The 51,541-nt window shown below is 39.1% G+C and carries 63 protein-coding genes, 2 tRNA genes and 1 pseudogene; 36 read left to right on the forward strand and 30 right to left on the reverse strand.

Going from position 1 to position 51,541, the window contains the following annotated elements; all coding sequences use genetic code 11:
- The first annotated feature begins 40 nt into the window (after positions 1 to 40).
- Positions 41 to 2,134, forward strand: a complete 2,094-nt coding sequence (locus tag B9T66_RS06795) for a methyl-accepting chemotaxis protein (protein ID WP_143429112.1) — start codon at positions 41 to 43, stop codon at positions 2,132 to 2,134.
- Between the two features lie 58 nt (positions 2,135 to 2,192).
- Here B9T66_RS06795 and B9T66_RS06800 read toward each other — a convergent pair whose 3' ends face one another.
- Positions 2,193 to 2,705, reverse strand: a complete 513-nt coding sequence (locus B9T66_RS06800) for a DUF2147 domain-containing protein (protein ID WP_257874645.1) — start codon at positions 2,703 to 2,705, stop codon at positions 2,193 to 2,195.
- A gap of 93 nt (positions 2,706 to 2,798) precedes the next feature.
- On the opposite strand from B9T66_RS06800, the gene B9T66_RS06805 reads away from it, so the two are divergent.
- From B9T66_RS06805 to B9T66_RS06840, 9 genes are read left to right on the forward strand one after another with little or no spacing between them, the layout of a single operon-like run.
- Complete coding sequence (locus tag B9T66_RS06805) at positions 2,799 to 3,485, forward strand: hypothetical protein (protein WP_095628228.1); 687 nt, start codon at positions 2,799 to 2,801, stop codon at positions 3,483 to 3,485.
- A 9-nt stretch (positions 3,486 to 3,494) separates the two neighbouring features.
- Positions 3,495 to 4,106 (forward strand): orotate phosphoribosyltransferase, encoded by a 612-nt coding sequence (gene pyrE, locus B9T66_RS06810; RefSeq protein ID WP_095628229.1) that lies wholly within the window; start codon positions 3,495 to 3,497, stop codon positions 4,104 to 4,106.
- Position 4,107: 1 nt separating this feature from the next.
- Positions 4,108 to 4,620 carry an RDD family protein gene (locus B9T66_RS06815; RefSeq protein ID WP_095628230.1) on the forward strand — a complete coding sequence of 171 codons (513 nt, stop codon included), beginning with the start codon at positions 4,108 to 4,110 and terminating at the stop codon, positions 4,618 to 4,620.
- A gap of 1 nt (position 4,621) precedes the next feature.
- A complete protein-coding gene (locus tag B9T66_RS06820) occupies positions 4,622 to 5,083 on the forward strand; it encodes an N-acetyltransferase (RefSeq protein WP_095628231.1) in 462 nt (153 codons plus the stop codon).
- Positions 5,032 to 5,511, forward strand: a complete 480-nt coding sequence (locus B9T66_RS06825) for a hypothetical protein (RefSeq protein ID WP_143429113.1) — start codon at positions 5,032 to 5,034, stop codon at positions 5,509 to 5,511. Before B9T66_RS06820 ends, B9T66_RS06825 begins: the two co-directional genes overlap by 52 nt.
- Entirely contained in the window at positions 5,495 to 7,276 is a 1,782-nt protein-coding gene (gene mrdA / locus B9T66_RS06830) for a penicillin-binding protein 2 (protein ID WP_095628233.1), read from the forward strand. Before B9T66_RS06825 ends, mrdA begins: the two co-directional genes overlap by 17 nt.
- 18 nt (positions 7,277 to 7,294) lie before the next feature.
- Positions 7,295 to 8,287: a UDP-N-acetylglucosamine 4,6-dehydratase (inverting) gene (gene pseB, locus B9T66_RS06835; protein ID WP_180763365.1), complete on the forward strand. Its 993-nt coding sequence runs from the start codon at positions 7,295 to 7,297 to the stop codon at positions 8,285 to 8,287.
- A 45-nt stretch (positions 8,288 to 8,332) separates the two neighbouring features.
- Positions 8,333 to 8,590 (forward strand): glycosyltransferase, encoded by a 258-nt coding sequence (locus tag B9T66_RS09030; RefSeq protein WP_219350223.1) that lies wholly within the window; start codon positions 8,333 to 8,335, stop codon positions 8,588 to 8,590.
- Positions 8,580 to 9,347 (forward strand): glycosyltransferase, encoded by a 768-nt coding sequence (locus B9T66_RS06840; protein WP_219350224.1) that lies wholly within the window; start codon positions 8,580 to 8,582, stop codon positions 9,345 to 9,347. The genes B9T66_RS09030 and B9T66_RS06840 overlap by 11 nt, the downstream gene beginning before the upstream one ends.
- Positions 9,348 to 9,363: 16 nt before the next feature.
- On the opposite strand, the gene B9T66_RS06845 is transcribed toward B9T66_RS06840, so the two are convergent.
- Both B9T66_RS06845 and B9T66_RS06850 read right to left on the reverse strand, forming a co-directional pair.
- The gene (locus B9T66_RS06845; protein ID WP_095628235.1) at positions 9,364 to 9,675 is read right to left on the reverse strand and encodes a TRL-like family protein; all 312 of its coding nucleotides are present in this window, start codon (positions 9,673 to 9,675) and stop codon (positions 9,364 to 9,366) included.
- Positions 9,676 to 10,015: 340 nt separating this feature from the next.
- Positions 10,016 to 10,106, reverse strand: a tRNA-Ser gene (locus tag B9T66_RS06850).
- A gap of 148 nt (positions 10,107 to 10,254) precedes the next feature.
- Here B9T66_RS06850 and fabD point away from each other — a divergent pair.
- The 4 genes from fabD to B9T66_RS06870 are packed head-to-tail and all read left to right on the forward strand — an operon-like array spanning position 10,255 to position 12,818.
- Positions 10,255 to 11,181 carry an ACP S-malonyltransferase gene (fabD, locus tag B9T66_RS06855; protein WP_095628236.1) on the forward strand — a complete coding sequence of 309 codons (927 nt, stop codon included), beginning with the start codon at positions 10,255 to 10,257 and terminating at the stop codon, positions 11,179 to 11,181.
- A 9-nt stretch (positions 11,182 to 11,190) separates the two neighbouring features.
- A complete protein-coding gene (locus B9T66_RS06860) occupies positions 11,191 to 11,907 on the forward strand; it encodes a 5'-methylthioadenosine/adenosylhomocysteine nucleosidase (RefSeq protein ID WP_095628237.1) in 717 nt (238 codons plus the stop codon).
- A 28-nt stretch (positions 11,908 to 11,935) separates the two neighbouring features.
- Positions 11,936 to 12,406, forward strand: a complete 471-nt coding sequence (locus tag B9T66_RS06865) for a type II secretion system protein (RefSeq protein WP_257874646.1) — start codon at positions 11,936 to 11,938, stop codon at positions 12,404 to 12,406.
- Entirely contained in the window at positions 12,333 to 12,818 is a 486-nt protein-coding gene (locus B9T66_RS06870) for a hypothetical protein (protein WP_143429114.1), read from the forward strand. Before B9T66_RS06865 ends, B9T66_RS06870 begins: the two co-directional genes overlap by 74 nt.
- A 142-nt stretch (positions 12,819 to 12,960) precedes the next feature.
- Here the strand turns inward: B9T66_RS06870 and B9T66_RS06875 are convergent, their stop codons facing one another.
- The 15 genes from B9T66_RS06875 to ccoN all read right to left on the reverse strand — a co-directional run bounded on the left by B9T66_RS06875 (position 12,961) and on the right by ccoN (position 21,801).
- Positions 12,961 to 13,653 (reverse strand): triose-phosphate isomerase, encoded by a 693-nt coding sequence (locus tag B9T66_RS06875; RefSeq protein ID WP_095628239.1) that lies wholly within the window; start codon positions 13,651 to 13,653, stop codon positions 12,961 to 12,963.
- Positions 13,654 to 13,703: 50 nt separating this feature from the next.
- Positions 13,704 to 14,249: a tetratricopeptide repeat protein gene (locus B9T66_RS06880; protein WP_095628240.1), complete on the reverse strand. Its 546-nt coding sequence runs from the start codon at positions 14,247 to 14,249 to the stop codon at positions 13,704 to 13,706.
- On the reverse strand, positions 14,249 to 14,956 hold the full coding sequence (ung, locus tag B9T66_RS06885; protein WP_095628241.1) for a uracil-DNA glycosylase: 708 nt from the start codon (positions 14,954 to 14,956) through the stop codon (positions 14,249 to 14,251). Before ung ends, B9T66_RS06880 begins: the two co-directional genes overlap by 1 nt.
- Complete coding sequence (gene gatC / locus B9T66_RS06890) at positions 14,953 to 15,231, reverse strand: Asp-tRNA(Asn)/Glu-tRNA(Gln) amidotransferase subunit GatC (RefSeq protein ID WP_095628242.1); 279 nt, start codon at positions 15,229 to 15,231, stop codon at positions 14,953 to 14,955. The genes ung and gatC overlap by 4 nt, the downstream gene beginning before the upstream one ends.
- A gap of 17 nt (positions 15,232 to 15,248) precedes the next feature.
- Entirely contained in the window at positions 15,249 to 15,476 is a 228-nt protein-coding gene (locus B9T66_RS06895) for a YdcH family protein (protein WP_095628243.1), read from the reverse strand.
- Positions 15,477 to 15,542: 66 nt separating this feature from the next.
- Complete coding sequence (locus B9T66_RS06900) at positions 15,543 to 15,899, reverse strand: hypothetical protein (protein WP_095628244.1); 357 nt, start codon at positions 15,897 to 15,899, stop codon at positions 15,543 to 15,545.
- A gap of 13 nt (positions 15,900 to 15,912) precedes the next feature.
- On the reverse strand, positions 15,913 to 16,632 hold the full coding sequence (locus B9T66_RS06905; RefSeq protein WP_095628245.1) for a hypothetical protein: 720 nt from the start codon (positions 16,630 to 16,632) through the stop codon (positions 15,913 to 15,915).
- Positions 16,633 to 16,634: 2 nt separating this feature from the next.
- Positions 16,635 to 16,919, reverse strand: a complete 285-nt coding sequence (locus B9T66_RS06910) for a hypothetical protein (protein ID WP_095628246.1) — start codon at positions 16,917 to 16,919, stop codon at positions 16,635 to 16,637.
- Between the two features lie 8 nt (positions 16,920 to 16,927).
- Entirely contained in the window at positions 16,928 to 17,503 is a 576-nt protein-coding gene (locus B9T66_RS06915) for a hypothetical protein (protein WP_095628247.1), read from the reverse strand.
- A gap of 7 nt (positions 17,504 to 17,510) precedes the next feature.
- Positions 17,511 to 18,107, reverse strand: a complete 597-nt coding sequence (locus tag B9T66_RS06920) for a hypothetical protein (RefSeq protein ID WP_143429116.1) — start codon at positions 18,105 to 18,107, stop codon at positions 17,511 to 17,513.
- 174 nt (positions 18,108 to 18,281) lie between these two features.
- Complete coding sequence (locus B9T66_RS06925) at positions 18,282 to 18,485, reverse strand: DUF4006 family protein (RefSeq protein ID WP_095628249.1); 204 nt, start codon at positions 18,483 to 18,485, stop codon at positions 18,282 to 18,284.
- 9 nt (positions 18,486 to 18,494) lie between these two features.
- Complete coding sequence (ccoP, locus tag B9T66_RS06930) at positions 18,495 to 19,361, reverse strand: cytochrome-c oxidase, cbb3-type subunit III (protein WP_095628250.1); 867 nt, start codon at positions 19,359 to 19,361, stop codon at positions 18,495 to 18,497.
- A gap of 10 nt (positions 19,362 to 19,371) precedes the next feature.
- Positions 19,372 to 19,581 carry a cytochrome c oxidase, cbb3-type, CcoQ subunit gene (locus tag B9T66_RS06935; RefSeq protein ID WP_095628251.1) on the reverse strand — a complete coding sequence of 70 codons (210 nt, stop codon included), beginning with the start codon at positions 19,579 to 19,581 and terminating at the stop codon, positions 19,372 to 19,374.
- 12 nt (positions 19,582 to 19,593) lie between these two features.
- Entirely contained in the window at positions 19,594 to 20,313 is a 720-nt protein-coding gene (gene ccoO / locus B9T66_RS06940; RefSeq protein ID WP_095628252.1) for a cytochrome-c oxidase, cbb3-type subunit II, read from the reverse strand.
- Positions 20,314 to 20,328: 15 nt separating this feature from the next.
- Positions 20,329 to 21,801 carry a cytochrome-c oxidase, cbb3-type subunit I gene (gene ccoN / locus B9T66_RS06945; RefSeq protein WP_095628253.1) on the reverse strand — a complete coding sequence of 491 codons (1,473 nt, stop codon included), beginning with the start codon at positions 21,799 to 21,801 and terminating at the stop codon, positions 20,329 to 20,331.
- A 326-nt stretch (positions 21,802 to 22,127) separates the two neighbouring features.
- Between ccoN and B9T66_RS06950 the strand changes: the two genes are divergently transcribed.
- On the forward strand, positions 22,128 to 23,333 hold the full coding sequence (locus B9T66_RS06950; RefSeq protein WP_095628254.1) for a 2,3,4,5-tetrahydropyridine-2,6-carboxylate N-succinyltransferase: 1,206 nt from the start codon (positions 22,128 to 22,130) through the stop codon (positions 23,331 to 23,333).
- A gap of 2 nt (positions 23,334 to 23,335) precedes the next feature.
- Here the strand turns inward: B9T66_RS06950 and B9T66_RS06955 are convergent, their stop codons facing one another.
- From B9T66_RS06955 to B9T66_RS06970, 4 genes are all read right to left on the reverse strand, one after another.
- A complete protein-coding gene (locus B9T66_RS06955) occupies positions 23,336 to 23,905 on the reverse strand; it encodes a hypothetical protein (protein ID WP_095628255.1) in 570 nt (189 codons plus the stop codon).
- Positions 23,906 to 23,916: 11 nt separating this feature from the next.
- Entirely contained in the window at positions 23,917 to 24,609 is a 693-nt protein-coding gene (locus tag B9T66_RS06960; RefSeq protein ID WP_095628256.1) for an LPP20 family lipoprotein, read from the reverse strand.
- Positions 24,610 to 24,663: 54 nt separating this feature from the next.
- Positions 24,664 to 25,206: a phosphatase PAP2 family protein gene (locus B9T66_RS06965; protein ID WP_257874647.1), complete on the reverse strand. Its 543-nt coding sequence runs from the start codon at positions 25,204 to 25,206 to the stop codon at positions 24,664 to 24,666.
- 68 nt (positions 25,207 to 25,274) lie between these two features.
- Positions 25,275 to 26,927: an L-lactate permease gene (locus B9T66_RS06970; protein WP_095628257.1), complete on the reverse strand. Its 1,653-nt coding sequence runs from the start codon at positions 26,925 to 26,927 to the stop codon at positions 25,275 to 25,277.
- Positions 26,928 to 27,187: 260 nt separating this feature from the next.
- Between B9T66_RS06970 and B9T66_RS06975 the strand changes: the two genes are divergently transcribed.
- The 5 genes from B9T66_RS06975 to B9T66_RS06995 all read left to right on the forward strand — a co-directional run bounded on the left by B9T66_RS06975 (position 27,188) and on the right by B9T66_RS06995 (position 30,994).
- Positions 27,188 to 27,913, forward strand: a complete 726-nt coding sequence (locus tag B9T66_RS06975) for a (Fe-S)-binding protein (RefSeq protein WP_095628258.1) — start codon at positions 27,188 to 27,190, stop codon at positions 27,911 to 27,913.
- A 10-nt stretch (positions 27,914 to 27,923) separates the two neighbouring features.
- Positions 27,924 to 29,366 carry a LutB/LldF family L-lactate oxidation iron-sulfur protein gene (locus tag B9T66_RS06980; protein WP_095628259.1) on the forward strand — a complete coding sequence of 481 codons (1,443 nt, stop codon included), beginning with the start codon at positions 27,924 to 27,926 and terminating at the stop codon, positions 29,364 to 29,366.
- The gene (locus tag B9T66_RS06985) at positions 29,359 to 30,006 is read left to right on the forward strand and encodes a LutC/YkgG family protein (RefSeq protein ID WP_095628260.1); all 648 of its coding nucleotides are present in this window, start codon (positions 29,359 to 29,361) and stop codon (positions 30,004 to 30,006) included. Before B9T66_RS06980 ends, B9T66_RS06985 begins: the two co-directional genes overlap by 8 nt.
- Before the next feature lie 21 nt (positions 30,007 to 30,027).
- Complete coding sequence (locus tag B9T66_RS06990; RefSeq protein WP_095628261.1) at positions 30,028 to 30,411, forward strand: winged helix-turn-helix domain-containing protein; 384 nt, start codon at positions 30,028 to 30,030, stop codon at positions 30,409 to 30,411.
- A 136-nt stretch (positions 30,412 to 30,547) separates the two neighbouring features.
- Complete coding sequence (locus B9T66_RS06995; RefSeq protein ID WP_095628262.1) at positions 30,548 to 30,994, forward strand: MarR family winged helix-turn-helix transcriptional regulator; 447 nt, start codon at positions 30,548 to 30,550, stop codon at positions 30,992 to 30,994.
- Here B9T66_RS06995 and B9T66_RS07000 read toward each other — a convergent pair whose 3' ends face one another.
- From B9T66_RS07000 to napA, 6 genes are read right to left on the reverse strand one after another with little or no spacing between them, the layout of a single operon-like run.
- Positions 30,995 to 31,330, reverse strand: a complete 336-nt coding sequence (locus tag B9T66_RS07000) for a chaperone NapD (protein WP_095628263.1) — start codon at positions 31,328 to 31,330, stop codon at positions 30,995 to 30,997.
- Positions 31,327 to 32,292 carry a hypothetical protein gene (locus B9T66_RS07005; protein WP_143429117.1) on the reverse strand — a complete coding sequence of 322 codons (966 nt, stop codon included), beginning with the start codon at positions 32,290 to 32,292 and terminating at the stop codon, positions 31,327 to 31,329. Before B9T66_RS07005 ends, B9T66_RS07000 begins: the two co-directional genes overlap by 4 nt.
- Before the next feature lie 5 nt (positions 32,293 to 32,297).
- Positions 32,298 to 32,834, reverse strand: coding sequence for a nitrate reductase cytochrome c-type subunit (locus B9T66_RS07010; RefSeq protein WP_374220130.1), 537 nt, complete (start codon positions 32,832 to 32,834; stop codon positions 32,298 to 32,300).
- 8 nt (positions 32,835 to 32,842) lie between these two features.
- Complete coding sequence (gene napH / locus B9T66_RS07015; RefSeq protein WP_095628265.1) at positions 32,843 to 33,763, reverse strand: quinol dehydrogenase ferredoxin subunit NapH; 921 nt, start codon at positions 33,761 to 33,763, stop codon at positions 32,843 to 32,845.
- The gene (gene napG, locus B9T66_RS07020) at positions 33,763 to 34,509 is read right to left on the reverse strand and encodes a ferredoxin-type protein NapG (RefSeq protein ID WP_095628266.1); all 747 of its coding nucleotides are present in this window, start codon (positions 34,507 to 34,509) and stop codon (positions 33,763 to 33,765) included. Before napG ends, napH begins: the two co-directional genes overlap by 1 nt.
- A 4-nt stretch (positions 34,510 to 34,513) precedes the next feature.
- Positions 34,514 to 37,300 carry a nitrate reductase catalytic subunit NapA gene (napA, locus tag B9T66_RS07025; protein ID WP_095628267.1) on the reverse strand — a complete coding sequence of 929 codons (2,787 nt, stop codon included), beginning with the start codon at positions 37,298 to 37,300 and terminating at the stop codon, positions 34,514 to 34,516.
- A gap of 380 nt (positions 37,301 to 37,680) precedes the next feature.
- Between napA and rplM the strand changes: the two genes are divergently transcribed.
- The 6 genes from rplM (at position 37,681) to B9T66_RS07055 (ending at position 42,056) form a co-directional block, all read left to right on the forward strand.
- The gene (rplM, locus tag B9T66_RS07030; RefSeq protein WP_095628268.1) at positions 37,681 to 38,124 is read left to right on the forward strand and encodes a 50S ribosomal protein L13; all 444 of its coding nucleotides are present in this window, start codon (positions 37,681 to 37,683) and stop codon (positions 38,122 to 38,124) included.
- A 2-nt stretch (positions 38,125 to 38,126) separates the two neighbouring features.
- Positions 38,127 to 38,516: a 30S ribosomal protein S9 gene (gene rpsI / locus B9T66_RS07035; RefSeq protein WP_095628269.1), complete on the forward strand. Its 390-nt coding sequence runs from the start codon at positions 38,127 to 38,129 to the stop codon at positions 38,514 to 38,516.
- 109 nt (positions 38,517 to 38,625) lie between these two features.
- Positions 38,626 to 39,549, forward strand: coding sequence for a branched-chain amino acid transaminase (locus B9T66_RS07040; RefSeq protein WP_095628270.1), 924 nt, complete (start codon positions 38,626 to 38,628; stop codon positions 39,547 to 39,549).
- 11 nt (positions 39,550 to 39,560) lie between these two features.
- Entirely contained in the window at positions 39,561 to 40,676 is a 1,116-nt protein-coding gene (locus B9T66_RS07045) for a prohibitin family protein (RefSeq protein ID WP_095628271.1), read from the forward strand.
- Positions 40,677 to 41,453: a bifunctional phosphoribosyl-AMP cyclohydrolase/phosphoribosyl-ATP diphosphatase HisIE gene (gene hisIE / locus B9T66_RS07050; protein ID WP_095628272.1), complete on the forward strand. Its 777-nt coding sequence runs from the start codon at positions 40,677 to 40,679 to the stop codon at positions 41,451 to 41,453.
- Positions 41,454 to 41,456: 3 nt separating this feature from the next.
- Positions 41,457 to 42,056, forward strand: a complete 600-nt coding sequence (locus B9T66_RS07055; RefSeq protein ID WP_095628273.1) for a DUF2393 family protein — start codon at positions 41,457 to 41,459, stop codon at positions 42,054 to 42,056.
- On the opposite strand, the gene B9T66_RS07060 is transcribed toward B9T66_RS07055, so the two are convergent.
- On the reverse strand, positions 42,019 to 43,074 hold the full coding sequence (locus B9T66_RS07060; protein WP_095628274.1) for a Gfo/Idh/MocA family protein: 1,056 nt from the start codon (positions 43,072 to 43,074) through the stop codon (positions 42,019 to 42,021). The two genes, B9T66_RS07055 and B9T66_RS07060, sit on opposite strands and share 38 nt — an antisense overlap.
- Before the next feature lie 131 nt (positions 43,075 to 43,205).
- Here B9T66_RS07060 and B9T66_RS07065 point away from each other — a divergent pair, with 131 nt between their 5' ends.
- The 9 genes from B9T66_RS07065 to B9T66_RS07105 all read left to right on the forward strand — a co-directional run bounded on the left by B9T66_RS07065 (position 43,206) and on the right by B9T66_RS07105 (position 50,982).
- Complete coding sequence (locus tag B9T66_RS07065) at positions 43,206 to 43,457, forward strand: YfhL family 4Fe-4S dicluster ferredoxin (RefSeq protein WP_095628275.1); 252 nt, start codon at positions 43,206 to 43,208, stop codon at positions 43,455 to 43,457.
- The gene (locus B9T66_RS07070) at positions 43,457 to 44,929 is read left to right on the forward strand and encodes a Ppx/GppA phosphatase family protein (protein WP_095628276.1); all 1,473 of its coding nucleotides are present in this window, start codon (positions 43,457 to 43,459) and stop codon (positions 44,927 to 44,929) included. Before B9T66_RS07065 ends, B9T66_RS07070 begins: the two co-directional genes overlap by 1 nt.
- Before the next feature lie 8 nt (positions 44,930 to 44,937).
- The gene (gene waaC / locus B9T66_RS07075; protein WP_095628277.1) at positions 44,938 to 46,014 is read left to right on the forward strand and encodes a lipopolysaccharide heptosyltransferase I; all 1,077 of its coding nucleotides are present in this window, start codon (positions 44,938 to 44,940) and stop codon (positions 46,012 to 46,014) included.
- Positions 46,008 to 46,934 carry a lipid A biosynthesis lauroyl acyltransferase gene (locus B9T66_RS07080; RefSeq protein ID WP_095628278.1) on the forward strand — a complete coding sequence of 309 codons (927 nt, stop codon included), beginning with the start codon at positions 46,008 to 46,010 and terminating at the stop codon, positions 46,932 to 46,934. The genes waaC and B9T66_RS07080 overlap by 7 nt, the downstream gene beginning before the upstream one ends.
- Positions 46,931 to 48,031 (forward strand): MlaE family ABC transporter permease, encoded by a 1,101-nt coding sequence (locus tag B9T66_RS07085; RefSeq protein WP_257874649.1) that lies wholly within the window; start codon positions 46,931 to 46,933, stop codon positions 48,029 to 48,031. The genes B9T66_RS07080 and B9T66_RS07085 overlap by 4 nt, the downstream gene beginning before the upstream one ends.
- Positions 48,032 to 48,784 (forward strand): ABC transporter ATP-binding protein, encoded by a 753-nt coding sequence (locus B9T66_RS07090; RefSeq protein WP_095628279.1) that lies wholly within the window; start codon positions 48,032 to 48,034, stop codon positions 48,782 to 48,784.
- A complete protein-coding gene (gene msrA / locus B9T66_RS07095; protein ID WP_095628280.1) occupies positions 48,781 to 49,284 on the forward strand; it encodes a peptide-methionine (S)-S-oxide reductase MsrA in 504 nt (167 codons plus the stop codon). The genes B9T66_RS07090 and msrA overlap by 4 nt, the downstream gene beginning before the upstream one ends.
- Before the next feature lie 102 nt (positions 49,285 to 49,386).
- Positions 49,387 to 50,430: a cytochrome-c peroxidase gene (locus B9T66_RS07100; protein WP_095628281.1), complete on the forward strand. Its 1,044-nt coding sequence runs from the start codon at positions 49,387 to 49,389 to the stop codon at positions 50,428 to 50,430.
- 90 nt (positions 50,431 to 50,520) lie between these two features.
- The gene (locus tag B9T66_RS07105; RefSeq protein ID WP_095628282.1) at positions 50,521 to 50,982 is read left to right on the forward strand and encodes a hypothetical protein; all 462 of its coding nucleotides are present in this window, start codon (positions 50,521 to 50,523) and stop codon (positions 50,980 to 50,982) included.
- Positions 50,983 to 51,024: 42 nt separating this feature from the next.
- Here the strand turns inward: B9T66_RS07105 and B9T66_RS07110 are convergent.
- Positions 51,025 to 51,099: transfer RNA gene (locus tag B9T66_RS07110), tRNA-Val, on the reverse strand.
- Positions 51,100 to 51,347: 248 nt separating this feature from the next.
- On the opposite strand from B9T66_RS07110, the pseudogene B9T66_RS09035 reads away from it, so the two are divergent.
- Positions 51,348 to 51,541: pseudogene (locus B9T66_RS09035) on the forward strand (MBOAT family O-acyltransferase); the annotation flags it as partial.

The raw sequence follows: 51,541 nt of genomic DNA on the forward strand, positions 1-51,541 counted from the left end.
AAATCTAGGGTTTTCAAAATTTTTTAGTAAAAGGATTTCCATGGCCCTGAAACTCGGAACAAAGATCGTCTTAAGCATCGCTTCTATCGTGCTTTTGTGTATGGCTGGACTTACATTGGTTGTTACAACAAATGTGGATAAAGAACAGACTATTACGACAGAAAAGCTACTCTCAGCTATCGCTGATGAATCCAAAGAGATCATAGATGCCAATATTAATGGTGTCCATATGGCATTAGCAAGTATTAGCCCAAGACTTGAAGAAATCATTACACACAGTAGCGGTCAAGGTGCGCAAGAGAGGCTCGAGGCACAGATTAGGAATATGCTTGATGCAAACCAATCAGGTATGTATGCCTATGTGTATGTTACTGATAGTAGATACACGGGGGAAAATATCGTAAATCCTCGCAACAAGCTAGAAAATGGACATTTTATGATCTTAGCAAAAGACAATGATCCCAATATGATCGGTGGGATAGAGCTTTTAGCGGCTGATATGAATATCTTAGAGTTTGGAAGTGTTAAGGAGTCTATTCAAACCGGCAAACAAAGTATTGGAAATCCTCGATTTGTCAATATAGCAAAGCAAGGCGATAGACTTGCTTTTGCCATCAATGTACCTATTAAGAGCAATGGGGAGCTTAAGGGTGTTGCTGGGATTTTTATTGATTTGAGTGAGATTTCAGAGAGATTGCTCGATCCATCTCTTTCAGTATTTAGTGGAGATTACAGAGCGGTGCTCTCTAGTGATAAAACCATTGCTATACACCCAAACTCAACACTACTAGGCAAAAATTTTGGAGACATAAATTCGCATCCTTCAGCCACCAAAATCCATAAAGCCCTCGAGAGAAAAGAAAGTGGGTTGTTTGAATACACCAACTATCAAGGTGCGGATATGCTAATGGAAATTAAGACTTTTGAAGTGGGTGTGAATACAGGGATTTTTTGGAATATGATTGTAATAGCACCAAAAGATTTTGTGTATGCGTCTTTGCATAGTTTGCAGATTACTATCATCATTGCGATTTGTGTTTCGTTGTTTATCGTGATACTTTTTGTGTATTTTTATGTCAAGTTTAGCATTATTGCTCGCATTCAGGCTATCTCTAGTCATTTATTTGGATTTTTTGCGTGTTTGCGCCATGAAAGCGACAGATGTCCTGCGCCACTCAAGCCAAAAGCTAATGATGAACTTGGCGCTATGGGTAGAGCTATTAATGAGAATATCGAAAAAGCTAGGTCAGGTCTCGAACAAGACTCCGCTCTTGTCAATGAATCTCTTGATGTGATTAATTATACACGCGAAGGTCATGCTGATAGACGCATTACACTAAATGGTGCTAATCCACAGCTTAATACTCTTAAAGATTCAGTCAATCAACTCTTAGATCTTCTTTCTTCTGCTATTGGTAATGATTTACCAGAACTTAATCGTGTCTTTGATAGTTTTGTCAAACTTGATTTCTCTACACAAGTTAAAGATGCAAAAGGAAGAGTGGAAGTTGTTACTAATACATTAGGTGAAGAAATTAGACAAATGCTTCAAGCTTCTTCTAATTTTGCAAAAGATTTAGCAGCACAAAGTGAAGAACTTAAAACTTCTATGCAAAAACTCACAGAAGGTTCTCAATCTCAAGCAAGCTCTTTAGAACAATCTGCTGCTGCTGTAGAAGAAATAAGCTCATCAATGCAAAATGTTAGTGATAAAACCATTGAGGCTACTAAACAAGCAGAGGATATTAAAAACATCGTAGGAGTGATAAAAGACATAGCAGACCAAACCAATCTCTTAGCTTTAAATGCTGCTATAGAAGCAGCAAGAGCAGGAGAACACGGAAGAGGATTTGCCGTTGTTGCTGATGAAGTAAGAAAACTAGCAGAAAGAACAACAAAATCTCTAGGTGAGATAGAAGCTAATGTTAATATCTTGGTGCAATCAGTCAATGAAATGAGTGAATCTATTAGAGAACAAACAGAAGGTTTATCACAAATTAATGAAGCTATTGCACAGCTTGAAGGTGTAACACAAGAAAATGTTGAAGTAGCTAATAATACTAATGAGATTACTCAAAAGGTAAATACTATAGCTGATGAGATATTAGCTGATGTGGAGAGGAAGAAATTCTAAGATAATAGGGGATTAAACCCCTATTGCACATCACATCACAACACCATATAATCCCAAACTATTGTTGCCAATCTTTTAGCGTTTTTAGGACATCTTGCATAGAAGGTTTTAGGTGCAAATACGGACGCACTTCCTCATTACTAAGCCTCGTCCAGACTTTATCCACGCCTATCATTCCTGATTTATCTACACTCCCATGTAATGTAAGTGTATCGCCATTTAAGCGCACTTTGGCATAATAAATCTCACCATTATGAAAGTCATATACCTTACCACCCCCATATTTTTCCCCTTCTCCTTCCAAGCCATACACAAAAATCGTGCCCCTATCGTATCGATCTCGCAATGCAGGATTTTTGTTGTTGCTATCTTTTTTGGGTGGGCTACCATCAACATTTGCAAAACCATAGGCATAATATTTTCCATCTTTATAAAAAAATTCCACAATAGCTTGTCGCCCATCAGATCCTACATGTGTTTTATAAAACCCTGCCAATCCTTCTGCTCCATAACTCCAACCAAACATACACGCCATATACACGACTAACGCAATACTATATATTCTCCGCATGTCAATCCTTAAAAGATACTTAGTTTTAAGCTAAAGTATATCAGAAATTGCTACAATAGCGGTTATAAAAACACTTATAAACAAGGATTATGCTTGAAAATAAGAGGCTTTGCCCTTTTGTGTTGTCTATATATATGCTTCTTTAATGTGGCATTGGGAGAAAAACGCACAGAGATTCGATATGAAAACGATCTCAAGCCTCAAGAGGAAATCCTACAAGAAGTCCAAAAAACACACCAAAGCCTTCTTAATAAAGTTGCTGGTATCCCTGAACCAAAGCAAAAAGATCCGCGATCAAAATTCTATCTTGGTTTAAGCACAGGAATGACATATAACCCAAGGAGTGAGATTGGGTATATTATAGGTGCAGAAGCAGGATATAATTTTGTCGTGCAAAAAGATAATTCCTTGCGCATCTTTTTGTTTTTTGATCGATTTGCCAATAACTTTGGCACAGACTTAAATATCAACGCAAACACGCCAAACTTTTTTCAAATCTATCGTATGGGAATCTCGGCAGAATACCGCGCATATGTCAATCCTTATTTTGGATTCAAAGCTAGGCTTGTAAGTTTTGGTATTAATGATGTCGCGCGCACTTCACAAGTTGCCAACCCAACGCTAAGCCGAAGCAAAAAAGTAGGTTTTTTTCCTACCATAGGATTTGGACCGATCTTTAATTACAAATTTAATGAAATTTTTATCGGTCTTGATGTGCTAGACTATACACTAGAGTATGGACCAACGGTAAATTTCTTGCAATATTCTTTGCGTTTTTAAGGAGAATCTATGGATATAAAAGCATATTACACAAATGCAAAAGCTCTGCTACAAGGGCATTTTTTATTAAGTAGCGGTAATCATTCTGCCTTTTATCTTCAATCAGCAAAAGTGCTAGAGAATCCAGCCATAGCACAGGAATTAGCCACAGCTCTTGGGCAACAAATCACAGAATATGGCATTCAGCTAGATTGCGTGTGCTCTCCTGCTCTTGGAGGAATCTTGGCTGGTTATGAGTTGGCTCGTGCGCTTGGGGTGAGATTTATCTTTACAGAACGCGTAGAGGGGAAAATGACATTACGCCGCGGTTTTGAGGTAAAAAAAGGTGAAAGAGTCCTTATATGCGAAGATATTATTACCACAGGTGGTTCGGCTCTAGAATCTGCACAATGCCTAGAAGCCTTTGGAGCAAATATCGTAGCATTTGCAGGACTTGCTAATCGTGGATTCTGTCAAAGGGTGGGATCAAAACTTGAGCGAAAAAGCGAAGCAAAACTTCCAGAATCTATTCCGCTTTTTGCGTTAGAAGATTTTGTGTTTGATATGTATGCGCCACAAGATTGTCCATTGTGCAAAGAGGGTGCACTACCTGCTATAAAACCCGGTAGCAGAGGAAATTAGCGTGAAAAAACACACCAAACCTCGTTGGCGCACCACCAAACAAGCCAAACACCACACTACAACAAAAGCCCAAAAAATACATAAAATGCCATTTTTTTTATGGGAGCGTATCATTGCGTTTATCACGGATATGTTTATGATTAATATGCCTATTTTGTATATCGCATACTTTATCTTGGGATCCAAAGAGGCATTTTTGGGAAATCAGAGCGTGATTTTTGTTTGCGTGGTGAGTTTTGGAATTATTCTTTCACTTTTTATTGCAACCAATGGGCAAACCCCCGGTTATCGCTATGTAGGCTTGCAACTTGTAGCACAAGATGAGCAAAACCAAAAAGTCTCATTTGTGATAGCATTTTTGCGCTATGTATTGTGGATTATTAGTATGGCAAGCATTATAGGCGTGTGTATTGCGTATTTTCGGCAAGATCGCAAAACATTTTATGATCTTGTATGCCATACACAAATAATCCAAAAACCCACAGCCAAACCAACAGAATCTACAAAGGAATAATATGGCATTTTTGATAGAAAAACCTACAATCAAAGACATACCACAAATGCGTGCTTTGGTAAGCGATGAAGTAAGGCGTGGTGTCATTTTGGAGCGCAGTGAAGATGAAATGGCAAACGCAATCAGATCTTATCATATCGTGCGCGATAATGGCGATATTGTGGGATTTTGTGCGTTATATGTGTATTCTCCAACCCTTGGAGAATTGCGATCACTTATTGTTAAAGAAAGTCATAGAAACAAAGGCATAGCTAGTGCATTAATAGAATCTATCAAGCAAGAAGCTCGTGATTTGGGCTTACAAGAAGTTTTAGTCCTAACCTACAAAGAGAAGCTGTTTCAAAAGCTAGGATTTGTTATAATAGACAAAAAACTTTTACCAAACCACAAAATATGGGCGGATTGTATCAAATGCAAACACTTTCCAATATGCGACGAGATAGCTCTTATAGCCAAAGTCTAAAAAATATTCTTCTTTTGCTAGGACTCTTTGTGTATGAGTGTCTAGCAAGTATGTTTGTGTATTTGCCTCCATTGCTTGGTGTGTTATTTTTGCTCTTTAGGCATTATGACCAAAAAGAGGATTTTTGGCAATTTTGTATCATCATTGCTATTATGTTTGTTGTAGAAATCTTTTATGATATGCCGCTATGGCTCTTATTTGTGCTGTTTGTTGTGCTACGCTACATAGTCATTGCGTGGCTTACACACTTTAATGTAAAATATATCATACATATAGCCCAAGTCATACTTACATATATTGGTTTGTATGTAGCGCTTGTTTGCATAAGCATTATCACTCACGCTACATTGGATTTAAATCCTATCGTGCTTGTATATTATTGTTTATTTGAAATCGTTTTGGTAAGTATCTATGAATATACGATTTAAAATTACCATAGTTTTTTTTATATTTGTGTGGCTTATTATCTTGCTACGCCTTTGGGTCATTACAGGCATTAACCACGAATACTACACAAAATACGCACAAAAAAATGCCACAAAAGTTGATGTGCTTATGCCTGCGCGCGGACAGATTCTTGACAGGAATCACGAGCCTTTAGCTATTAATGAATTAGGGTTTGCTATTGCTATCACACCACGCCTAAAAAGCGCCACACTCCAAGAACAAATCCAGATTCTCACACATTATTTTCCCTCTTTAGATTCTCAAAAACTCACAAAAACCTACACCAATGCCAATACTTCATACAATCATTCGCCTATTGTTGTTGTGGATTTTTTGACATATCGTGAGATTCAGCACTCTTACACATATCTCAAGCAAAGTCCTTATATTGTCATCATACCAACAAGCAAGAGATTTTATCCCAACGAATATTCCGCTTCACATATTATCGGCTATGTGTCCAAAGCAAATCAAAAAGATATGGCACAAAACCCACTCTCTTTTTATACAAAGCGAATTGGCAAAATGGGTATAGAATCACAATATAATGACTTTCTTCAAGGTGAACCAAGCTACAAAAAAACACAAATAGATGCCTTACATAGAGAAGTGCGAGTGCTAGAAGAGCCAAAACAACTCAAGCAAAACAATCTCACGCTTACATTAGATCTCCACCTCCAAGAACTCATCGATTCAGAATTCTCACAAAAAGAAGGTGCGGTCATTGTGCTTGATGTGCATAATGGTGAGATTCTCGCGGCAGGAAGCTATCCGGAGTATAACCTCAATGATTTTATCGGAGGCATTAGCACACAAAAATGGCGCAATCTCTTAGAAGATCCACACTATCCGCTTGTCAATAAATTAATCGCAGGGCAGTATCCACCAGGATCGGTTGTCAAAATGGCGATGGGCTTGGCATTTTTGGAGTTTGGAAATATCACAGAAAACACCATTATCGAAACGCCGTGTTTTATCGAACTAGGGGGGAGAAAATATCGCGATTGGAAATGCGGACATGGTAGTGCGGATTTATTTAAAGCCATTAAAAGCTCGGTGGATGTGTATTTTTATAAACTCTCTATGATTGTTGGGATTAGCAATATTTCTACGGTGCTTAGTCAAATGGGGTTTGGGAAAAAAACAGGAGTGGATATTCCGCATGAAAAATCCGGCGTAATCCCAACGCCTGAATGGAAGCTTAGAGCTAAAGGTGAAAGTTGGGTTATGGGAGATTTGATTAATACTTCTATCGGGCAAGGATATTTTCTGGTTACACCAATGCAAGTTGCGCGCTATACCGCACTTATTGCTTCAGGAAAGCTTGTAACCCCACATTTTGCCAAATCTTTCAATCAAACGCCCATACAATACCCAACAAAAGATATCTTAAGCGCTATCCAAAAACAAAAATTAGGAGTATTGCGCAAGGGTATGTATCAAGTGTGTAATTCCGCTGATGGTGGGACAGCCTATTGGCGAACACGCGGAGCTAAAGTCCCTATTGCATGCAAAACCGGCACGGCACAAGTTACTGGAATCCCTCAAGATATGAAAACAAGAATTAAAGAGCATGAAATGGAATATTTTGAGCGATCACACGCGTGGATCACGGCATTTGTCCCATACAATAACCCTAAATACGCCATTACAATTATGCTAGAGCACGGCGGTAGTGGTGGAAGTGGCGGTCCAATACTTGTCAATATTGTCAATAAACTCTATGATTTGGGCTACATACGCTAAGGAGATACTATGGCACACATACTTGAAGGTAAAAATATCCTCATAACAGGAGGGACTGGCAGTTTTGGGAAAAAGTTTATCCAAACAATTCTCCAACACTACAATCCCAAAAAAATCGTTGTCTATAGTCGCGATGAACTTAAACAATATGAAATGGAACAAAGTATTAGCGATAAACGAATGCGATTTTTTATCGGTGATGTGCGTGATTACGCGCGCCTAGAAACTGCGTTAAATGGCATAGATATATGTATTCATGCAGCTGCCCTAAAACATGTGCCTATCGCAGAATATAACCCTATGGAATGTATCAAAACCAATATCGATGGCGCAAGCAATGTTATCACCGCTGCCTTGCATAATAATGTAACCCATATCATAGCCCTTAGCACAGATAAGGCGGCAAATCCTATCAATCTCTATGGTGCGACTAAGCTTTGCTCTGACAAGCTTTTTGTCGCGGCAAATAATTTCAAAGGTAGCTCAAAGTCTAAATTTAGTGTGGTGCGCTATGGTAATGTTATGGGATCAAGAGGTTCTGTCATACCATTTTTTACCAAGCTTATAGAATCTGGTGCCAAAGAATTACCTATCACAGATATGCGTATGACACGCTTTTTTATCACATTAGATTCTGGTGTGGATTTTGTGCTACAGAGCCTAGAGCGTATGCATGGTGGAGAAATTTTTGTGCCAAAAATCCCAAGTATGAAAATAGCCGATCTCGCGCACACTCTCGCACCCACGCTACCGCTAAAAGTTGTAGGCATACGCCCAGGCGAAAAACTGCATGAAGTGATGATTCCAAAAGATGATGCGCGTTTGTGTGTGGAATTTGAGGATTTCTATACACTTATGCCAACAATCAATTTTCAATCACCCATAGACTACACATACACGGCAAACAATCTCTCTGGAAAACTTATTCAAACAGAGTTTGAATACGCTAGTAATACCAACACACAATGGCTTAGCCAAGATGATTTGCAGCGATATTTACAGAGTCTCTAAAGCATAACAATGTATAATGCCCCACAAACAACACAAAGGAAATCTATGAATCCTATACTCTATCTCATCGTGCCTTGTTATAACGAAGAGCTTGTATTACCAAAAACCTATCAAGTGCTATGTGCTAAGATTCAATCAATGATTGCACACAACCTTATTGCACCAACAAGTGCGATTGTATTTGTTGATGATGGAAGCAAAGATCAAACTTGGAAAGTGTTAAATACATTGCTGCATAATTGCCCCCCCCCCCGAAACAGATTTTGTAGCACATTGCCATTCTCCACGAACTATAGCGCTTAAACTCTCCACCAACAAGGGACATCAAAACGCACTTTTAGCAGGATTAGAATATGCAAGCACACGATGTGATTGCGCTATAAGTATTGATTGTGATTTGCAAGATGACATTGATGTTTTAGAAAGCTTCATACAAAAGTTTTTAGATGGCTCGGAAGTGGTGTATGGAGTAAGAAAAAAACGCCAAAGTGATAGTGGGTTTAAAAAATATACCGCACTTGGATTTTATAAGCTTATGAATCTTATGGGAGTGAAACTTATCTACAATCACGCAGACTATAGATTACTCTCTCAACGTGCTATCAAAGCACTTATGGAATTTAAGGAAGTAAATTTATTTTTGCGTGGTATGGTGCCGCTTCTTGGTTATCAACATGATGTCGTGTATTATGATAGGCTCTCACGAGAACTTGGAGAATCCAAATACCCCCTACGCAAAATGCTTTCTTTTGCATGGAATGGAATCACAAGCTTTAGTATTATGCCCCTGCGGCTAGTAAGCATACTAGGATTTGTGTTTTTTATACTCTCCCTTGGGCTTGGTGCTTATGCACTATATGTTAAGCTATTTACCGATAATGCCTTGTGGGGTTGGGCATCCACTATCATTCCTTTTAGTTTCTTTAGTGGTGTGCAGCTACTAAGCTTAGGAATCATAGGAGAATATATAGGTAAAATCTATACAGAATCTAAGCACAGACCGCGTTATTTTATAGAGGATATACAAGAGTCTAACTGCGTAGATTCACACAATGCCTAGAAACAGCGTGTAATACTTAATTACCCCACACAATTGTTGTATATGTGCTATATATCCCAAGCACACTATAAGCTTTGTTCTCTACAGATCTAATGCTTTGGATTTTTCCATTTTGGGCTGCTGTCTCTATTGAACAATCACCAGTAGCCACAAGACCCAAAATACTTGTGCAAGTTGCTTCACCTTTTTTTGTCGCTCCATTTACTGAAGTTGCATGTAAAGGCAGTGTAGCATCTGTAAAAATCGCACCAACAGGAGTAGTCGTCGCACAACCAGAAAATATCAACAAAATACTTGCTATACTGAAACTTGCTAATATACTTTTCATAAAACTCCTTCAAATGTTTTTACAAAACAGATATTCTACCAAAAAAATACATAGCTTTATTAAGATTTTCCTAATACTCCTCTCATCTCCAAGAGCTTGGAGAATCTAAGAGGAATACAACAACAAATAAGGGAGAAAAGATGCACATACCCACCCACCCAACCTATGGCATCTTGTAGTTAGCAGAAATCTTTGTTTGCGTGCTATTATAAGGTAACTTTATTTACAAAAAATTAATAACCATTATTATTTTAATAATATAGATTCTAAAAATTCAATCCATACAAGAAAAACTTAAAAATGTGAAAAATTGCAGAGATTTTATGTGAAAGAATATAAATGGCGGACAGGGAGGGATTCGAACCCTCGGTAACCTTGCGGCTACGCATCCTTAGCAGGGATGTGGTTTCAGCCAACTCACCCACCGGTCCAACAAATATAAAGCGATAAAAAGATTTGGGATTGTAGCCCAAAAAACATAAAACAAGGCTTAACGCGCTTTTAGCAAATCTTAGCAAGAAATATGCTAAAATCCCTCCATAATCGAAACATAACACAAACCAAATACAAAGGACTTGAATGAAACAATATGCATTTATATTTCCTGGTCAAGGTAGCCAAAGTATAGGTATGGGTAAGGAATTTTATGAGAATTTTACTCTTGCCAAAGAATTATTTGAAGAAGCTAGTGAAGCAATAAAAGTCGATATGAAAGATCTACTCTTTAATGACAACCCTAATCTCAACCTCACACAATACACACAACCAGCAATCTTTCTTGTAAGCTACATAGCCCACCATATCTTGCAACAAGAGCATCCATTAATGCCAAGCCTTGCCTTTGGGCATTCACTTGGTGAAGTGAGTGCATTTATCATTGCCAATGGCGCAGAGTTTGGTAATGGCATGAAACTCGTGCATACACGCGGTGCGCTTATGGCAAAGGCTTGTGAAGGGCAAGATGCAGGAATGATGGTAGTTGTGGGCGTTGAAGACAAAGCCCTAGAGGAATTTTGCCAAACCGCACAACAAAATGGCAAAAAAGTGTGGTGTGCGAATTACAACGGTGATGGGCAAGTAGTGCTTGCAGGAACCAAAAGTGATTTAAGCGCATGTGAATCTAGTATCAAGGCATTAGGAGCAAAGCGCGCATTGCTTTTGCCTATGTCTGTAGCAAGTCATTGTCCTATGCTAGAGCCAATCTTGCATGAATTTGGCGCACTCTTAGAAGAGCATTTAAGTGGTGATTCATCAACTCCTATCCTCTCAAATGCAACATTACAAACCTACCAAACCAAACAAGAGGCAAAAGAGCTCCTAAGCAAGCAGCTTGTATCGCCTGTGCTTTATAAACAATCTATTCTCAAAATAGATTCACAAGTAGATGGGTATATAGAATTTGGCAATGGTAATGTCCTAAAAGGCTTAAATAAACGCCTAAGCCAAAAGCCTACATATACTATCAGCAATCTTGACACACTCAAAGAAACACTACAAATGCTATAAGGAGCTTGTATGAAAGTCGCTATCATCGGTGCAATGCTAGAAGAAATCACGCCTCTTATCCAAAGCCTAGAAGCGTTGCAATACCCTATCACAAAACAACAGCTTGGGGGCAACACGTATTACAAAGTGTGTGTCGCTACAGATGAAATATATATCGCATATAGCAAAATTGGCAAGGTGCATGCAACTATCACTGCTACTACAATGATTACGCACTTTGGGTGTGAAAAAATTATTTTTAGTGGCGTAGCTGGTGGGTTGGCAAAAGATTTGAAAGTCGGTGATTTACTCATAGCTTCCAAACTTTGCCAACACGATGTGGATATCAGCGCATTTGGACATCCGCTAGGATTTATTCCTGAGAGCAAAACTTTTATTGAAGCAGATTCTACGCTCAATGACCTAGCACATAAAGTCGCCAAACTCATAGGCAAAGAACTCAAGGTTGGCGTGATCGCTTCGGGCGATCAATTCATCGCTAGTGAATCTAAAAAACAATGGATTATTGATACATTTGGTGCAGATTGTGTAGAAATGGAAGGCGCAAGTGTTGCAGTAGTATGTGATGCCTTTGGTGTGCCATTTTGCATTTTTCGATCAATCAGCGATAGTGCCGATGGCAACGCCGATGTGAGCTTTGATGAATTTTTAGAATCTGCTGCCAAAACAAGCGCACAATTTACTTTGCAAATGCTTAAAGGATTGGGGTATAAACTTGCTCTCTAAGCTACATATACGCAAGAATCGCGCTTTTATGCGCATACAAATAGCTAAAAATATGCGCGGTGCATTTAGTATGCTAGAGCTTGTATTTGTCATCGTAATTTTGGGAATCTTAGCTGCCATTGCTATTCCTAGATTCTCACTCACGCGCATAGATGCACAAGTTGTGGCAATAGAAAATGACATAAACAATGCCATTAGCACGATTCAGCGTGAGGTATTCTCCCAAAACCTTGATCCAAAAACCCTCACACTTTCTCAAGTTTTTACTCTTGCAGGGCTTAGTCCTTCACGTTGGGTTTTGCAAGGAAATGCCATAGTGCTAGGTAAAAATTCTACACCAGATACACAAAATGCCTGTGTGCAGCTAAGTATCACAAATGCTATGCTTAATTTTAGTGTTACACAAAAAGCAGATTCAACACTTTGTGAAAAGCTCTTTGCTAGACACCCAAATGGCGGCAAAACAATTCCGCTTAATACTTCAAATGCTATCTTTTAGAGGTGCATTTAGTGCCTTAGAACTTATCCTTGTCATCGTTATTATAGGGATTTTAAGCATAGGCGCACTCAAAGTCATAACATTTAACACACAAAAGGTTTGCCTACAGAATCTACGCACCAAGCTTTTTGTCGCACAAGAACGCTTGCACACCCTCTATATGCGTGGATTTTTGGATTCTCTACCACCCCAAAGCCTTGCGCCCCAAGCCTCTATGATTCTCCATAGCCTACATACCAAAAATGCCTCGTGTGACTTTACCTATACATATCCTATGCTTTATGCAAAAGTGGGGAGTGAAAGTATCGCCTTTAGCATAGAACCAAATGATCTAACCCAAAACCCAAAAATCTTTTGCCATTACAACACGCCGCTATGCAAGGAATTTTTTAATCGGATATTAGAAAAATAAAATGCTTACATTATGCACTATGTGAGTTTATGAAAAAACAAGGGCATACACACCCCCTTTGCCCTAAAATAAACACGATTTATATGTGTAGATTATTTTATCGTGCAGAATCTGCACGATACTAGGTAGCTTACCGATGAGACTACAGAGATTCTATAATCTTACAAAAACGCGAAATTTCCAAACTAGCACTTCCTACCAAAACGCCATCAACATTTGGCACACGCAAGATTTCCCCTGCATTTGTTTCATTCACGCTCCCACCATATAAAAGTGCGCTATCAAGAAATCCTCGCAAAAACTCATGTGTTTGCGCTATGTCCTCTAGCTTGGCGCTTACACCAGTGCCAATAGCCCAAATAGGCTCATATGCCACAATGAGATTTTCATATTGCGTATCAATCCCCACAAACTCTTCACGCAAAAACTTCTCCACACCGCCACTTTGTCGCACACCAAGATCTTCGCCTATGCAATAAATAATCGTAAATCCTGCCTTAGCAAAATAGGCAAACTTTTGTGCGATAAACGCTTGAGATTCACCAAAAATCGTGCGCCTCTCACTATGCCCAATAATAATAGAATCTATCCCAAATTCCTTTAGATGCTGTGCGCCTATCTCTCCTGTAAAACCGCCATTTTCTGCACAATACGCATTTTGCGCACCTACACGCACACAGGCATAGGTATTAGGCAGGAGTGCTGCTTGATTGGGAAATACAAAAATATCATCTTTTGTATGATTTTTTGAGGCATAACTATCAAGCTCTGTTAGGTATATTTGTGTCTGTCCGCGTGTGAGATTGCATTTAAAATTTGCTGCAAAAATAGCCATAAAAATCCTTTGTATCGTGTCTAAATGCCACAATTATGCCATTTTATGCCTTACCAAGGCTTTAAGTGCGTATCTGCCAAATCCTTTGGTGTAGCAATTTGTGGCATAACAAGAGGCGTGGTATTTTCAAATTCTTGAGAATCTGTAGCTTTTGGTTTGGTAATAATTTTAGCAATAGATTTCTCATGCTCCAAAAGTTCGCGTGTTATGGCAAGATTATGTTGTGTGTCTGCATTTGATGCAAATCTTAGGGCGTTTTCAAAGGCATGATATGCCTCCACATAGCGACCAAGTGCAAAAAGTGCATTCCCCAAATTATGCCACAAAAGGGCGTAATACTCATCTTTGCAAGGCAACTCTAAGCCCTCTTGATACAAAGAAATCGCACTTGCATAAATACCCATTTTGTAATATACATTTGCAAGATTATAGGCATTATGACAAAGCTTTTGTTGTGCATATAGAGATTCATACATACGCAAGGCTTGTGGATACGCATGTTGTTTATACAAAAAATATGCCTGTATTTGCTCCAAAAATGGCGCACTCCATAAATGCGCAACACAAAATATCATACTCCACGCTACACGAGTCATCACAAACTCCAATCAATGCTCTTGCCCTGTGCTTTGAGATATGCGTCTGCCTTGACAAAACAATCACTCCCTACAAATCCTTTTGCAAGGGGGCTTGGGTGAGGTGCTGTGATCACACAATGTTTCGTGCTATCAATAAGCGTAGCCTTTGCTTTGGCATAATTCCCCCACAACAAAAACACAATGCCCGTGTATTGCGCAGATAACTTAGCAATCACGGCATCACTAAATTGTTGCCAACCAAGATTCTTGTGTGATGCTGGATTATTTGCTTGCACACTCAAAATACTATTAAGCAATAGCACGCCACGCTTTGCCCACGCACTCAAATCCCCATGTGTCGGTGGAACAAAATCCATAGTTCGTGCAAGTTCTGCATAAATATTTTTGAGCGATGGCGGAGGTGGCAGAGGCATAGGCACAGAAAATGACAAACCCATAGCCTGTGGAATCTGCACGATTGTATCTCCATTACGCACCGCAACCCTGCCGTGATAGGGGTCTTGTCCAAGGATCACAACACGCACATCTTGAGGGAGTGTCGCATTAAAAGCGTGAAATAAAAGTCGTGGTGGAGGATAGAGAATCTTGCCACTTTGAAGCTGGGCGCGATATGCCTTGGTGATATCTTCAAAGTATTGGCTTTGGAGATCGTCTTTGAGTAATTCTTTCCATTCTTGTGGGAGCTTGATAGAATCTAGATTCATTCAATGATTTTAGGGACAATAAAAAAGCCTTCTTGCGCTTTTGGTGCGCACTCCAACACATCATGTGCTATATGAGAATCCACCACTACATCATCACGCAATGGTGTTTTAAGATGACTAGATGATGAATTTTGTGCAAGCTCAAGGCTATTAAGATTCTCTACAAAACCCAAAATCTCCTCGAGTTGGGCTTTGATTTCATCATGCTTATCTCCATCAACTTTAATACTACCAAGTCTCTGTAGTTTGGCTAAAGTCGTATCATCAATATGCATACACTTACCTTATAGGCTTACTTTGCGTGTTCTTTGCGATATTTGAGAATCATTGCATACGCTTCATCTTTTAAATGTAGCTTTTGTTTTTTTAATACTTCAAGCTCCATATCTGAAAGCAATTCCTCACCATTTTCTATGCGCTTAATTCTATCATCTAGCTCATTATGCTCTTCAAAAATCTTTGCAAAATGCGCATCGTGTGTCTTTAGCTGGGTAACTTCCTCTCGATATTCGTGAAACATATACACTCCTTTTTACAAATAAATGCGTTATTGTAAAACAATTTTGCAAAAGAGATAATTAAAAAGCTATTTTTTTATAAGGATATGTCTATGAATAACGCTTTGTTGCAAGGAAGTGATAGGATTGCGCACTTGCGCACTCACATCAAGAAGCAATACCGAATCTCCAAATGGCGTAATATGTCCTTGTATGTGATAATGCGCTTGTGGGCTAAATGCTATGTCTTGACAACGCGCCACATCAAAAGACTTGATACAAAGCATATGCATCTCATACATACTTTTGGCATAAAGCTGGAGCTGGGTATAAGCGTGGATATGTGAAAATGGAGCATTTGGCGAAAGCGCTATGATAGTGCCTATACACATCGATACAAACGCCAACAAAAACACGGCATAAAAACTACAAAACGCTCTACACATAGAATCTGTCCATTTATAAGAATGCGGCTTTTACGCCCACAAAGCTTCCGCCCTCAAAACATCGCTGCTGCATACAGAATCTAAACCCTACAAACTTATCATCTGGCAAATACCATATGCCAAACTCTCGCACATTTTCTAGCAGCACTTCTTGATTAAGCCAAAGTATATCATTATGATAAGCAATCTCCACACGCTTTTCTTGTAATGGCAAGACTGCGCGGCACAAAGGTGAGGGTGTAGAATCTACCCTTAGTCTATCATTACCTACACTCACGACTTTAAAAAGAGATTCTACAAAATCCTCTGAATCTACCGCATTTTGGCACACAAGCACAAGATTTTGGTTTGGCACAAAACCTGCGCTATCAAGAGATGTGCTAAAAATAATTTCATCACCCTGCACACGAAAAATCTCTATAGGAACTTGTGGCAACAGCGTATCATTAAAAAATCGCGCATTTGCAAAGCTCTTATCCCCATAACCCAAAAATCGCTCCATATCCACAAGCAAAAAGTTTGCGCTTGATGGGCTTAAGTGCAAATCTACGCTTTGGGATAATAGATTTTGAATCCGCAAAAGTGCGATGTGAGAATCTAGTGCTTTTTGTGCAGAACTATCCACCAAAAAACGCGTAAAATGTAATGCCACACTCGCACATGTAACACCAATAATCCCAAAAATGACGATGCTCCATAGCATTTCAAAAGCAACAAAAGCACGCCAACGCATATTTATTGCACAGAGAATGGTTTAAAATAATGAAGCGTATAAGGCAATAATGTATCTTTGTGATATGTGTAATGATAAACCTCATAACTATGAGTATTAGTGGAGAGTTGTGCGGGCTCTGGCGTGGTGGAGAGAATGCGCAACATATCCGCACCACTGCTTAATTCTGTATGCAAAAGCGCTAGTCTATGGCTCATAGAATGCTGAAAGCTAAAGACAATGCCAAGCGCTAATGCACATAACACAAGCCCCAATACGCATTCTATCATCACAAAAGCGCCTCTCATTACTAGCCTTAATTGGCGTGAGCAGCATTGGAGGCATAAAAAATTTCTTGCTCAAAATAAGCGGTTTTTGTAGGTGGTGTATCACGATTTTGGGAGTATTGAATCTCAAAGCAGAGTTTGTAGCGCCCATCTTTGGCAAAAGTGAGAGAACTATCTGGCGTATATATTTGTGCATTTTTTGTGCTAAAAGCTATAGGGTTGCTATCTGGCACATCTTGCATAAAACTTGTGATAATGAGTTTTACAGAATGGATATATATAGGCGATTGCATCTCAAGACGCAACGATAAGGGCAACGCAAACTTTGGCGGAACAAAAGATTTTTTTGGTGCTTTGATACGATAAGGGGTTTGCAACGCAAGACTTTCTTCTCCCATTTGCAAAAAAGCTTTTGCACTAGATTCAAACTCGTTTTGTTCTTGCAAAATGCTATTAATTCTTTCATCAATATCGCGTTTTTTGCCACCATACATTTCCTCATCGATTGCAGGATTTTTTATGGCAATCACCACTCCCACACTAATAATCAAGACACCAAATAAAATAATCCCAACAATCGCCACAGGCCAATAATTTTTTTTCATCACAACCTCATTTTTTGAAAAATTTTGATGTTACATACACAAATATTACCACACCAAACAATATGCTAAGCATAAAAAGCATACTTATTTTGACAAATTCCCTACCCCCACTCTCATCACGAGGAATATTTAACGCCAAACTTTTACCATAATATTGTGCAATAAGATCCGCAGCTTCACTATAGCCATTAAATAAAATGGCTGAAATTTGTGGCTGGGTAGGATTGTCGTTGCCCTTTGGGAGCAAAGGAACCATATACTCAAAATACACACGCTCTTCAAGTTTTTTATCAAACACATCTCTATCGCTTAGCACAAAATCGATTTTTTTGTCTTTGATATACATCACAATCATCGCATAGGGTGTGTGTTGCGCACTATTTTGTAAATATTGCTTATATACTTCACGCGCTGCCACAGAATCTAAAGAATCTGTTGGTATATCAAGGTTTTTGTCTAAAGTGCTAATGGCATGCTGACTATCTTCTACCACGACCACCTTAAGCAAAAATCCTGTTTTTTCCAAAAGCTCTGCGCCTAATCTATCAATAAACTCCTTTGTCTTTGGCACAAGCACATGATCATTATCTTGAGTAAATTGCACAGACAGCGTCTCTTTGGCTATCAAAAGCCCAAGAGACATAAGGCAAAGCGCGAAGATTCTCATTTACACGAGGTGCAAAAAAAGATCAGGAATAAAAGGCATAGCAATAGCTGTCAAAATAGTGATCACAATAAGTGTGGCAAGCACTTTTTCCATAAGTGTAAGTTTCATTGGCTACTCCTTTGCATTTTTGTAATACACAGAAGCATCTTTGACATTTTGTTCAATGCTATTCTGAGATTCTATCTTGTAAAAATTTGTCGCTTGTTTTTGTTGAATCTTAACAGCACAAGTGCCAAAAATACCAACAAGGCTAAGCAATACAACAACCGCTATCAAAAGTCCCGCAATCCCATTGATACCAAATAATCTATCCATACCGCCTCCTTATTCTTGGATACTTAAAGACTGAATGTATGCGTTCAATGCTTCTTCTTGAGCTGGTGCAAAGTTTGCATACCCAAATGAAGGCATAATCCCAATATTCCCACGCTTACCATGATTTAGCACTTTGTGCAACAATGATGTTGAGCCATAAGTGGTCAAATCCAAAGCTGTGCCTTCCATACCTTTTCCATCATCACCATGACACGCGGTGCAATTCACCTCAAAAAGTTCTTTGCCCTTTTCTACTTCTAGAGGGTATTTTGTTTCTTTTTTGGCAGAGAGTTCTTTCAGAACATAAGCTGCGATTGCTCTAGCTTCGTCATCATTTACATCTACAGGTGCCATTTCATCCATAAGGTATCCGAGTCCCTTGCTACCATGTTTGATAACATCAATCACGCCTTCTTCTTTACCCCAATTAACAAGATTCTGTGCTTTACCATCCATACCATCGGCTTCTGGTCCGTGGCATTGCGCACATTGCACTTGGAAAATATTAAGTCCCATATCTTTAAGCTGAGTGGCATCTAAGCCTTCCCATTTTTCAGCATAGGCAGCATTATATTTTTGCACTTCTTTGTTATATTCTCCAATCTGTGAAAAAGATTTGAGTGGATACCCCAAGAAAAAATACCAAAATCCCCAAAGTATCACAGCACCAAAACACGCTACCCAACCAACAGGAATGTTATTTGCAAACTCACCTATGCCATCCCAATTATGATCAAGTTGTTCGCCATCACTTTGTTTAGCGTCTTTAATTTTTTTGAGATATAAACCCATAATAAACACAGTCAATATCAAAATGACTATTGCCCCTAGCAACGCTAAAGCATTTACACTATCTGATAAATCAAACCATTGCATAAACTCCTCCTTACTTATTTTTTATTGTATTCTCATGTGGCTCAATAAGCTCATCATTTAAGCCATCACGCAAAGCCAAATCAGCATATTTTTCATAATCTCTCTCACCTTTTTGTTGTGCAGAATACATATGATACGCATAGCTATACAAAAACACTACAAGTCCAAGTGTGCCAATCGTATATAGCACACCTGCGTATTCTTTTACAAACTCAAGCATTGTAGCACTTCCTTATTCCAATGGCGATCGGCGTTTTTGGCTCAAACTATTCATATAGGCGATAAGAGCTACGATTTCCTTAACCTCGCCTCTTTCAAAGGCTGCCTTGACATCTTGATTAACCATTTCATCAACAACTACCTTTGCTTCTTGCATAAAAAGTTCTCTAGCTTTCGCAAGCGTATTGACATCACCTTTTACATATTCATCTGCACCAATTTGCACACCACCTTCCACATCATAAGGCACATTAAATACCACTTTTTGTGTGTAGGCTTCAGCAAACGCAGTTTCAAAATCTACATCTTTTGTATAAAGATGTTTATATGCAGGCATAATAGATCCCGCTACACGAGAAGTAGGTTCCCACATATGCCCATCATGCCAGTCAGTAGAGCTTCGATCACCGATTCTATGTAAGTCTGGTCCTGTTCTCTTAGATCCCCAAAGGAATGGTCTGTCATATGCATACTCACCGCTCAAACTAAAAGCACCATAGCGATCTGTTTCCGCCTTGAATGGACGCACAAGCTGAGAGTGGCAGTTATAGCAACCCTCTGCAATATAAACTTGTCTCCCAGCAGTTTCAAGCAAACTATATGGTTGCAATCCTTCGATTGGGCGCGCTGTTTTAGCAAACCCAGGCAAAATCTCCACAAGCCCAGCGATAGAAAACACAGCAAAAAAAGCGAGTGTAAAAAAGAATGGGTTTCTTTCCAAAAAGTTAAACATAGCCTACCTCCTTACTTAAGCTGCCATAGGCGTAGCATTGGCAGGTTCTTTGTCAAGCACTCTACCTGAAGAAATAGTCATAAACACATTATAAAGGAATACAACAAAACCAATCAAATAGAGTAATCCACCAATTGCACGAATATAGTAATATGGCACAATATCGCGCACTGTATCAATAAAGCTATAAATCAAGCTTCCATATTCACTTGTAGCTCTCCACATCATACCTTGTGTGATACCTGAAATCCACATACTTGAAAAATATAGGATAATACCAGTAGTCATCACCCAGAATTGCGCGTCCATAAGCTTTTTAGAATAAATTTCACGCTTAAAGATTCTAGGCACCATATGATATACAGCTACAATAACCATAAATCCTACCCAACCAAGTGCTGCATCATGCACATGTCCAATAATCCAATCTGTAAAGTGTGCCAAAGCATTTACTGATCGAATAGATTGTATAGGTCCTTCTAGTGTTGTAAGCATATAGAATGTAGAAGCAAGGATAAGGAATTTGATCATTGGAGATTCTTTAATTTGATTCCATTCTCCACGCATTGTAAGAAGCATATTAATCGCTGTTCCCCAAGAAGGCAAAATCAAAATCACAGAAAACACTGATCCTAATGTCTGAATCCAATCTGGCGTTGTAGAGTAAATAAGGTGGTGTCCACCAGCCCAAATATACACAAACATCAAGCCCCAAAATGAAAAAAGTGTAAGCTTATATGAGAAGATTCTTTGACCAGATTCTTTTGGCAAGAAGTAATAAATAAGCCCGATAATACCTGAAGTAAAGACGAATGCGACAGCATTATGTCCCCACCACCATTGCACCATCGCATCATTTGTCCCACCATAAAGCGAGATAGAATGCCACCAGCTACCTACTCCAGCTACCAAACCTGTAGGGATAGAAAGGTTATTAAAAATAAAGAGAGCAGAAACACCAACAAATGTCGCTATAAAATACCACAAAGAGATATAAATAACCTTTTCTCTCCTTACACCCATGCTACCAAAAAGGCTAATACCCCAAAGCACCCACACTACAACAACTAAAATATCAAGAGGCCAAATAAGCTCTGAATATTCTTTGGATTGTGTCAAACCTCCAAACAGCGTAATCACTGCTAAAACCATAAGCACAATATAAAGCCAAAAGTGTAATAACCCAACAGCACGTAAAAATGGATGCTCAAGGTAACTAATTTTTAACACTCTTTGTCCCAAATAATACCAAGATGCCCAAATACCACTCAAAGTAAAACCAAAAATAATTCCACTTGTGTGTAATGGTCTTATTCTCCCAAAAGTCCCATATTCTGATGCAAGGTAATTGAGCTCTGGAATCGCAAGTTGGAAGGCAGCAATCACCCCAAGAAGCAACCCAACAAACCCAAATGCTAGCACAGAAAACACGAATAACTTCGCTATACTATAGTCATACTCTAACGCGAGACTAGTATTATTCTGCATATCCACTCCTTAAAATTTTGGTATCCTAAACATTATGATTGTATAAGCTTCAATATTAAGCCTCTATTAAATATAAATGTAAAGTAAATTATTGTGTGAAAACTTATTATGGGCATTACATTTTTACTCATTTTTTACTTATCCTCATACTTCGATACACTGAATATATATCCATATTACTAAGGCATATACTTAGATTCTCTCTTATGCTTTAGAGAATCTAATTGCAACTTTTAACCCCATTTTGCATATTTTTTGCTACAATGTCAGATTTTTGCAATAAACACAACTCGCAACTACATATACATTAAAGAGGAGATAACAATATGGAAAAATTTAAAAACTTTGTAGATGCATTCCAAAAAGATCCAAGTTATAGACAACCATTAGGATTTGGTATTGCGCGCGTGGATATAGGCAAACATTCACAAAAGGTCCTCTGTGCAACCTATCCACTGCTAAACTGGCAAGGTGAGAATCTAGGAACGTATGCTGTGCTTTCTTATGCAGCCAAACAAGCAGATTCGCTTATTTCACAAAACGAAAATGAATCTGTACATGGTATCAACGAGACATTTTTACACAAAGCTTTGGAGCTGTATGATCCGTTTTTGCATGAAGCGCTTAGCAATGACCAAACACACAAAAATATTCAAGTTATTTTGGAGCTTCTTAAAATTGCTAAGAAAAATAAACTAAATACTTGCAATGGAGAGGCAAAATATAGATTTTGTGTGCTGTATGCAGATTCTGTATGTCAGAGTGTAGAGAGTGCTTATATGAAACTCTTGGCTCTCTCTCTTGGTAAGGCACCATTACGCAGCCTAAATCTTGATGGAATCTTTGGACTTCTCACCAATGTAGCGTGGAGTGGCAATAAACCTTATGAGCTAGAGTGGCTACGAAAAAAAGAAATTTCTTTAAAACTTAAAAATAAATTTCCAGCTATTGATTTTGTGGATAAATTCCCACGCTACTTAATGCAAGTCATTCCACAATACGACAATATCCGCCTCCTTGACACTGCAAAAACTCGCTTTGGTGCGTATCTAGGCACAGGTGGCTACACACAAATGCCTGGAGCAAGCTATGTGAATTTCAATGCCGGCGCAATGGGTGCGTGTATGAATGAAGGCAGAATCTCATCAAGCGTAGTTGTAGGTGAAGGTAGTGATATTGGTGGTGGCGCAAGTATCTTGGGTGTGTTAAGTGGTGGCAACTCTGATCCCATTAGTATTGGTAAAAACTGCCTTCTTGGCGTGAATAGCTCTACAGGTATTAGTTTGGGTGATGGGTGCATTGTAGATGGTGGTATTGCTGTATTGGCTGGCACTATTTTTGAAATCTCCAAGGCAGAAGCAGAAAAAATAGCACAAATTAACACAGATTTTAGTATACATCCAAATGGGTTGTATAAAGGCAGAGATCTTTCAGGTAAACACGGAATCCACTTTAGACAAGATTCTAATACAGGAAAGATGATAGCATTTAGAAGTAATAGAAAAATTGAGCTTAATGCTGCATTGCACTAAGATTATTTTGCCTTGTTCTTTACACTATAGCTTTGTATGCCGACAATGACACCATTACTCCTATTATGAAAAAGTGTATAGGAGTCGCTGCGTTCATAATAAATCTCTTGGCCTGATTTTACAAACCATTGCACCATAGCTCCATTTGGAGCTATGCCTTTGCCCTCGCCATCAAAAATATCACGAGCAAAAATAATATCTTCAAATAAATCTCCATAGCTCACTGCACCAAAAAAATTTTTTGCCGCATTCCATTTACCCAAGCAATCATTATTAAAACAAATTGATGATGGATTAATCGTAATATCTCCAATGACCTTGCCAAGCTTATAAAGCGCAAGTTTTGTGCTTTGTTTTTTATATGTAATAGTGGCAAAATCATAAAAAGAAATTTGTGGAGATTGAATCTCAAGAATCTTAAATTTTGTAGGGTGCACGACCTCTTCTTGTTCTTGAGAAGCTTTTTGCTCCCCTGTGTCAAAGAGTGTGCCAAAACTCTCGGTAAGCTCTGCACACGCACTAAAGCACAGAGCCAAGAGAATACAAAGAAAATGTGAGAATCTTATATGCATAGGATATATGTTTATTTACCGCCAGAGAGCACTTTGTGCCAAATTCTCCCATCAAGTTTGAGCTGCATACTTACTTGCATAACACCATCTTTCCAAATGCTTTCATTAATTTCTGCATTGCGAATTAATGCTTGGACTTTGGTTTTAACGGTTGAATTTTGCACAATCATATCTTTAACTGTATCTTGTGCATTCAAGCGGATACCATACATTTTTTCACCAATTTGTCTATACGCATCAACAATCGCTGCACGTTTAGCAAGTGCCATAGCTTGACCTGGTGAAACAGTATTTTCAGGCGGTATCCCCATACCCACAGCATTAAGCTCTATGATATTATTTTCCGTAAGCATTGGTGAATTTGGTATAAGAGCTTCTGACTGCTTAGGTGTGATAACCTCATCTCGTTCAAACTTTGGATCACGATCTTGGGCACCAGAAACCTCAACTTTATCAATGACCATCGTATTAACACGCTGCGGTTGAGCAATAGTAGGTCTTGCAACTAAATTTGGGTTAGTGTTGTATCCTGGCATTGGAGGATATGTAGGTGCCTGAATTGGTGCATAATTTGGTTGTGCGCTAGGTGGTATCAATCCATTACTTGCAGAACTGCCACCACTTGGGACATCAAGCAAATCACAACCACTTATTGCCAAGGCAACAACTGCTACAATAGATCCTCTAAGCATTTTCTTTTTCATCTTTCATTCCTTTGATGTAATTTTAGCTTGAGTTAGCAAAAAATATTCCAACTTTTAAAAACGCTTATATATATTGAGTGTATAACCATTATGAGGAGTAATGCCAACAGCAAGGGTGGCATCGTGAGCTTGAAGTTTTTGGGCAAATGCATATGAAACAAAAAAACCCAAAACAGCACCTGCGACAACTTGCTCTGTCGTATGGCGTTGTGCATACACACGAGAAACACCTGTAAGCGTGGCTACAACGCCTAATGGCACAGAAAATTTCCAACCATAGCGTTTATGTGCAAATCCTACAGCAGAAAACGCAAAAGAAGTATGTCCGGAAGGGAAGCCATTATAACTGCCATTATTTGGACGCTGAGAAATACTTGCAAGTTCAGAATCTGATCGCGAGAGAATAACAAAACCTTGTTTGATGACATGTGTGCTAGCAAAAGTTACTGCGGATCCTAGCGCCTGTTGTTTCACACCATCAAAATCATCTATAGCATAACTATACGTCATTGTGATAAAGGGCAATACTTGCATCGCATCGCCAAAAATTTCAAACCCACTTTTTGCTTGCAGGGACAAAAAGGATGAGCTAAGCACAAGACTTAGCAATCCTATTTGTATATATCGCCTACAAAACCTCACTATGCACATATCTTGCAATTACACTACGCCTGTCCCATAGGAATCGCCCAAGGTATCCAAAACGCAAGAGCATATGTGAAGATACCAATACCTATCACAAGAATAATAGAGTATTTGATTGTGAATCTAAAGAGATCAGATTCTTTGCCTACCAATCCCACTGCTGCACACGCAATAGCGATACTTTGTGGAGAAATCATTTTCCCTACGACACCACCCACAGAGTTCGCTGCAAGGAATAAGACTTCTGGTAAGCCCAATTGTCTAGCGGTGAGTTGTTGCAATGTCCCAAAGAGTAAGTTAGAGCTTGTATCACTACCTGTGAGGAATACACCAAGCCAACCTACGATAGGTGAGAAAAATGCAAAGGCATTTCCTGTTTCCGCCAAAGCTAAAGCGAGAGTTGCGGACAATCCACTATAGTTTGAAACATATGCAAAACCTACCACCAATGTAATAGTTAAAAGTGCAAATTTCATTTCACGCAATGTTTCACCAAATGTTGCTATCGCGGTAGAAACTTTTACTTTTAATAGCACCATAGTAATAAGAGCAGTGATAAAAATTGAAGTCCCTGCGTTTAAGACAAGTGGTAATGAAAACACAGCATTAACTGCTTTTGCTTCATTAACGGCTGGAGGCACTTGGGTCAATCCATTTAACCCATCAAAACTAAATTTCACAGTTGTAAAAGCTAAAGCATCTTTAAACCAACCTTGCGTCCAAATAATAATCATTGCAATCAAAATAACAAAAGGTATCCACGCAAGAGTAATTTGTGCCGCAGAATATGTCTTTGCTTCTAATGTTTGTTTGCCACCTATCTCTGTATCGAATGTAAAAGTATTTTTTGGTTGCCAAAATTTCAAAAAGATTGTTGTAGCCGCAATAGAAACAACTGCTGAGGCAATATCTGGTAATTCTGGTCCAAGATGTGTTGCAGTGAGATATTGCACTAGAGCAAAACTAAATCCTGCAACAAAAAGTGCTGGCCACGTTTCTTTCACGCCTTTAATACCATTCATCAAAAAGACTAGGAAAAAAGGCACAAACAAAGAAAGAGGTGGAAGCATATGTCCCGCGACAGAAGAAATCTCAATTGCAGGTATTCCAACAACACCTGCCATAGCAGTAATTGGAATCCCCACCGCACCAAAAGCAACAGGTGCTGTGTTTGCGATGAGACACAATCCTGCTGCATATAATGGTCTTAAGCCCATACCCACAAGCAATGCTGCAGTAATAGCCACAGGACCACCAAAGCCAATAGCACCCTCCAAGAATGCACCAAAACAAAAACCAATCAAAATCACTTGCAATCTTTGATCGGGTGTGATAGCGATAATGGATTCACGCAAAATATCAAAATAACCTGATTTTACTGTGAGCTTGTAGAGAAAAATCGCTGCAACAATAATCCAAGCGATAGGCCATACTCCATAAAGCCCTCCATATACAAAACTCCAAAGCATTTTATCAAAAGGCATACCAAATACAAACACCGCAAGAATAGCTGCTAACACAACGGTCAAAAACCCTGCTGTATGTCCCTTTGTCTTAAATACAACAAGCGAAATAAAAAACATCGCAATAGGCAAAAATGCTACAAGCGCACTAAGCCACATATTATTCAGTGGATTATAATTTTGCGCCCACTCAACAACTTGAGTTTCCATAAAAACCTCCATACACAATAAAATTAAATCTCACAAAAACATTATCTATAGATACTGCTTAAGTGCGATAGTTTAACAAGTTTTTTCTAAAAGCAATATGCCAATATGCCAAAAAACCACGAAAATCTGTCAAAAAATGTAATTTTGAAACAAGACTTAATAAATTTCACAAGGAAAATACGCTATTCGCAATTACTTAAGCAGGATTGGGATATTATACGCACACAAATTTTATGATAATCCAAAACAAGGAGCAAATCTTGAAAGTATATTTTTTCTCGACTTGTATTGGTGCAGCAGCTTTTGCTGACACTTGTGTCAATAGCATAAAACTCTTACAAAAAGAAGGTGTTGAAGTAGTCTTCAAAAAAGATCAAACCTGTTGTGGGCAACCTAGTTTTAACTCCGGATATTATGAGGAAACCAAAAAAGTTGCCCTATATAATATGAATCTATTTAAAGGTAGTGAGCCTATTATTCTGCCAAGTGGATCGTGTGCAGGAATGATGAAAGTAGATTATATCGAGCTTTTTGAAGGCACACCATATGAATCTCAAGCAAGAGATTTTAGTAGCAGAATCTATGAGTTAAGTGAGTTTTTAGATAATGTCTTAAAGGTGTGCTATGAAGACAAAGGAGCACCTACTAAAGTAACTTGGCATAGCAACTGCCACGCATTGCGCGTAGCAAAATGTATTAATTCTGCAAAAAATCTTATAAGAAGCCTTAGCAATGTGGAATTAATCGAGCTAGAGCGTGAGGAAGAGTGCTGTGGATTTGGTGGAACTTTTAGCGTTAAGGAGCCTGAAATTTCTAATGCCATGGTTACCCAAAAAGTGCAAGATATAACATCAAGAGGCGTAGAATACCTTTTGAGTGCAGATTCTGGGTGTTTACTCAATATCTCTGGTGCGATGAAAAAGCAAGGTGTAGATATCAAGCCAATGCATTTGTATGACTTCCTTGCACAACGAATCGGATTATAAGGAGAAAAAAATGAGTGCAAATATCAAACAGCAATACCACGATGTGATACATACTAAACTTGAAGATGCACAATTACGCAAAAACCTTCTAAGCGTTATGGATACACTAAAAGGCAATCGCAAAAAGCTTATTGCTACGCGTTTTTTGGATTGGGAAGTATTGCGAGAAAAAGGCAAAGAAATTAAACAAAAAAATCTCTCCAAGCTTGATGTATTGCTAGAAACTTTTGAATCTAATGCGCGTAAAAATGGCTTTATTGTGCATTGGGCAAAAAATAGTGAGGAAGCTAACAATATCGTGCTTGAGGTAATGCAAAAAAACCATATCACCAAGATTCTCAAAGGTAAGTCTATGGCGAGTGAGGAAACGCACCTCAATGCTTTTCTCAAAGCCAAAGGATTAGAACCTATTGAGACGGATTTGGGTGAGATTATTATCCAACTCATTGATGAGCCACCTGTGCATATTGTCGCACCTGCGATCCACAAAAATCGCTATCAAATTGGCGAAATTTTTCATCAAAAACTCGGTGCACCACTTGAATCTGAACCTGAAAAACTTAATGAAATTGCGCGCACGCATTTACGCAGAGAATTCCAAGAATTCAAACTCGGACTTAGTGGCGTGAATTTTGCTATCGCCAATGAGGGAGCAATTTGGCTCTTAGAAAATGAAGGAAATGGGCGTATGAGCACCACAGCTTGTGATATTCACATTGCGTTTTGTGGGATTGAAAAAGTGATTGAAAGCTTTGAAGATGCCTCTACACTTAATGCCTTACTTATTCCTTCTGCTACAGGTGCGGTAGTAACTTGCTATAACAATATCATCACTTCCCCTCGCAAAGAAGGCGAACTTGATGGACCAAAGGAAGTGCATATTATTTTGCTTGACAACAATCGCTCACAAATGCTTAGCGATTCGCATTATTACCGCGCATTAAGCTGTATTCGATGTGGCACTTGCCTTAATCATTGCCCTGTGTATGACAAAATCGGCGGACACGCTTATCTTAGCACCTATCCTGGTCCTATTGGTGAGGTGATTTCACCCCAACTTTTTGGATTAAACAAATTTAGTCCTATGCTGGATTTATGCTCATTGTGTGGGCGCTGCTCTGAAGTATGCCCTGTGAAAATCCCTCTTGCAGAGCTTATTAGAGATTTGCGAAGTGAGCGCGTAGGGCAAGGGCGAAAAAGTGTGGTAGGCACAGATTCAAGCACACAAAATCCTGCTGAAATCAAGGCGATGAGTCAATTTGCCACTTTGGCAACAAGCCCTAATAAATGGCGATTTGCGCTCACTATGGCAAATATCTTTGCGCCGCTTGGCAAGGTATTTGCACCCTTTATGCCATTGCTAAAAAATTGGGTGAAGTATCGTGAATTCCCAAAAATCAATGGCAATCTCCACAAAAAAGTATCTCAAATGCAAGGAGTAATTTATGAGTAAGGCAGATATTTTAGGGCGTGTGCGAGATTCTCTTAAAATTAATACACATATTCCAAGCCCAAAGGTGCAGTATGCTAACCCTATGAATTACACGCATAAGGAACTTTTGGAAGAATACAAACTCAATCAAAGCAATAATAAGGCTATCGTGCATGAAACTAATCTTGATACTCTAGAATCTACAATCGCAGAAATCCTTGGAGAAGTCAAGGCTAAAGAAGTGTTGTATAACACTGATGTGTCATTAGACTTTAAGGGTATGGAAGCCAAATTTATCCCTTATACACAAAGCGTAGATTCTATGCGTGGGGAATTATTTGGGATTGATACTTCTATCGTGGAAGCACGATGTGGTGTAGCAAATCTAGGCATTGTGGGGCTAAGCGCTAATCCACAAGCTCCTAGACTTTCTTCACTTATCACCAATAATTGCATTTATCTACTCAAAAAAGAGCATATAGTGGAAAATCTCTATGCTGGTATTGAATGTATCAAGACATATGAGAAAAATCGCAGTGGAAGCGAGATTTTGCCAACAAATATTATCTTTGTCGCAGGTCCTTCACGCACCGCTGATATTGAATTACAAACGGTGTTTGGTGTGCATGGACCACGCGTGGTGTATGTGGTGTTATACTAAAAAGTAGTGCGAGGGTTGGGTATGAAGATAGATTCTCGATTTTGGATCACAAAAGATTCTAAAAATTATCTAGGAGCTGGCAGAATCGAATTGCTTGAGCGTATCAAAGCTAGTGGTTCGATAGCCAAAGCTGCAAAACAAATGAAAATGAGTTATAAAGCAGCGTGGGATAGCATAGACATAGCCAACAAACTCTCCGCACCAAATCCGCTAGTTATTTCAAATGCGGGTGGAGGCAAAGATAGCGGCACACAAATCACACAAGAAGGGCAAAAAGCCATAGATACGTTTAAGAATCTGCAGATTCTAAAAAATGAGTTTTTCAGCTACCTTGATGATGCAAAAGATTTTGATGAGCTCAATGAACGCATTCAAAAACTTGCACAAAGCCTCAAGGCACTATGATTCTAAGCACACTACCATAAGCCCACAATTGACACAAGAGCCAAACTCTCATATCTTGATTTCCATTACATATTTATAGTAAAATAATATTTTTATACTAAAATTTTGTATTACTATCATAAAAAGGGCTTATTGAATGTTTGAGGAATCAATCTTTTTTCTTTGTCAAAAACTTGTATGTGCTGCAAAAACTCATTTTAGAGAAATGGTTTTGGCACAATTTGGTTTTACTGATGGCAGAGAGGTAGGCATACTTTTTATTGCGATGGATACACAGCTTTCCCAAACAGAAATTGCCAACATCGTGGAGATTGACAAAAACACGACTCGATTTTTTATCGATGACCTCGAACAAAGAGGATTATTACAAAGACAAAAAAATCCCACTAATCGCAAAGAAAATCTCATAATAATCACTCCAGAGGGCAAAAAACAAGCCAAAAAAATCTTTTCTGCGACGCTTCAGCACGAAAGAGAATTGCTACACACCCTTAGTGATGAGGAATTTGCGACACTGCACAAACTCCTTGCGAAATTTTTCCACTCCATAGATAGCACCACACATACTCTCGCGCATAAATAGTTATTTCAAAAGATTATTGACATCTCCGGAATATCTCACTTCAGCAATAGGCTTTGTATCAATGAGTTCAGCAATTTCATTCATATCGAGTTTGCACTCCTCTAAATCCTGCGTATAACTTAGGTGCATATCCGCACTAAGCACACCTTTTAAGGTGCCTATTTGCTTTAGTGATTGTATGTCTGAATTTGTATCAGGAGCCTCTATGGTTACGATGATAACGCCCTTTTCTTTGTCCTCTAGCGCTACTTCACTATATGCAATCTTGCCAATTTCTTGTAATAGATTCTCCCAGTCATCACGCTTTGCACGCACTATTATGCTTGAAATATTCATAACACTCCTTGTAAATTAAACACATAAATCTTGCTATCATCACAACTTATAAACACATTTGTTCCATAAAAGATGATGCTATTTACAACCCCTACAATACCCTCTAAGACTACAAGAGGCTTTTTATCTTTGGCACGCAGAATCTGCACACTGCCATTTTCATCACTCATATATCCGATATATTCGCCCTTTGTATCTATTCCTGCAGCATAAATCAAAAATTCTGATCGCACCATTGCAGAATCTAATAACTTGCTACCATTTTGGAATCTATAAATACTAAGTCGCTTGTCTTGCCCAGCACCCACAAGGCTGTCCCCTCCAAAACCAAGGGCAAAAATCTTATCTTTATTAATCATATCATAATGCCCTAAAATCTTGCCATTACTTGGATCTATTGCATACACTACACCAGATTCTCCAGTGGTATATACGATATGATCATGTGCATTATAAACCATATCGCTAAAGCTTGCTTGTGTAACTTGCGTTTGATAGAGAATCTTTTTTTGCTGTGTATCAAAAAGCAAAATTTCGTGACTCATGAGTGCCACAAGCACTTGAGTTTGACTAACCCATAATGCCTTGGCAATGCTCATACCCTCTAGCAAAACCTGCAGATTCTCATTGGCATATACATACAGACTCCGACTTCCATTCGCCCCTGCTGCAACGATAAGAATCTCTGCGTTGGCATTGACATCGGTGTTAAACACCTTTGGGCGAAACACAAAACCAAACAAATCCGTATAACTAGGTATATCTATGCGTTGTAAAAATTTCAAAGTATCAAGCGCATACACTTGCACCTCACCTTGTGAAGTGCAAACATACAATTTCCCATTACTTTGTTGCATAGAAGTTATCTCTGTGTGTGTATCTATAATGCGTGAGGGCAACACTTTGGCGTATGCACTCACACACATAACACACACTATGAGAACATATCTTAGCAACTTCACGAAATCTATTTCACTCCCTGATTTAACACATCAAGTAAATTTGATTGGTGTTTTTGAGACTCGCTACTAAATTCCGGACTAAAAGTGTTTTCCACCAAAGGTTTTGTTTGTGCTTGTGGCACATGACATTGTGTGCAGTTATAGCGTGCATCAGCTACACCACTCTCTACTTGCTTCATTGTGCGCAAATCATAGATATGAGATGTTGGCACAGGAGTAGCACCTACGCTTTCAGCTATTTCTCTATCGTGACAACCAAGACATGTGTTATCTTGCTGTGTGATAGGAAGCATACCCTCTATATCGTGCGGAATAAGAGGTGGTGCGTTTTCAAAAGATCGCTCAATTTTCTCACTCTCTCCGGCTGCCTTGGTGCTAAATGTATAATCAACAAGATTCACATTCTCGCTTTCAAGTGGTGCTGTGCGCAATCCAATCTGTGTCTCATCAACACCTGCTGTTTGCTTATCGCCCTTGCTTTCACCACAACCCACAAACAACATACTTATCCCAAAAGCCACTGCTATTGCTTTGTATACCAACGCTGTTTTCATTTTTTCTCTCCTTTTTGATAATCTAAAATACTAAAACCTAGTGCATTGTCATTGCATACTTCAATACAACGACCACATTTGATACATGCCATATCAGATACCGGCGCGCTGTATTTACCAACCATACGCAAGACTTGATTCTCTGGGCAGATTCTGACACAATCCATACATTTGGTGCAATTTTGCACATTATGTCTAACACTAAGCATAGCCTTTGATCCGATTAACCCATACACTGCGCCTAGAGGGCATATATGTCCGCAAAAGCCATTTTTTAGCACAAACAAATCAAACAAAAATACACCCAAAACCCCAAAAAATCCTACACCCATACCAAACACGACACCACGATGCAACATAGAAATAGGGCTGATACTCTCCCATGCCAAGACCCCAAAGACAAGCGAGAGTAAAAGGCTTAAAAACAAAACTCCAAATTTTGCCTTGCGCGAAATTGCTAAAAATCTTACATTTTCGATATGTAGTTTTCTACGCAAAAAGTTTGCCAAATCACTTACCATATTGATAGGACAGACAAACGCACAATATCCACGACCCAAAAACAATCCATACACCAATATCACCACAAGCACACCAAGTAACAAATCCATACTAATAGCTCCACCAGCTAAAAAGATTTGTAAAAATGCCAAAGGATCACTCATAGGGATAGTTTCTAAAATTTTTGATCCACTCAAATTCCCCTCTAAAATCCCAAAGGGCAATACATCGTGCTTGTTGTGCGCTATAGCAAGATTTCTCTCACCACTCTCAAATGCACTAAGATCCCCCTGTGTTACAAAATGTTTGGCGCCATCGATAAAGACAAATGAGCAATTTGCGACAAAAAACAAGATCAAGATTCCTATTTGTGTGAATCTACGCAAAAGTAAAAATCTGTGTTTTTTCAACCACATTATAGTTCTCCATTGAGGTACTCAAGATTTTGCTTTTTGTTATTTTGGAGCTTTTTAGTCGGTGCAGATTCTAAGCGCATTTCATCACTCTCCTCCCAACCTTTAATATAGTTGGTCCCCATTTTTCCTAACACAGAATCTCTAGGCAAAACCCTAATAGACGCAATATCTGTCACACAGGCTTTCTCACATTTTCCACATCCTGTGCATACATCATTTGCCACCATAGGCAAAATCATAGAATGCTTACCTGTGCGTTCATTAGCCTTGTATTCAAGATAAATTGCCTTATCTATCAAAGGACATGCGCGATAACACGCATCACACTGAATCCCGGCATACGCAATGCAATTTAGTGTATCAACCACAGCTACACCCATACGCGCCTTTGTAATATCAAGCGCACCATTTGTGCTGACAAGATTCTTATCAAGCGCTTCTGTAGGACATGCCCTAACACAAGGAATATCCTCACACATAAAACATGGAATCTCGCGTGGCACAAAAATTGGCAAGCCTTTCAAGCCTTCTTGAGAAAGCTTAAGCGTATAATACGGACAAGCCTCCACGCAAAGCCCACATTTTATACATGTATTTACAAAGTTATCACGCGCACCAGGTGGATAAAGTCCCAAAGGATTTGCCTTAGATTCAAAAACATATGCGCTCCACACCAAGCCGCCCATAGCCACAAGCCCCATTGTTTGTAAAATAGAGCCCACAGCCTTTCTACGTTGCAAATCCATAAGACTACGCCTTATACACCTTCACAGCACACTTTTTAAAGTCTGTTTGCTTAGAAAGTGGGCAAGTAGCATCAAGACATACTTTATTGATGAAAACATTTTCATCAAACCAAGGCACATACACCAAGCCTTTTGGCGGTCTGTTTCTACCATTTATATCCACGCGTGCTTTTACTTTACCTCTGCGAGATTCTACCCACACATGCTCACCTGCTTTAAAGCCCTTATCTTTGGCGTCATCTTCATTCATATAACAAAGTGCTTCAGGCACAGCACGGAATAACTCCGGCACCCTCATAGTCATAGTCCCACTATGCCAATGCTCAAGCACCCTACCAGTTGAAAGCCACATAGGATATTCTTTATCTGGCATTTCGCAAGGATCCATATACGGACGGAAGAATATTTTTGCCCTATTTGTGATAGGTTTTTTCTCACTACCGGGCTTACTCAAATCACCTTGCAAAAGTGAGGCTTCTTTATTGCCATAAAAGGCAAAGTCCTTACCATTACCATATTTTCGCGCATATGGATCGTATTTGGCATTAAAGCGCCATTGTGTTTCTTTGCCATCAACTACAGGCCAACGCAATCCACGCACTTTGTGATATACATCAAATTCTGCTAAATCATGTCCGTGTCCAAGACCAAAGAGCCTATATTCTTCCCACAAATATTTTTGCACAAAGAAATCATAGCCTGCAAAAACCTCATCATCGCTACCAACGACATTTCGGCTATCTCCAAACACTTCAGAATTAAGCTCGTTTTTAAGCATAGAATCTTTGCTGCTAAACTTTTTGGCTCTAGCATTAGCAAATAGCACATCAAAAAGCGTAGAATCTTCGCTATACCCCAATGCTTGGACTTGCGGCAATACATTTTTAAGCCCCAAATCTTCATATTCTTTGCTCCACACTTCTTTGAGCTTGAAGCGTTTTGAAAATTCCAACACCTGCCAAGTATCACTCATTGCATTCCCTTGTGGCAATACTTGTTGTTTCCAATGCTGTGTGCGTCTTTCAGCATTACCATAAGCACCCCATTTTTCATAAATCATTGCCGAAGGCAAAATGAGGTCAGCGACTTTAGCGCTAATACCCGGATAACTATCACTCACAACAATAAAATTATCAAGCTCTCGTGCTGCTTTAATCCAATGATTAGCATTTGCGGTGTTTTGCCATGGGTTATTGACTTGCACCCACACCCATTTTACTTTTTGATCCTCTAGCGCTCGCATAACATCTAAGAATGGATAGCCTGGCTTACCATTAAGCGTGCCCGCAGGAAGATTCCATATTTTTTCAGAAATCTCTCGGTGCTTTGGATTTGCCACAACCATATCCGCAGGTAATCTATGAGAGAATGTCCCTACTTCACGCGCTGTTCCACATGCGCTAGGTTGTCCTGTGAGTGAAAATGCACCACTACCGGGCTTAGCTTGTTTGCCAAGCAACATATGCACCATATAGCTTTGCTCATTTACCCAAGTGCCTCTTTGATGTTGGTTAAAGCCCATAGTCCAAAAGCTTACTACTTTTCTGTCTTTTTGTGTGTAATAATCTGCAAGCTGTTGGAGTTTTGCCTTAAACGAATCAAGGCTTTCAGTTTCATCACCTTTGGCAAGATTAGCTACAAAATCAAGTGTATAAGGATCTAGGGCTTTTTTGAAATCATCAAAACCAATTTCCCAATGTGTATCGGCTTCTTTTGCCTTATCGTTTGTGAGCGTATCACCGGCTTTAAGCCCTAAATATTGTAGCGTAATACCCTCATTGTCGCTAAGCACCTTGCTCACTTGCTTGGCTACAATTTCCTTTTCTTGAGGCAAAAAGCTTTTGTGATCAGGATTATCACGCATACCATAACCGATATTCACATACCCTGTGCTAAATGTGCAGTAATTTTTGACAAATTCCTTGTCAATAGATTCTGGTTTGTTATACACAATCTCACGCGCGATGAAATTCCAAATCGCTAGATCGGTTTGTGGCTTAAAGATGATCTCGATATCTGCAATATCTGAAGTCCTATTTGTAAAAGTAGAGAGATTGATAATCTTTACTTTATTGGGGTTTGAGAGCTTGCGATCTGTTACGCGACTCCACAAAATAGGGTGCATTTCTGCCATATTTGCGCCCCAAGTTACAATTGTATCGGTAAGTTCAATATCATCATAGCAACCCGATGGCTCATCTACACCAAAAGTTTGCATAAATCCTACCACGGCACTTGCCATACAATGTCTTGCATTAGGATCAATATTATTGGATCTAAATCCTGCTTTCATCAACTTCACAGAAGCATAGCCCTCTTGCACAGTGTATTGCCCACTACCCAAAATAGCCACGCCTGTTGGTCCAAGCTCTTCATACGCTTTTCTAAATTGCTTTTCCATTTCATCAAAAGCTCGTTTCCAACTTACTGGAGCAAACTTTCCTTTTTTATCAAATTCACCTTTTGCATTTACGCGCAAAAGAGGCTGCGTAAGACGATCTTGCCCATACATAATCTTGGCACAAAAATATCCTTTAATGCAGTTTATACCTCTATTGACAGGTGCTTCTGGATCTCCCTTGACAGCAACAATCTGTCCATCTTTGGTAGCAACCATAATCCCACACCCAGTCCCACAGAATCTACACACTGCCTTATCCCATTTCCAAGATTTTTGAGCAGTATTAGATTCTGCTAGCAATGTGCTTGGCACACCCAATCCAGCAGCGGATGCGGCTGAAGCAATTGCTGCGCTTTTTATAAAACTACGACGGCTTACATTTGTTTGCATATTTCCTCCTCTAAAATAAAGTTATGTTTCATACAATATTCAAAACAAAAGGCATATTCAACTCAAATCGTTTGTCTCCACCTCCTTTTAATCTGATAAAGCTAGATTCTTTAAAGAAGCCCTTACATAAAGCCCATTTAATGGTATCCAAAGGCTATGATTTATAGAATCTTCTTTTAAAGAACACAAGCTTTTCTTAAAACTTTATAAAACAAAGAACATTATAGCACAAAGCCAGAGAGCTTAAAACTATATTAAATAATATATAAACTCCATAGTGTATGTTTAAAGCTTATAAATACATTAATTTAAGCTATATTTAATAATAAAGCCCTTATAATGCGCACCTCTAAAACACTTAAGTTAGCAAGGATTCTACTATGGAACTTACAAAAATAGCAACACGAGATGATATCAATCGTCAATGGGTTGTGCTTGATGCAAAGGATCAAGTCTTTGGTCGTCTTATAACACAAGCAGCCACACTTCTCCGAGGGAAACACAAACCTTGTTTCACGCCAAATATTGATTGTGGTGATTTTGTTGTGATCATCAATGCCACAGAGGTAAAATTTACTGGTATGAAACTCAAGGATAAAGAGTATTTCACACATTCTGGTTATTTTGGGAGCACAAAAAGCAAAACACTTGAAGAAATGCTACAAAAATCTCCAGAAAAACTTTTTCACCTTGCGGTGCGTGGTATGCTCCCAAAAACAAAACTTGGTAGAGCAATGTTAAAAAAACTCAAAGTCTATAAAGGCAGTGAGCACCCTCATAACGCTCAAGTTAGCAAATCAACCAAAGTAGCTAAAGGAAAATAATCATGGCAAAAGTATATGCAACAGGAAAAAGAAAAACAGCAGTCGCAAAAGTATGGCTACAAAATGGCAGTGGCAAACTTACTATCAATGGACAAAGCCTCAATGATTGGCTTGGTGGGCACGAAGCAATCAAAATGAAAGTTATGCAACCACTTATCTTGACAAAGCAAGAAAAATCTGTAGATATTATCGCTCACACTCTTGGTGGTGGGTATTCTGCACAAGCTGAAGCATTGCGGCATGGTATCTCAAAGGCACTTAACAATTATGACATCGCATTCCGTGCAATTTTGAAGCCAAAAGGCTTACTCACTAGAGATTCTAGAGTGGTAGAACGCAAAAAATACGGCAAGAAAAAAGCAAGAAGATCGCCACAATTCTCTAAACGATAAGATTACTTATCTTTTGGGTTTTTGGATTCTGTGTGCAACATTGGGCACATTACTTAGTATTTGTGTCTAAATGCTATAGTGATTTGATTTCAAACTTAAGGAGCATATGATGCTAAAGGAAGCACAATACATTTGGAAAGATGGTAAGTTAATCCCTTGGGCAGAAGCCACCACACATATCCTCACACACACTCTGCATTATGGAAATGCTGTGTTTGAAGGCACAAGGGCTTACATGACGCCAGAAGGTTTGGCGATTTTTCGTTTGCAAGACCACACAAGGCGTCTCTTAAATTCAGCTAAGATTGTGTGCATCAAAAGCCCTTATACACAAACAGAACTTGAAAATGCACAAATTGAGCTTTTGCGCGCTAACAAAGATGATTACAAAGCTAATGTGTATATCCGACCGCTTATCTATTTAGGTTATGGAGTAATGGGACTCTATCATGTCCATGCGCCAGTAAATGTCGCTATTGCTGCTTGGGAATGGGGTGCGTATTTGGGTGATGATGCACTCAAATATGGTATCAAAGTCAAAACAAGCTCCTTTACCCGTAGCTCTACAAAATCTCATATGGGTAAAGCAAAATCTGCTGGTGGTTACCTCAATTCTCAAATGGCAAAATATGAAGCCATAAGCGCAGGGTGCGAGGAAGCATTGCTCCTTGATGATAATGGATTCATAGCCGAAGGAAGCGGTGAGTGCTTTTTTATCGTGCGCGATGGTGTGCTTATCACTCCTCCACATGACAATAGTCTAGAATCTATCACACAAGCCACCGTTGTGGAACTTGCCAAAGATCTTGGTATTCCACTCGAGCAACGCAGAATCTCTCGCGATGAAGTGTATATTGCTGATGAGGCATTTTTTACCGGAACAGCTGCAGAAATTACACCTATTCGAGAATTAGATTGGCGCGTCATTGGTGAGGGCAAAGCTGGTCCTATCACCAAAAGACTCCAAGAGGAATTTTTTGCTATCGTGCAAGGTAAAAGTCAAAAATATAGAAAATATCTCACATTTATCTAAAAAGGATTCTTATGCCAATTGATCTTAACGAACACCTCAAGAACAAACGTGCACAAATGAACAATAACAAGCGCCCTGAACCAAAGCGCAATGATAATAACAATAAACCACCTTTTGGTGGTGGGAATAATTTTGACAATATTGGTAATTTTTTACCTAGTGGTAAAAAACTTGCTATTCTCATTATTTTAGTAGCCATTATCTTAATCCTTATTATTGAGCGCCCATTTGTTATTATTAATTCCGGTGAAGTTGGGATCAAAGCGACTACAGGTAAATATGAGCCTACACCACTGCAACCTGGTTTGCATTTTTTTATCCCATTTTTTCAAGAAGTGATTGTTGTTGATACACGCGTGCGAACAATAAACTTTTCACGCACAGAAGATATGGGCGCTATAGCCAAAAACCAAGGTATCTTTAGAAACGATGCTATTAGTGTGTTAGATTCAAGAGGACTTACGGTTTCTATCGAGCTTACCGTCCAATATCAGCTAAATGATGCCAATGCTCCGCTCACTATCGCTGTGTATGGAATCTCATGGGAACAAAAGATCATCAATCCTGTCGTGCGTGATGTCGTGCGAAGTGTCGTAGGACGCTATCCGGCAGAAGAATTGCCAACCAAGCGTGATGATATCGCCAAAGAAATTGCTATCAATATGGAGACAGAGATTCGTAAGTTTAAAAATGATCCTGTAACGCTTACTTCTGTGCAACTACGCGAAATTGTATTGCCAGAAAAAATCAAGGCTCAAATTGAGCAAGTCCAAGTCGCTAGACAAGAAGCTGAACGAGTGCGATATGAAGTGGATAGAGCAAAACAAGAAGCCGAAAAAGTGGCTGCACTTGCCAAAGGTGAGGCGGATGCAAATCGTGTAAAAGCACAAGGTGTGGCAGATGCAATCACAATCGAAGCTAAGGCACAATCTCAAGCTAACAAACTTATTGCTGATAGCCTAAGCCAACGCCTTTTAGAATTGCGACAAATCGAAGTCCAAGGCAAGTTTAACGAAGCGCTCAAAGAAAATACGAATGCACAAATTTTCCTAGCACCAGGTGGTTCTGTGCCCAATATTTGGGTGGATTCTAAAAGCAAACGACAAAGCACAGTGGGCGCACAATAGATGAAGCCCGCTGCGCAGAGTTTGCAACCCACGACAAATACCCCACAAGATTCCAAAGAGTTAAGCCAAGCTAATAGCGCTTCACTCTCACAAATCCTTCATACCATTGATTGGGAAAAATCGCCCCTAATCCCTACAATTGTCCAAAGTATAGATGATCAATCTGTGCTAATGTTAGCCTATAGCAACCAAGAGTCATTAAGCCTAAGTCTTACAAGCAAAATGGCGCATTATTTCTCGCGATCCAAGCAACGCATTTGGAAAAAGGGAGAGCAAAGCGGACATTACCAACATATAGAATCTATAAAGCTTGATTGCGATCGCGATACCTTGCTTTTTATGGTGCGACAAGTGGGTGTGGCGTGTCATACGGGAGCAAAAAGCTGCTTTTTTACGACCTTAGATTCACTAGATTCTACAACCTTACAAGAACAAGCACCACTCATAGACACAACAAAGCTTTATGGGATTGTTGATTCACTATATCACACTATTTTGCAAAAGCGTGGAGATAACCCAAAAACTTCTTATACTGCCTCATTATATGCCAAAGGAATCAACACCATTTGCAAAAAAATCATCGAAGAGGCTGGAGAATTCACTTTTGCTCTCAAAGACGCTAAGGAAGAAGAGATTATTTATGAATGCAGTGACTTAATCTATCATACGCTCGTTGGGCTTGGACTCTATGGCATTAGTCCTGATAGAATCTATCAAGAACTCCAAAGAAGAGAGGGAATAAGCGGGATTGAGGAGAAAAACTCCCGCCAAAGCTAAATTATGCAAGATTACATAACACTCATACAAGATTTTTTTGATACCTTTGCATTTTATGAAATTGGGCTTATGGGTGCATTGTTTATTATTTTTGTTCTTTTTTTTATGCTTGGATTATTGCTAAGAGGACGCAAGTTTATCTCAAAATTTTTCTTTTTTCTCAGTTTTATACTCTTTGTGGGTGCGCCATTTTTATTGCAATTTTGTATGCAACACTTTCTTTACAAAACAGACATACACATCTTGCAAAGCAAACGCCTTGAATATATCAACGCATTTTTTATCCAAGCCAAAGTTACAAACACAGGCTTTGCGCCATTTATTACATGCGAAGTTAGCGTAGATATTTTACACGATGGGCTTTTAAAGCCTCTTAGCCGCGTGTATCCAAAAAAACATTATAAGCAAACCATTCCTCTACAACTCCAACCAAATCAAAGCGATGAATTTCAGCTTATCTTTGATGATTTTACGCCCACTCCACCTTTTGATTACACAATCTATATCGACTGCCACAATAGCAATGGATTAAACAAGCTTTTGCGCAAGACACACGACACGCAACCTAATGCGCACGATCCAAACGCTCCAACACAGCCATAACACGCAATGTATGGTCGCGATATTCCCCTTCTCCCCAAGATAGTATTATAGATTCACTTGTGTCTGTATCCATGCAACGAGCAATTTGAGCGCTTGTATTGCGCTTTGTATTGCGCTTTGCATGCACTAAATGCACAAATGCCTTGATACTTCTGTGCAAGGCTAATTCTTTAGAAAGATGTGGCGATTGCACCTCGCCTAAGCGATATTTCACCATTATTTGATGCAAGGTATCAGTTTGTAGATTTTCTTCAAGCACCACACCGCTTGTATAGATTCTAAGCTTATCTGCGCGTGTTTCATCATAGATTGCAGTTTGCTTACTTCCACCAATACTCATCTCGCGAACCTTGATTGGTGAGAGCCACGAGACATTAATCATTACAACAATACCATCGCTAAGCTCAAGGTTAAGCACCGCAAAGGCGTCATTTGGATAGTGCAAGTATTTTTGCTTAAAAACACTCACGCGCCTTACATCAAGCCCCACAAGATAATCAATAATACTTAAATCATGGATTGCAAGATCCCATATGACATCAGTAGCACTCTGAAATAAGCCTAAATTAATGCGTCGCGCGGTAATTGAGACAATGTTACCAAATTCATGAATATGCGTTTTGAGATACTGCACCGCTGGTGCATGCAAAAATATATGATCACAAAAAAGCACAACATTGTGTTTATGTGCCAAATCATAAAGCCTTTGTGAATCCGCATAGCTCATACAAAGTGGTTTTTCAACAAAAACATGCTTTTTAGATTCTATAGCTTGTTTTGCAAGGGCAAAGTGCGTGTGTGGTGGGGTAATGATAAACACACACTCAATGTTTTCATCACCTAAAAAATCCTCAAAATCTTGGTATATTCGCAAAACTGGAAAAGCCTTTAGGGCATTTTGTGTGCGCGTAGATTCTATCTCGCATAACGCATATAGCTCCAAGCCATTAAGCTCACTAAGTGTGCGCGCAACATTCACGCCCCAATATCCATATCCCACGACTCCACATCGTAACATTACTAGCCCTTTGTCTAAATTGTATTCTTATTGTAACTAAACCTTGCATAAACTTGTCTTTTTTGGCATTTTAAGGAAAAATTAACAGGCTTTTAGTTAAAAACACTCTTTACACTTTTTAAGGAGAAAAAATGGCTTTAATGATTAATGATGAATGCATTGCTTGTGATGCGTGTAGGGAAGAGTGCCCAAATGAAGCAATTGATGCAGATGATCCATTTTATGTCATAGATCCTGATCGTTGCACAGAATGCATAGGGTATTATGATGAGCCAAATTGTATCCCAGTATGTCCAGTAGATGCGATAGTCCCAGATCCTGATAATATAGAAAATATTGAAGAACTCCGTTATAAATCCGAGCAACTCAAAAGGTCAGAATAATGGCCAAGGTTACCAGCGTCATCGACATTGGTTCTAACTCTGCGAGGATGGCAATCTTTCGCAAAACTAGTCGCTTTGGATTCCATTTAATCCACGAAATAAAATCCAAGGTGCGAATCTCTGAAGGCTGCTATGAAAATGGTGGTATACTTCAAGAGATTCCTATGCAACGCGCACTTTTTGCGCTCAAAGAATTTTTGGATATAGCCAAAAGCTATAAAACTACTAAACTTTTTTGCGTAGCAACTTCTGCGATACGCGATGCCCCAAATGCCAAAGAATTCCTCACGCGTGTCAAAAAAGAATGCAATCTCCACATCAAAGTCATAGACGGACAAAAAGAGGCATTTTATGGAGGTGTGGCTTGTGCAAATTTGGTGCATAAAAAAGATGGCATTACCATTGACATTGGCGGTGGTAGCACAGAATGCGCACTTATCCAAAATGGTAAAATTATCGATCTTATCTCTCTGAATATAGGCACAATTCGTATCAAAGAATTATTTTTTGATACGCGCAATGACATTGAGGGCGCAAAAGCCTACATCAATCAAGAACTTGCCAAAATCCCAAAACACTACCAACACGATACTATTTTTGGCATAGGTGGGACCATTAGGGCAGTGGCAAAAATGCTTATTAAACACACGCAATACCCACTAAACAGAATCCATGGCTATGAATTTAGTCCTAAAGAGCATAAAAAACTTTTTGAAAAAATCATTACTTCACCCGCACACAAACTCCAAGATCTCCCTATTCCACAAGATAGAATCGATACCATTACAAGTGGTGTGCTGATTTTTGCAAGTATTCTCGAGCATTTGGGCGCTAAAAATGTCATCACAAGTGGTGTAGGTGTGCGAGAAGGCGTGTTTTTGGCGGATTTATTACGCAACCAACGCTATCAATTCCCTAGTGGCTTTAATCCTTCTGTAGCAAGCTTACAGGATCGGTTTTTATTGCAAACAAAATATGCAAATCAATTAAAATCCCTTGTACTAGATCTTTTTGATACGCTCTCTGTGCTACATAATTGCCCTACAGAACTTCGCCATATACTTGGAATCGCCGCATATCTTAGCCCTATTGGCACCATTTTAAATTTTTATCAAACAAATCTCCATGGTGCGTATATCCTACTTAATGGATTGGAGTATGGATTTTCCCATACACAGAGAGAACTCATTGCTTTGTTAATAGAATATAGCGATAAAAAGATTCCAAAAATCCCTCCGACCCTACATTCCCTGCCCCCACTCTCACAGATTCAGTGGCTTAGCTTTATCTTGGGATTAGCCCAATGCCTTACAAAAGCTCCGCACACACGCACACATATAACCCTAGCCTTGGAACAAAATGATAAACACGCATCTTTGCATATTCAATCTAATCATTCTTTGTATCTTGCTAAGGAAAATGTATCTCGCTTACAAAAACCCATCTCAAGCCTCTCTATCCATATACACTAAGGCACAAAATGACACAAACTCTACGCATAGGTATTATCCGCCTCTCAGCCTTGGGTGATTGTATTGTAAGTGGGGCATTTTTGGCAGATTTTGTGCAATCTCTCAAACAATACTACCAAATCCACCTCACTTGGTTTGTAGATTCACGATTTAGCGCTATTTTGGAACACTCACCCTATATAGATTCACTAGAAGTCATCACATTAAAACACCAAACCTTACGCCCAAAATTACACCTTCTTAAAACACTTAAAAAACTCCCAGCCTTTGACTTGCTTATCGATATGCAAGGACTTATAAAATCCGCACTTATAGGAGCATTTATCCACAAACATAGCTTTATAGGATTTGGCTTTACATCAGCAAAAGAATCTCTAAGCGCACTTTTTTATACACATCGTGTGCATATCCCATATCAAGAAAATATCCTAAAACGTAATGCGCTACTTCTCCACAAAGCCAAAGAACTTTTGCATATCACACACCAACCACAGCCTACACTGCATGATATGATTGCACACACCAATGATTCTTTTGCTTACACGCCACAAGCCCTTGCACACATTAGCACTAAATTTCAGAGTAAGCCTCGCATTTTATGTATTTTAGAATCTTCTTTACCTTCCAAAACATATGATCCTATACTTTTTGCCAAAGCTATCAGCATACTATGCAAACACCTACAATCAGTCCAAATTTTTCTCCTCACGCACACTAGCACCCATAAGGCTACACAGATTATGCAATCCTTAGATACATTGCAAGATTCACACATCATCACACCACTAAATAACCTCAATCTTGATGAAGTCAAAGCCCTTGTGACGCATATGGATCTTGTCATTGGAGGAGACACAGGCATCACGCATCTTGCGTGGGCTTTAAAAAGGGCGTCTATTACGCTCTATGGCAATACCCCAGCCAAAAGATTCAAACTTTTAGGGGAGCACAACCTTGTCTTAAGCGGTAGCGACAACCCCACATACGACAAACAAGATTTTTCAATCAATAACATAGCACCTGATGATATTGCACAACAAGCCCTGCAACTTCTTTCCATACAATACAAGGATATTATATGCTAAAACCTGCTATTTTGCTTCTTGAAATCCTCAGCGGTGCTTTAGGATTCTATCTTGCCAAAATGCCACATATATGTTTTGTGTGGCATATAAAAGCACTTGCTTGGATATTTTATGCCCTTGATAAACGCCGATACAACGATGCGTATGCAAACCTTGAGTTTGTCTATCAGCAGACACTTAGCCATGAAAAAAAACACGCCATTATTCGCCGTTGTTATGAAAACTTTGCCTTTGTGTTATTAGAGAGTATTCGTGTAGTCTATCTTAATCCACAAACATACGCCAAACGCTTTGTGTTTATCGATGAACACCACATTACAGAATCTATTGGCAAAGATGGCGGAGCGGTGCTTGTGTCTGCACACTTTGGCTATTGGGAAGCAATGGCTACGATCTTACCACCACGCTATCGTATGTGTCAAATGGCGTCCCTTGGGAGACTTACGCAATTTGAATCTATCAATCATATGATTATCAAACGCAGAGAAAGCAATGGGGTGCGTATGATAGATAAAAAAGGTGCATTTAAACATCTCCTCAAAATGTATGCCCAAAAAAATGCCCTCGTGGGAATCCTTGTTGATCAAAATATAAGTTTGCATGAAGGTATTGAGGTAGAATTTTTTGGCAAAAGAGCCACGCACACGACTATCGCCTCCGTGCTTTCTCGCCGTTTTGGCGTTAATATCGTGCCAGTCTTTATTAATCCAAACAAAGACTATTCACGCTATGAAGTGAGATTCTATGAACCAATCAGGGCAAACAATTCCCACAATATGTCGCAAGATATCCTAGAAGCTACACAAGCCCAAGCACACATAACACAACGCGTCATAGAATCTAGCCCAAGCAGTTGGTTTTGGTTTCACAAACGCTTTAAGGTATTTTATCCAGACATTTATCAAAAGAAATACCCATGAATACTATACAAATCCTCCAATCCACGCCTACTCTACGTATTATGCTTAGTGGAGAGTGGCTCTATACAACTTCCAAAAAAGACTTGCACGCCCTCCAAAAAGCCCTCCAAAAAGCCCAACATATAGAAATTGATTTTAGCACACAGCCCATTGTGGATTTTGCATTTTGTGCCTACCTACTCTCACTTTTAGAACACAAAACCTACACATTTACCCACCTAAACCATCACACCAAAGAAATTTTTGCCACGCTTAATCATTCTATCACATTACCCAAAGATACGCACAAAGCCTCTCCTTTGTTTGCTTTTTTTAGTAGCATAGGCTTATGGGTGGTGGATTTTGTCCAAAACGCACTAGATTTTTTGCATTTTTTTGGTATGGCATTGTATTACTTAGGGCTTAGCTTACTAAACCCACGACGCTTTAAAATCGCCTCTATTTTTTACCATATTTCAGAATCTGGACTAAAATCTTTGCCTGTGGTGCTTACCACAAGTTTTATTGTAAGCTATGCTATTGCCTTACAAGGCGTGATACAGCTAGATAAAATGGGTGTGCCAATCATGAGTGTAGAAATCATAGCAAAACTCTGTTTGCGCGAATTAGGACCATTTATTTTAGCGCTTGTTATTGCAGGACGATCTGCCTCAAGCTTTAGTGCGCAAATTGGCGTTATGAATCTAAACGAAGAAAATGACGCACTTAAGACTATGGGCTTTAGCGTGATAGATTTTCTAGTGACACCAAGAATCTTAGCCCTTGTTATCACAATGCCTTTGTTGGTGTTTCTCTCAGACATTATAAGTTTGCTTGCTGGAATGCTTGCCACAAATCTACAGGCTGGAATAAGTTTCACACAATATTGGGAGCGATTTTATGAATATGTGGCAATCACAAATTTTTGGGTTGGTATCGCCAAGGCACCATTTTTTGGCTTGGCAATCGGACTTGTAGGGTGCTTTAGAGGATTAAAGGTGCAAGGTGATACAGAATCTCTAGGCAGACAAACAACCCTAAGTGTTGTCAATGCAATCTTTTGGATTATCGTGATAAATGCCATATTCTCATTTCTTACCACCGCTTTAGGAATCTAAATGTCAGAAATTATCGAAGTTAGCCACCTCACCACGCAATACACACAAGGCATAACGATACACGATGACATTAACTTTAGTATCCGAAAACGTGAAATCTTTGGTATATTAGGCGGAAGTGGGAGTGGCAAATCTACGCTTTTACGCAATATGATCTATCTCCAAAAGCCTCTAAGTGGCACAATCACAATCTTTGGGCGCAATATTTGGGAACTAGAAGATTCTAAACGCCACATGATTTTAGATAAATGTAGCGTTATGTTTCAGTTTGGGGCGCTTTTTAGCTCGATGAATGTGCTAGATAATGTCGGTATGCCCCTTGTGCAACGCGGAAATCTCCCACAAAAAAATATCAATGAAATTGCAGCATTTTGGTGTGAGCGCGTAGGTCTTCCCTTGCAAAGCATTTATAAATATCCATACGCATTAAGTGGTGGTATGAAAAAACGCGCAGCCTTAGCACGCGCCCTAATCACAAGCCCTGATATTTTATTTCTTGATGAACCCACAAGCGGGCTTGATCCAAAAAGCGCCCAAAATTTTGATACACTTATCTTACAGCTTAAAGAAATGCTTAATATCACAATTGTTATGGTAACTCACGATTTAGATTCTATACGAGATAGTGTGGATAGATTTATTTTGCTTGAAAACAAAAAAATAGCCTTTTGTGGCAGTCTTGAGGAACTAAGAAATTGTGGTATACAAACAGAGATTTTTTCTGGCAATCGAGGACAAAGGATATTACAATGACACAAGAAGAAATTTACCTAGCTGGTGGCTGTTTTTGGGGATTGCAACGATATTTTGATCTCATCGATGGAGTATGTGAAACGCAAGTAGGCTATGCGAACTCACTCATTCCAAATCCTAGCTATGAGCAAGTCTGCTCACATAGTACCAATGCAGTTGAGGCACTATATGTCATCTATGACCCCAAGGTGCTAAGCTTAGAGAATCTATTGGGGCGATTTTTTGCTGTGATTGACCCAACAGCGCTCAATTATCAAGCACATGATTTTGGCACACAATATCGCAATGGAATCTACACAAACAATGCAGCAATTTTGCCACAGATTCGGGAATTTATCGCCACACACATCGCACCACTTTACACAAAAGAAGTCGTTACAGAAGTTATGCTCTTACAAAATTTCTATCCAGCAGAATCCTATCACCAAAAATATTTACTCAAAAATCCTAATGGTTATTGCCATATCGATATAAGCAAAATTACACGCATAGAGCCTTGATTTTCCTATAATTTTTATAATACCTTAAGCTACACTATCCAATAATACGCATCCTAAATAAAAAAATTATTTATTTAGAAAAATTAAAATCAAGGAGTTTTTATGAAAAAACTAAGTTTAGGTCTCGCAAGCATTGTTATTGCGTTGGCTGCGACACCAAATGATGCAACACTGCGCAAAATGGCTACAGATAATGGCATACAAGCTATACCAAAATCACAGGCTCAAATCCAAGCCTTAATCGAAAAAACTGCCCCTGATGCCAAAAGCAACAAAAGCACGAAAGAAAAAATAGAATTAGGCAAAATGCTTTATTTTGATCCTCGCCTCTCCAAAAGCAATCTCATCTCCTGCAACACTTGCCACAATCTTGGCTTAGGTGGCGCGGATCTTGTGCCTGCTGCTATTGGACACAAATGGCAACCCAATGGACAACACCTAAACTCTCCAACCGTGTATAATAGTGTATTTAATGAGATTCAGTTTTGGGATGGACGCGCAGCACATCTTGCCGATCAAGCGCAAGGACCTATCCAAAATCCTGTAGAAATGGCGGCTTCCAAAGACCTTATTGTTGAGCGTATCACGTCTATTCCAGAGTATGTTGATGCATTCAAAAAAGCCTATGGTGCAAATACAAAAATTACTTTTGAGCTCATTGCCTCAACAATTGGCGTGTATGAACGCACACTCATTACCCCATCACCTTTTGATGATTTTCTCAATGGTGATAACAACGCACTTAACAAAGAGCAAAAAGAAGGTTTAGCAATCTTTTTGGACAAAGGGTGTGCGACATGCCATACTGGTGTAAATCTCGGCGGTAGTATGCAACCATTTGCTGTAGTAAAAAATTATCAATTCTCATCACTAGGCGGATTTAAAGGAAACAAAGATGGATTAGTCAAAGCCCCAACTTTGCGCAATGTCGCCCAAACTGCTCCGTATTTTCATAATGGTGCGTTTTGGAATCTCACCGATGCTATCAAAGAAATGGGCAGTATCCAACTTGGCATAGACATAGATGATACAGAAGCAAAGAAAATTGCAAGTTTCCTACAATCCCTCACAGGACGCAAACCAAAGGTAGAATACCCTATGCTTCCAGATTCTACTGCCAAAACACCTAAGCCAGAATTTCAATAATTCTCACATCTCCAAACCCTAAGGTTTGGAGAAGCCTAAGTATCAAACTCATAAGATTCTGATACCAAAATCTATATACTAGAGGGATACATGCACCAAGCGATACGAGACTTTTTGCATAGCCAACATGTATTGAGTCTAAGCGTTTTGCAACCCCATACAGAATCTACGCCACAAACAACACAAGATTCACACATATCTCAACCTTTTTATATTCATAGTGCAAATTGTTTTTATGCCTTTGATGCAACACAATATGCGCTCATATGCAAAAGCGAACCACGCACACTACATATACAACTAGCCACACAATATCCAAATGTAAGCGTAACGATTGCAACAAATACCCTAAAAATTGCCAAAATCAAAGGTGTGCAGATTCGCGCATACTTTAGCACCGCCACGCAGGAACAACAAGACATATATTATGCGCGCTTTCCATTTGCACGATTAGGCAATGGGGAAATGTATGCCTTGCATATACTCTATGCTAAATACACAGACAATACGCTTATGCTAAGTAAAAAGCTAGAATTCCACAAACACACATAAATACAACACAATAACAGAGAGATAAGCGGATATAAGAATATATGGTGATCACGACTGGACTTGAACCAGCGACCCCTACCATGTCAAGGTAGTGCTCTACCACTGAGCTACGCGATCACATAAAATAGCTAAAAGAGGCGTAATTATCCCACCTTTTACCTTTAAAAAACATTATTAGTCTATAACCACACATTGCTTTCAAAATTACCCTGCTATTTTTTGCACAAATTTTTTACACAAAATTGTGTTTTATGATAATTTCTGCTACAATCACCCCCTAACATTGCAATAACAAACCTAAACAAAAACCTTAAGACAGAGCCTTGTTAGAAACCTTTTGTTAGATTCTTACCCAAAGGAATATAATGCTCTTTTCCTCTTATATCTTTATCTTTGTATTTTTACCTATTGTGTGGTTTGGCTTTCATACTATTAAAGCCCTTTCTTTTTCACATTCTTATGCTCTTGCTAAAATCTTTTTAGTCCTTAGCTCACTCTTTTTTTATGCGTATTGGAAACTCTCATATCTTCCTATACTCTTAAGCTCTATTGCACTTAA

Origin of the sequence: Helicobacter sp. TUL (assembly GCF_002287135.1) — a bacterium.
Taxonomy (GTDB): Bacteria; Campylobacterota; Campylobacteria; order Campylobacterales; family Helicobacteraceae; genus Helicobacter_F.

Excerpts from the sequence above, each read along its gene's own strand:
- B9T66_RS06795 (WP_143429112.1), top strand. The coding sequence starts at position 41 with ATGGCCCTGAAACTCGGAACAAAGATCGTCTTAAGCATCGCTTCTATC.
- B9T66_RS06800 (WP_257874645.1), bottom strand. The coding sequence starts at position 2,705 with ATGCGGAGAATATATAGTATTGCGTTAGTCGTGTATATGGCGTGTATG.
- pyrE (WP_095628229.1), top strand. The coding sequence starts at position 3,495 with ATGGATATAAAAGCATATTACACAAATGCAAAAGCTCTGCTACAAGGG.
- B9T66_RS06820 (WP_095628231.1), top strand. The coding sequence starts at position 4,622 with ATGGCATTTTTGATAGAAAAACCTACAATCAAAGACATACCACAAATG.
- B9T66_RS06825 (WP_143429113.1), top strand. The coding sequence starts at position 5,032 with ATGCAAACACTTTCCAATATGCGACGAGATAGCTCTTATAGCCAAAGT.
- mrdA (WP_095628233.1), top strand. The coding sequence starts at position 5,495 with ATGAATATACGATTTAAAATTACCATAGTTTTTTTTATATTTGTGTGG.
- B9T66_RS09030 (WP_219350223.1), top strand. The coding sequence starts at position 8,333 with ATGAATCCTATACTCTATCTCATCGTGCCTTGTTATAACGAAGAGCTT.
- B9T66_RS06845 (WP_095628235.1), bottom strand. The coding sequence starts at position 9,675 with ATGAAAAGTATATTAGCAAGTTTCAGTATAGCAAGTATTTTGTTGATA.
- fabD (WP_095628236.1), top strand. The coding sequence starts at position 10,255 with ATGAAACAATATGCATTTATATTTCCTGGTCAAGGTAGCCAAAGTATA.
- B9T66_RS06860 (WP_095628237.1), top strand. The coding sequence starts at position 11,191 with ATGAAAGTCGCTATCATCGGTGCAATGCTAGAAGAAATCACGCCTCTT.
- B9T66_RS06865 (WP_257874646.1), top strand. The coding sequence starts at position 11,936 with ATGCGCATACAAATAGCTAAAAATATGCGCGGTGCATTTAGTATGCTA.
- B9T66_RS06875 (WP_095628239.1), bottom strand. The coding sequence starts at position 13,653 with ATGGCTATTTTTGCAGCAAATTTTAAATGCAATCTCACACGCGGACAG.
- B9T66_RS06880 (WP_095628240.1), bottom strand. The coding sequence starts at position 14,249 with ATGACTCGTGTAGCGTGGAGTATGATATTTTGTGTTGCGCATTTATGG.
- ung (WP_095628241.1), bottom strand. The coding sequence starts at position 14,956 with ATGAATCTAGATTCTATCAAGCTCCCACAAGAATGGAAAGAATTACTC.
- gatC (WP_095628242.1), bottom strand. The coding sequence starts at position 15,231 with ATGCATATTGATGATACGACTTTAGCCAAACTACAGAGACTTGGTAGT.
- B9T66_RS06895 (WP_095628243.1), bottom strand. The coding sequence starts at position 15,476 with ATGTTTCACGAATATCGAGAGGAAGTTACCCAGCTAAAGACACACGAT.
- B9T66_RS06900 (WP_095628244.1), bottom strand. The coding sequence starts at position 15,899 with ATGTGTAGAGCGTTTTGTAGTTTTTATGCCGTGTTTTTGTTGGCGTTT.
- B9T66_RS06905 (WP_095628245.1), bottom strand. The coding sequence starts at position 16,632 with ATGCGTTGGCGTGCTTTTGTTGCTTTTGAAATGCTATGGAGCATCGTC.
- B9T66_RS06910 (WP_095628246.1), bottom strand. The coding sequence starts at position 16,919 with ATGAGAGGCGCTTTTGTGATGATAGAATGCGTATTGGGGCTTGTGTTA.
- B9T66_RS06915 (WP_095628247.1), bottom strand. The coding sequence starts at position 17,503 with ATGAAAAAAAATTATTGGCCTGTGGCGATTGTTGGGATTATTTTATTT.
- B9T66_RS06925 (WP_095628249.1), bottom strand. The coding sequence starts at position 18,485 with ATGGATAGATTATTTGGTATCAATGGGATTGCGGGACTTTTGATAGCG.
- ccoP (WP_095628250.1), bottom strand. The coding sequence starts at position 19,361 with ATGCAATGGTTTGATTTATCAGATAGTGTAAATGCTTTAGCGTTGCTA.
- B9T66_RS06935 (WP_095628251.1), bottom strand. The coding sequence starts at position 19,581 with ATGCTTGAGTTTGTAAAAGAATACGCAGGTGTGCTATATACGATTGGC.
- ccoO (WP_095628252.1), bottom strand. The coding sequence starts at position 20,313 with ATGTTTAACTTTTTGGAAAGAAACCCATTCTTTTTTACACTCGCTTTT.
- ccoN (WP_095628253.1), bottom strand. The coding sequence starts at position 21,801 with ATGCAGAATAATACTAGTCTCGCGTTAGAGTATGACTATAGTATAGCG.
- B9T66_RS06950 (WP_095628254.1), top strand. The coding sequence starts at position 22,128 with ATGGAAAAATTTAAAAACTTTGTAGATGCATTCCAAAAAGATCCAAGT.
- B9T66_RS06955 (WP_095628255.1), bottom strand. The coding sequence starts at position 23,905 with ATGCATATAAGATTCTCACATTTTCTTTGTATTCTCTTGGCTCTGTGC.
- B9T66_RS06960 (WP_095628256.1), bottom strand. The coding sequence starts at position 24,609 with ATGAAAAAGAAAATGCTTAGAGGATCTATTGTAGCAGTTGTTGCCTTG.
- B9T66_RS06970 (WP_095628257.1), bottom strand. The coding sequence starts at position 26,927 with ATGGAAACTCAAGTTGTTGAGTGGGCGCAAAATTATAATCCACTGAAT.
- B9T66_RS06980 (WP_095628259.1), top strand. The coding sequence starts at position 27,924 with ATGAGTGCAAATATCAAACAGCAATACCACGATGTGATACATACTAAA.
- B9T66_RS06985 (WP_095628260.1), top strand. The coding sequence starts at position 29,359 with ATGAGTAAGGCAGATATTTTAGGGCGTGTGCGAGATTCTCTTAAAATT.
- B9T66_RS06990 (WP_095628261.1), top strand. The coding sequence starts at position 30,028 with ATGAAGATAGATTCTCGATTTTGGATCACAAAAGATTCTAAAAATTAT.
- B9T66_RS06995 (WP_095628262.1), top strand. The coding sequence starts at position 30,548 with ATGTTTGAGGAATCAATCTTTTTTCTTTGTCAAAAACTTGTATGTGCT.
- B9T66_RS07000 (WP_095628263.1), bottom strand. The coding sequence starts at position 31,330 with ATGAATATTTCAAGCATAATAGTGCGTGCAAAGCGTGATGACTGGGAG.
- napH (WP_095628265.1), bottom strand. The coding sequence starts at position 33,763 with ATGTGGTTGAAAAAACACAGATTTTTACTTTTGCGTAGATTCACACAA.
- napG (WP_095628266.1), bottom strand. The coding sequence starts at position 34,509 with ATGGATTTGCAACGTAGAAAGGCTGTGGGCTCTATTTTACAAACAATG.
- napA (WP_095628267.1), bottom strand. The coding sequence starts at position 37,300 with ATGCAAACAAATGTAAGCCGTCGTAGTTTTATAAAAAGCGCAGCAATT.
- rplM (WP_095628268.1), top strand. The coding sequence starts at position 37,681 with ATGGAACTTACAAAAATAGCAACACGAGATGATATCAATCGTCAATGG.
- rpsI (WP_095628269.1), top strand. The coding sequence starts at position 38,127 with ATGGCAAAAGTATATGCAACAGGAAAAAGAAAAACAGCAGTCGCAAAA.
- B9T66_RS07040 (WP_095628270.1), top strand. The coding sequence starts at position 38,626 with ATGCTAAAGGAAGCACAATACATTTGGAAAGATGGTAAGTTAATCCCT.
- B9T66_RS07045 (WP_095628271.1), top strand. The coding sequence starts at position 39,561 with ATGCCAATTGATCTTAACGAACACCTCAAGAACAAACGTGCACAAATG.
- hisIE (WP_095628272.1), top strand. The coding sequence starts at position 40,677 with ATGAAGCCCGCTGCGCAGAGTTTGCAACCCACGACAAATACCCCACAA.
- B9T66_RS07055 (WP_095628273.1), top strand. The coding sequence starts at position 41,457 with ATGCAAGATTACATAACACTCATACAAGATTTTTTTGATACCTTTGCA.
- B9T66_RS07060 (WP_095628274.1), bottom strand. The coding sequence starts at position 43,074 with ATGTTACGATGTGGAGTCGTGGGATATGGATATTGGGGCGTGAATGTT.
- B9T66_RS07065 (WP_095628275.1), top strand. The coding sequence starts at position 43,206 with ATGGCTTTAATGATTAATGATGAATGCATTGCTTGTGATGCGTGTAGG.
- B9T66_RS07070 (WP_095628276.1), top strand. The coding sequence starts at position 43,457 with ATGGCCAAGGTTACCAGCGTCATCGACATTGGTTCTAACTCTGCGAGG.
- waaC (WP_095628277.1), top strand. The coding sequence starts at position 44,938 with ATGACACAAACTCTACGCATAGGTATTATCCGCCTCTCAGCCTTGGGT.
- B9T66_RS07080 (WP_095628278.1), top strand. The coding sequence starts at position 46,008 with ATGCTAAAACCTGCTATTTTGCTTCTTGAAATCCTCAGCGGTGCTTTA.
- B9T66_RS07085 (WP_257874649.1), top strand. The coding sequence starts at position 46,931 with ATGAATACTATACAAATCCTCCAATCCACGCCTACTCTACGTATTATG.
- B9T66_RS07090 (WP_095628279.1), top strand. The coding sequence starts at position 48,032 with ATGTCAGAAATTATCGAAGTTAGCCACCTCACCACGCAATACACACAA.
- msrA (WP_095628280.1), top strand. The coding sequence starts at position 48,781 with ATGACACAAGAAGAAATTTACCTAGCTGGTGGCTGTTTTTGGGGATTG.
- B9T66_RS07100 (WP_095628281.1), top strand. The coding sequence starts at position 49,387 with ATGAAAAAACTAAGTTTAGGTCTCGCAAGCATTGTTATTGCGTTGGCT.
- B9T66_RS07105 (WP_095628282.1), top strand. The coding sequence starts at position 50,521 with ATGCACCAAGCGATACGAGACTTTTTGCATAGCCAACATGTATTGAGT.